At 58.0% G+C, this 49,600-nt stretch carries 37 protein-coding genes and 2 pseudogenes (1 of these 39 only partly in view); 8 read left to right on the top strand and 31 right to left on the bottom strand.

The features are described from left to right. From A3M7_RS44275 to A3M7_RS0116120, 5 genes are all read right to left on the bottom strand, one after another. Window positions 1–491, bottom strand: partial view of a tyrosine-type recombinase/integrase gene (locus tag A3M7_RS44275; RefSeq protein ID WP_049823448.1) — the start only. Its footprint begins 604 nt before the window's first position; the window shows 491 of its 1,095 coding nt (coding positions 1–491); the start codon lies at window positions 489–491; the stop codon falls past the left edge of the window. Between the two features lie 56 nt (window positions 492–547). Further along, window positions 548–769, bottom strand: a complete 222-nt coding sequence (locus tag A3M7_RS46585) for a hypothetical protein (RefSeq protein WP_245284261.1) — start codon at window positions 767–769, stop codon at window positions 548–550. Window positions 770–891: 122 nt separating this feature from the next. Further along, a complete protein-coding gene (locus A3M7_RS0116105) occupies window positions 892–1,227 on the bottom strand; it encodes a hypothetical protein (protein ID WP_156936890.1) in 336 nt (111 codons plus the stop codon). Window positions 1,228–1,390: 163 nt separating this feature from the next. After that, window positions 1,391–2,533 carry a site-specific integrase gene (locus A3M7_RS44280; RefSeq protein ID WP_084302204.1) on the bottom strand — a complete coding sequence of 381 codons (1,143 nt, stop codon included), beginning with the start codon at window positions 2,531–2,533 and terminating at the stop codon, window positions 1,391–1,393. Window positions 2,534–2,997: 464 nt separating this feature from the next. Next, a complete protein-coding gene (locus A3M7_RS0116120) occupies window positions 2,998–6,339 on the bottom strand; it encodes a phage tail tape measure protein (protein WP_027544861.1) in 3,342 nt (1,113 codons plus the stop codon). 485 nt (window positions 6,340–6,824) lie between these two features. Between A3M7_RS0116120 and A3M7_RS0116125 the strand changes: the two genes are divergently transcribed. Further along, complete coding sequence (locus tag A3M7_RS0116125; RefSeq protein ID WP_027544862.1) at window positions 6,825–7,052, top strand: hypothetical protein; 228 nt, start codon at window positions 6,825–6,827, stop codon at window positions 7,050–7,052. A gap of 139 nt (window positions 7,053–7,191) precedes the next feature. Beyond that, on the top strand, window positions 7,192–7,887 hold the full coding sequence (locus A3M7_RS0116130) for a recombinase family protein (RefSeq protein WP_027544863.1): 696 nt from the start codon (window positions 7,192–7,194) through the stop codon (window positions 7,885–7,887). A gap of 336 nt (window positions 7,888–8,223) precedes the next feature. Here A3M7_RS0116130 and A3M7_RS0116135 read toward each other — a convergent pair whose 3' ends face one another. Genes A3M7_RS0116135 through A3M7_RS0116145 form a run of 3 tightly spaced genes read right to left on the bottom strand, consistent with a single transcriptional unit; the run spans window position 8,224 to window position 9,056 of the window. Beyond that, entirely contained in the window at window positions 8,224–8,490 is a 267-nt protein-coding gene (locus tag A3M7_RS0116135) for a hypothetical protein (RefSeq protein WP_027544864.1), read from the bottom strand. 1 nt (window position 8,491) lies between these two features. Beyond that, complete coding sequence (locus tag A3M7_RS0116140; protein ID WP_027544865.1) at window positions 8,492–8,866, bottom strand: hypothetical protein; 375 nt, start codon at window positions 8,864–8,866, stop codon at window positions 8,492–8,494. A gap of 1 nt (window position 8,867) precedes the next feature. Then, entirely contained in the window at window positions 8,868–9,056 is a 189-nt protein-coding gene (locus A3M7_RS0116145; RefSeq protein ID WP_027544866.1) for a hypothetical protein, read from the bottom strand. A 497-nt stretch (window positions 9,057–9,553) separates the two neighbouring features. On the opposite strand from A3M7_RS0116145, the gene A3M7_RS0116150 reads away from it, so the two are divergent. Further along, window positions 9,554–9,736 (top strand): hypothetical protein, encoded by a 183-nt coding sequence (locus tag A3M7_RS0116150; RefSeq protein WP_198033753.1) that lies wholly within the window; start codon window positions 9,554–9,556, stop codon window positions 9,734–9,736. 224 nt (window positions 9,737–9,960) lie between these two features. On the opposite strand, the gene A3M7_RS0116155 is transcribed toward A3M7_RS0116150, so the two are convergent. The 15 genes and pseudogenes from A3M7_RS0116155 to A3M7_RS0116235 all read right to left on the bottom strand — a co-directional run bounded on the left by A3M7_RS0116155 (window position 9,961) and on the right by A3M7_RS0116235 (window position 29,847). Beyond that, window positions 9,961–10,950 carry a hypothetical protein gene (locus A3M7_RS0116155; protein ID WP_156936891.1) on the bottom strand — a complete coding sequence of 330 codons (990 nt, stop codon included), beginning with the start codon at window positions 10,948–10,950 and terminating at the stop codon, window positions 9,961–9,963. 82 nt (window positions 10,951–11,032) lie between these two features. Beyond that, on the bottom strand, window positions 11,033–11,212 hold the full coding sequence (locus tag A3M7_RS0116160; protein WP_027544869.1) for a ribbon-helix-helix protein, CopG family: 180 nt from the start codon (window positions 11,210–11,212) through the stop codon (window positions 11,033–11,035). 423 nt (window positions 11,213–11,635) lie between these two features. Next, window positions 11,636–11,821: a hypothetical protein gene (locus A3M7_RS48555; protein WP_156936892.1), complete on the bottom strand. Its 186-nt coding sequence runs from the start codon at window positions 11,819–11,821 to the stop codon at window positions 11,636–11,638. A 393-nt stretch (window positions 11,822–12,214) separates the two neighbouring features. Further along, window positions 12,215–13,273: a hypothetical protein gene (locus A3M7_RS0116180; RefSeq protein ID WP_027544870.1), complete on the bottom strand. Its 1,059-nt coding sequence runs from the start codon at window positions 13,271–13,273 to the stop codon at window positions 12,215–12,217. A 116-nt stretch (window positions 13,274–13,389) separates the two neighbouring features. Beyond that, window positions 13,390–13,552, bottom strand: a pseudogene (locus tag A3M7_RS50490) (recombinase family protein); the annotation flags it as partial. A 244-nt stretch (window positions 13,553–13,796) separates the two neighbouring features. Continuing rightward, a complete protein-coding gene (locus A3M7_RS0116185) occupies window positions 13,797–14,213 on the bottom strand; it encodes a hypothetical protein (protein WP_027544871.1) in 417 nt (138 codons plus the stop codon). Next, entirely contained in the window at window positions 14,213–14,872 is a 660-nt protein-coding gene (locus tag A3M7_RS0116190) for a hypothetical protein (RefSeq protein WP_027544872.1), read from the bottom strand. The genes A3M7_RS0116185 and A3M7_RS0116190 overlap by 1 nt, the downstream gene beginning before the upstream one ends. 567 nt (window positions 14,873–15,439) lie before the next feature. Next, window positions 15,440–17,509: a UvrD-helicase domain-containing protein gene (locus tag A3M7_RS0116195; RefSeq protein ID WP_027544873.1), complete on the bottom strand. Its 2,070-nt coding sequence runs from the start codon at window positions 17,507–17,509 to the stop codon at window positions 15,440–15,442. Window positions 17,510–17,900: 391 nt separating this feature from the next. Further along, window positions 17,901–19,724: a DUF262 domain-containing protein gene (locus A3M7_RS0116205; protein WP_027544874.1), complete on the bottom strand. Its 1,824-nt coding sequence runs from the start codon at window positions 19,722–19,724 to the stop codon at window positions 17,901–17,903. 71 nt (window positions 19,725–19,795) lie between these two features. Further along, window positions 19,796–20,362, bottom strand: a complete 567-nt coding sequence (locus A3M7_RS0116210) for an HD domain-containing protein (protein WP_049823450.1) — start codon at window positions 20,360–20,362, stop codon at window positions 19,796–19,798. A gap of 2 nt (window positions 20,363–20,364) precedes the next feature. Beyond that, the gene (locus A3M7_RS44285; protein ID WP_049823452.1) at window positions 20,365–21,219 is read right to left on the bottom strand and encodes an HNH endonuclease; all 855 of its coding nucleotides are present in this window, start codon (window positions 21,217–21,219) and stop codon (window positions 20,365–20,367) included. Window positions 21,220–21,478: 259 nt separating this feature from the next. Then, the gene (locus A3M7_RS0116220) at window positions 21,479–24,268 is read right to left on the bottom strand and encodes a site-specific DNA-methyltransferase (protein WP_027544876.1); all 2,790 of its coding nucleotides are present in this window, start codon (window positions 24,266–24,268) and stop codon (window positions 21,479–21,481) included. 35 nt (window positions 24,269–24,303) lie between these two features. Then, a complete protein-coding gene (locus tag A3M7_RS0116225) occupies window positions 24,304–27,369 on the bottom strand; it encodes a BPTD_3080 family restriction endonuclease (RefSeq protein WP_027544877.1) in 3,066 nt (1,021 codons plus the stop codon). Window positions 27,370–27,633: 264 nt separating this feature from the next. Further along, window positions 27,634–28,563: a hypothetical protein gene (locus A3M7_RS0116230; protein WP_156936893.1), complete on the bottom strand. Its 930-nt coding sequence runs from the start codon at window positions 28,561–28,563 to the stop codon at window positions 27,634–27,636. A 51-nt stretch (window positions 28,564–28,614) separates the two neighbouring features. Next, entirely contained in the window at window positions 28,615–29,847 is a 1,233-nt protein-coding gene (locus tag A3M7_RS0116235) for an MBL fold metallo-hydrolase (protein ID WP_027544879.1), read from the bottom strand. Window positions 29,848–30,152: 305 nt separating this feature from the next. On the opposite strand from A3M7_RS0116235, the gene A3M7_RS0116240 reads away from it, so the two are divergent. Further along, window positions 30,153–30,842: a metallophosphoesterase family protein gene (locus tag A3M7_RS0116240; RefSeq protein ID WP_027544880.1), complete on the top strand. Its 690-nt coding sequence runs from the start codon at window positions 30,153–30,155 to the stop codon at window positions 30,840–30,842. A gap of 147 nt (window positions 30,843–30,989) precedes the next feature. Here A3M7_RS0116240 and A3M7_RS0116245 read toward each other — a convergent pair whose 3' ends face one another. Beyond that, a complete protein-coding gene (locus A3M7_RS0116245) occupies window positions 30,990–32,342 on the bottom strand; it encodes a hypothetical protein (RefSeq protein WP_156936894.1) in 1,353 nt (450 codons plus the stop codon). 15 nt (window positions 32,343–32,357) lie between these two features. After that, entirely contained in the window at window positions 32,358–32,942 is a 585-nt protein-coding gene (locus A3M7_RS44290; protein WP_084302208.1) for a DUF1353 domain-containing protein, read from the bottom strand. A 264-nt stretch (window positions 32,943–33,206) separates the two neighbouring features. Here A3M7_RS44290 and A3M7_RS0116255 point away from each other — a divergent pair, with 264 nt between their 5' ends. Together A3M7_RS0116255 and A3M7_RS44295 are read left to right on the top strand one after the other, a co-directional pair. Beyond that, complete coding sequence (locus A3M7_RS0116255; RefSeq protein ID WP_245284262.1) at window positions 33,207–34,679, top strand: SIR2 family protein; 1,473 nt, start codon at window positions 33,207–33,209, stop codon at window positions 34,677–34,679. Next, window positions 34,676–36,691 carry an ATP-binding protein gene (locus tag A3M7_RS44295; RefSeq protein WP_049823454.1) on the top strand — a complete coding sequence of 672 codons (2,016 nt, stop codon included), beginning with the start codon at window positions 34,676–34,678 and terminating at the stop codon, window positions 36,689–36,691. The genes A3M7_RS0116255 and A3M7_RS44295 overlap by 4 nt, the downstream gene beginning before the upstream one ends. Before the next feature lie 341 nt (window positions 36,692–37,032). Here the strand turns inward: A3M7_RS44295 and A3M7_RS0116270 are convergent, their stop codons facing one another. From A3M7_RS0116270 to A3M7_RS0116290, 5 genes are read right to left on the bottom strand one after another with little or no spacing between them, the layout of a single operon-like run. Next, complete coding sequence (locus A3M7_RS0116270; RefSeq protein WP_156936895.1) at window positions 37,033–38,256, bottom strand: hypothetical protein; 1,224 nt, start codon at window positions 38,254–38,256, stop codon at window positions 37,033–37,035. Window positions 38,257–38,292: 36 nt separating this feature from the next. Then, window positions 38,293–39,345, bottom strand: a complete 1,053-nt coding sequence (locus A3M7_RS44300) for a hypothetical protein (RefSeq protein WP_156936896.1) — start codon at window positions 39,343–39,345, stop codon at window positions 38,293–38,295. Further along, on the bottom strand, window positions 39,346–40,131 hold the full coding sequence (locus tag A3M7_RS0116280) for a hypothetical protein (protein ID WP_027544884.1): 786 nt from the start codon (window positions 40,129–40,131) through the stop codon (window positions 39,346–39,348). 19 nt (window positions 40,132–40,150) lie between these two features. Further along, a complete protein-coding gene (locus A3M7_RS0116285) occupies window positions 40,151–41,614 on the bottom strand; it encodes a hypothetical protein (RefSeq protein WP_027544885.1) in 1,464 nt (487 codons plus the stop codon). 16 nt (window positions 41,615–41,630) lie between these two features. Beyond that, complete coding sequence (locus A3M7_RS0116290; RefSeq protein WP_063629441.1) at window positions 41,631–42,317, bottom strand: thermonuclease family protein; 687 nt, start codon at window positions 42,315–42,317, stop codon at window positions 41,631–41,633. A gap of 1,863 nt (window positions 42,318–44,180) precedes the next feature. Between A3M7_RS0116290 and A3M7_RS0116300 the strand changes: the two genes are divergently transcribed. Further along, the gene (locus tag A3M7_RS0116300) at window positions 44,181–44,804 is read left to right on the top strand and encodes a response regulator transcription factor (RefSeq protein WP_027544887.1); all 624 of its coding nucleotides are present in this window, start codon (window positions 44,181–44,183) and stop codon (window positions 44,802–44,804) included. A gap of 229 nt (window positions 44,805–45,033) precedes the next feature. Further along, window positions 45,034–47,079 (top strand): response regulator transcription factor, encoded by a 2,046-nt coding sequence (locus tag A3M7_RS44305; protein WP_049823458.1) that lies wholly within the window; start codon window positions 45,034–45,036, stop codon window positions 47,077–47,079. A 563-nt stretch (window positions 47,080–47,642) separates the two neighbouring features. Here the strand turns inward: A3M7_RS44305 and A3M7_RS0116310 are convergent. Next, window positions 47,643–48,633 (bottom strand): annotated as a pseudogene (locus A3M7_RS0116310) (caspase family protein); the annotation flags it as partial. Window positions 48,634–49,600: the final 967 nt, after the last annotated feature.

Genomic DNA, 49,600 nt, shown 5'->3' on the forward strand with positions numbered 1-49,600 from the left:
CGGTCGCCGCTCTCATACAGCCGGCCGCCACGCTCGCAGGGATTGACCCTAATCCGACCACGATCCTTGGCGACGGAAAAAATACGGGCGAGCACGGTCCAAGCATAGTCCGCCTTCCGCGGACTGTCGGCCATGCCGTCACGCCATTCCTTAAACTCGCCGCGAGCACCGGGCTCTTCGAGAGCGCCAATTGGCATGTCTCCAAACCCTTCTTCGATCAGTTTGATGTAGCGGAGGTAGTCCTTCTTGGTTTTCTCGCCGAGCTGCCTAAACTCTGTGGAGGACTTGAATTCTGCGATCAAAGAAAAGACGACCCCCTTGGGCGGGACCTTGCGCGTAGCGATCTTCTCGTTGAACTCTCGGAGGAACGCCTGGGTCCCATACTGCGCCTTGATCCGCGGGCCGCCTTTCCAAGCGTAGTAGTACTTGACTAGTTCACCACTCTTTAGCGTCGCTTGGGTCCAGTACAAGCCCGCAAGATTGACCCGCATCGTGCATCCTCACTCAAACAAACCGTGTTGATCTAGCGACAGCGGCCAGACACCTGTCAACGACTGACAGCCTTGTTGGCCTTCCACTCAGCCAAAAGACTAACAGATCGCGTTTTGTCGTCGATACTTGAGGCGCGATCCAATGCAGCGTCGATCGCTTTGCGATCCCAGCGATTGGTACCCGGAATTGCTGGAGGGACGATGCCTTTGCGGATCCAAACGTCGAAAGCTGCCGTTGTCACGCATCCGCAGTAGCCCGCGGCCTCGTTCTTGGTCATTCCCCTGCGTAGTACAGGAACGATCCTGTCGTTGTCGTTCGCATGTCTCATTAAGTAGCTCTCGACGTATGGGACCTCTGTGAAGCAAGCCCCGAGCTGAACGCTCGGGGCCGCCGGTTCGCCTAATTTAGCACGTCCGCTTTTGGACCCTGGCCTTGGAGAGCGAGCGCTTGTTCGAGGCTATCGCACGGGATCGCATCGACCAGGCAGCGGACCCCAACGTTGTTGGCGCTGACGTTGCGGAGGAGTGTCGCGCCCTTGATGGTAAGGGTTCCGACGCCATACGGACGCTTGGCGTCCTGCCACACAGCACAAACAAAGTCGGCTTCTTCGATGATTTTCCGAACTGGCTCCATTGTGCCGTCCATCAATGCCCGATTAGCGTTTGCCATTGCTACGAGCCGCGACAGATAATTGAAGATCTGTTGTGCTTCTGTTTGGGAGTTGCTTGGTAACATGTGCCTGCCTGCTCTATTGAGAATACAAGCAATTGTGCGGGCTCACCGAAATTCAGTCCACAGAACAGAAGCGGAACGTCGCCATGAAGCGCATCCGAAGGGATACGACCATGAGTCCGATCTCACCGAGGCTTTGTGCGATGCCGGTCCAGTAGGTCTTAAATCACGTCACTCGTTGATTGCATTTCGGCTTTCGCGTAATTCCAGCCGCCGCCTCCGCTTGATAGCGAGGGTGGTGGTGGCCGTAGACGCGCTCCAGCACCTCTACACTCATGCCAAGGTAACCTGCCGCCTGCCAAAGGTCTGTTCCGTTCTGCATTAGCCAGGTAGCGGCGGTGTGTCGCAACGTGTGTGGGGTGGCTTTGCCAGTCGATTGATCGATACCTGCCAGTTGCACGACCTTGGCGAAGCCCTTTTTGACGGACTTTACCGCCTTGCCGTTGAATTCGACGAAATGCTTTTTGGCTATCCCTAGGCGTGCCCAGCGCCGCAGATGAGCGGACAGGCGCGGCGGGAGCCGGACAGGTGTCTGACGTTTCTTCGTCGCCTTCGTGCCGATCGGCTTGCGGTAGAAGAGACCATTTTCAAGATCGACATATGAGTGGCCCATAGCGCGCAGCCTGGATGCTGATGCAATCGCTCCCGCCCGCGTGCCAGTATAGCAACCAATTAGCAAGAAGCGGGCGATGTGCCGAAGCGGCCGACGATCAGTCAGAATCTTTTGGCCCTTGTTGGTGCCAACGTGAATGGTCTGGGTCTCGCGGTAGCGATAAGCCGTCCAGATCATTTTCGCGGCCTCGTCGCGAGTAAGCCACCGATCTCGGGGCTCACCACGAACCGGCAGCCAGACGCTCACAATCCCGTAGTGAAGGTTCTCGCTTGAATGGTGATTGATGGCGGCGCGAAGTGTCTCAAGGTCACGACGCGCTCCGCCCTGGCCACCACCATTGCTACTCCGTTGCTTGACGTATCCCTTGCTGGCGTTGGTGTTGATTTCGGAAAGCATCTTCGCTCCCCAATACTCGTTCAGTCGTCCAATGCACTGGAGCAGATGGCGTTCATCTGAGGTGTATTCATCTTCCGGCTTATCTAACTCGATGCGGTCCTCAAGATAGACCCAGAGCACGTCCGCAACCGAAATGTTTTCGATGTCTCGGACCCGCCGGTCAGCCTTATGCTTCCTAATCAGGTATTCTGCGAGGAACTCTTCGGCTTCTTTTGGAGGAGTCGATTGATTTTCGCCTGCAACGATTCCTGAGGAGATCTCCCTTCGACCGTCACGAACGACCCAGACGGCACGCCGCATGACGCCGTGGCTCCCTTGCGCAGGACGTTTGTGAAGCCTGGGGCCTTTGCTTGGACGCGGCACAGCTTTCTCATCTCTTCAATATCGGCGAGTGTGGTGTAGTGTTTGCCGGCGATCATCTCATAAGAGAGGCGACCGCGGGCGATCTCACGGCGCAGCCCGCTTATCGTCATTGATCCATCGGGAAATGCCAACCTCGCAGCAGTTTCGAGTCGGAGCGGCGACGTCGGCGAAATAACGCCAGCGTCGTCGCTTGTCGACTTGCCGGACGCCTTGTCGCTCACGGGCATTGGGCCCTTTCGCTTGCCAATTCAGTTAGAACCCTTGGACGAAATTAGAGAGCTTAGGACGTTAGCTTCATTCTTGAACGTCGCAGAATCAGTTTGATCGACTCTGCATTTGCATTCAAGGCTCTTGCGTTTGTAGCTGAGCAAATGAGAGCCGCCCACGGCGCCGCCTCTCCCTTAGGTGTACTCGGACTCGCTGTCGTGAGCGCGCCAGTTCATCGACTCGTCGACCCGGCGCTGCACCAGCGTTGCGAGGGCTTCCGGATCGTGGCTGTGGCCGTTGATGTGGATCGCGACGTTACCGCCAGCACTACCACCAAAGCCACCCCTCATCGGGATGCCAGACTGCGGAGCAGCAGGAACGTTCTTGACAGCATCAGCCGGCGATGGGACCTGACCGATGGGATTGCCGCGACGAACCATCAGGTTCTTGTCGGCGTCGATCCAGTGCTCGCGCACCGCATCGCCATCGTTGCCGGCCAGCATCTTGATTTGCAGTCGGCCGTTCTGCATCCGGGTCTCTCCGGTCGCGAGGCCGACATGACCACCGGGCTGATTGTAAGCGCGGCCGTGGGTCTGAAGCAGAACATCATTGCGCTTAACGTCCGGCGGACTGATCGCGGAGCCCCATTTCTGGAAACTGTTCGCCACCGCGCTGCCCGTGCCGTTACCCCCGGCGGCGTCCAGTGCCTTGTTAACGAAGCGAGCGCACCAAGCATTTGACCTGCCGCGGACATCACCGCCAAGGGCTGCCGCCAACACTCGGTTGTCGGTATACTCGTTCATGCCCTTGTACTTCTCTGCCCACGCAACAGCGTCGCCGCTGCCGGCAGAACCACCGCCTGACAGTGCGTTCATCTGCTTGCGAACGCCCGCGGGCCAGCCGCCGTTCAACCCGCGGGGATCATTCGCGGCACCGACCGGGGCATAGCGCGCCCCCATCTTGTCGAGACTGCCACCGGCCAGACGGTAGTTCTTCGCGACCACTTGGCCCGCCCGGCTGATTCCGGCGTCGAGACTGGCGAATTGCATTTTTCTCGCCATGCCGGTTGCCGGGTCCATCAGACCTGCCACGTTGTTTCCTGACAGCACATGACCATTGCCGGTTTCGTGTGCGATCACACCGGCCAGTAGCGCGGGTGAGATGCCGTTGGCTCTGGCTGCCGCGACGATCTGATCGTATTTGCCTGCGAGAGGAGTACCGGCGAATTTCTTGTCGAAGGCCGACCTGCTCATGTCGTCAACGCTACCACCCCCGCCGTTGAATGACGGGATGTTGCTGCGCTTGATGATGCCGGATGACCCCAAACCGAAATTCGGAAGGATGCCGCCCGGTGTTATGCTCTTCCACAGAGCATCGGGGGTGCCGGCGCCGCTGACGATCCGGTTCATGTTGGCGCTGATTGCCGTGCTGCCGCTCAATCCGCTGCCGGAAATGCGTCCGCGGGAACTGAAGTCAGTGCTCATGAACGATGCGCGTTCGATCTTCCCACCGAGATTGTCCAGCTTGTTCCCGATGAAGCTCATCGGGTGAACGTCCGCGGGGTTGAAGCCGTCGCCACTCTGCTTTTGGTAAAGGTCTTTCTTGTGCTGGCGTTGCCGCTCTCGCCATTGGCTCGTCGTCTCTCCCGGCCGCTTCTTGGCGGCGTCGGAGATCCCGGCGTCGTTGTTCTCCGCGAGGAGCCAAGCGAGTAGCGCGGTAGATCCGACAGGGTTTGCGCTGGCGGCCCCAAGCAACGCCCGACCGGTGAGCAGGCCGGCGATGCGGCTGATGATGTTCGCGAAGCCAGAGAGAACCGCGATCACCGGGGCCAGCAAGCCGAGTGCGACGGACAACCCGACGATCTGGCCGGCCAACTTACCGAGGACTTCAGCGCTGTTGCCGTCCCTGCCCATGGCGATGGCAGCGCCCTTCAACAGGGTGATGACGGTATCGGAGACTGACTTGAGCCCACCCACGAAGCCCGACGCAAAGCCGATGATCTTGTCTACGTCGATCGACGATATTTTCGCGGCGATCTTGTCGAGTGCGTCGCCCATGTTGGCGATGCCAAAGGCCATCTTCAGCCGCTCAACAAACTCTCTCGACTTCTCCCCGATCTTGCTGGAGGTGACGATGCTTGTGTGCTTATCGAACCAGTCCGACATCTCAATGAAGGTCTGCTCGAAGCCGCTTCCGAACTTTTCCCATGCGAGACCGAACATGGCCTTGATACGGTCCCAGCGCTTCTGAAGCGAGTTTAGCTTGGTGCGGGAGAACGCTGACACCGCGTCGCTCTTCTGGTCGATTTCCTTCAAAGTCTCCCGGATTTGATCGGAGGCCTTTGAAAGCTGAACTATTTCGTCCCTCCATTCTCGAAGACCGGCCAGGTTCGCGAACTTCGCTCGGTTCTGCTCAGTCATGTTCCGCATCTTCTGGAACATGTCCAACATGAACTCGGTTGGAGCCGACGCCATCCGCTGAGCCATCTGCGCCCGGCCGCCGTACCCGATCATCCGCGCAGCCTGGTCCAGGTCTTTCCCACGCTGCCCGCGAGCGTTGCCTGCGTTTGCAAATTCGGAAGTCAAGTAGCCGAGGAACGTACCGGCCTTGTTCGGTTGGAGGCCTGCCGAGATGCCCACCGACGTGAAGGCGCTCAGGTCGGTTTCCTTCATCTTCGTCGTGCTCAAGGCGGAAAGGGCACGTTTGTTCGCCTCAACCACTTCGTTCGGGTCTGCGGCGGTCGCCGCGGCGGCAACAGCAACCGAGGTCATCATTCTGGCAACGCGGGCCGGGTCGGCGTTCCGGACGTTCCCATAGAGGCTGGTTGCAGTCTTACCTGCCAGCTTCATCAGCTCACCGATGTTCATTTCGAGCGCCGACGACGCTTCCAGGGCGTTTTCGGTGATCTTCTTTGCGGCCGTGCCGTCGAAGCCCTGCTTTAACGCCTCCGTGTAGCTGTCCAATACGGCGGCTGCACTCTCTCCAAATCGGAGAGCAATTTGGTCACCCCAGTCGCCGCGAAGTCGCTTCACGTTTGCTGTTGACAAGCCTCCGAAGAGTTGCGCCTTGGTCTCGCTCGCCTCAGCTTCCATCCGTTTCTTGAACGCGGATGCGACGCCGGAGATGGTGATGCCGCTGGAGATGAGCGCGGTGGTTGGCGAAACGCCGCGGGGGAGCGCGCCGCGACCGCCGGAGCTGGCACCACGACTAACGGCGCGTTGCTCGGCCTGCCTGCGGTTGTAGGTCTGACGGTCGAGGCGGTCCAGTTCGCGATGGAACGCCCGCGCGTCACGCAGGCTGTCTGCATAGGCCGACTTCCATTCAGTGCGATAGGTCGCAGCGGCCTTCCGAGCGTCGTCGGTGATCTTCTGGAGGCCGGCTGAGACACTGTCGGGAAACAGCTTGGATGCTGAGATGCCGTTGATGGACTTGACTGCGGCCTCAAGCTTGCGAACGTTCCGGAGAAGTCCGGTGATGACGGGGCTCGCGCTGTCGCTCGCGGTCAAGGACGCATGGACACTGATGATCTCTGACATTTTTTCTCTTGTTCGTTGGCGCAGTCGGGCTGCGCGGATGGTGACGAGGTAAATCGTCTTTTGGAAAATGCGCTCATACGGCGCGGAAAACGGTGACGCCCGATTGTTTCGGGGGTGGGGGTGCGGATGCATGAACCTCCCGATGCGGGTGGGGTACATCCGAAGGGCCAGGGGGTAAGTGGCCCCTTTTGGCCGTGGCTGGTCAGGACAGGTCAGCGACTCCGGTGGGTAGTGCGCCCAAAAACTTTCGCTTTCACCCCTCCCGCGCTCGCGAGCGCTGGGAAACCTTGACAGCCTGATGGCATGCGCAGCGCGAGCGAGACCTTGCGCAGCGACGATGCTGAGTCTATGTGTTGCCACGAAGTCTCGTCATGAGACCTGTGCGCCCCTGCTTCGTCGGGGACCGTGCTCATCGCAACGCGCCGCATCGATCATCAACTCAAGGGCTGTGCCGTATCTGGCGCGGCCCATGGAAGGATCATGCCATGAGCACGACAGTCACATTCAAAGCCGTCCAGCGTCGTTTCGAACGCTCTCAGAACTACCGCAGCAAGATTTGCACGCTCTCGCCACGGGAGCGGCAAGGCATGCATGGCAGCCGCTTCGCCTTGGTCAAAGACAACACCGTCTTGGACGCTGGCGATCTGGAGACGGTGGAGCGCTGGTGCCGAGACGCGGGCGTATTGCACCGGAGCGAAACGATCATCGCCTAGCTGGTGCTGCAAGGCGGTTGGACCGGCGATCACCGCCGGTCCGCCGTCCATTGCGGGCACAAGATTTGTATTGACGGAGCCTTAGGCCGCCCGTTACAGATATGTCAACGGACGTTGAGGCATTCGTAACGGGCAGGCCATGGCGCAGCACAACGGGAAGTTCGTCACCTACTACCGGGTTTCCACCGGCAAGCAGGGTAAGTCTGGTCTCGGCATCGAGGCTCAACGCGCCGCGGTTGCGGCGTATCTCAACGGTGGCGACTGGACGATCGTTGCCGAATTCACCGAGGTGGAGTCGGGTAAGCGATCTGACCGGCCCGCGCTGGAGCAGGCACTGGCCGCGGCGCGACTGCATCGGGCTGCGCTGGTGGTCTCAAAGGTTGACCGCCTTACGCGCTCTGTCGCCTTCCTGTCCCGCCTGCTTGAGGCCGGCGTTGACGTTCGGTTTGCTGATCTACCCGCGATTGAAGGTGCGACCGGCAAGTTCATGTTGCAACAGATGGTGGCCGTGGCGGAGTTGGAAGCCGGCATGATCTCAGCCCGCACCAAGGCAGCACTGGCAGCGGCCAAGCGCCGGGGGAAGAAGCTTGGCGGCAACCGTGGCGTTGTCCCCGGTGCGAAGATGCAGGAAGCTTCCCGGAAAGCCCTCTTGGAGCGCACCACGAAGCATGCGGCCGATATCGGGCCGACGATCCGCAAGCTACAGGCGGACGGCGCAACGTCGCTACGGGCGATTGCAGATCGCTTGAACGAGGCCGGCATTCCGACCGCGCTCGGCAACGGAAAGTGGCAGGCGGTGCAAGTGCAGCGCGTCTTGGCACGACTACCGCAGTGATACGCAATAGCTGCCGGCGCTGGCGAAGGACCCGGTAGGACATGCGCGGCCGGGCAGACGGGCGAATGCCCGTGGCGAGTCGGGATGGAGCGCGACACAGCAGGCTCCGGTCGCCAAATATCCGACCGGACACGCGCCGCTTGTCTTGATGATCTGATCGCGACCGTTGGTGGGCTGGCAGTACGGGGCAGCGAGGGCGGGAGGCGCGACCATGGCGAGAGCCACCGCGAGTGCGAGCAGTTTCGCAAGTCTCAAGATCACCTGTGTCGCGCCTCCCTATGTGAACGGCGGCCTCTGGAGAGAGCTGAACCGCCGTCCAATCTAACGGGCTGCCTGTCAGGCGGCCAGTGCTGCTTTGCTCATCTCCGCTTCGATCTCCGCGAGCCGTGTCTTGGCGGCCGCCACGGCGGCTTCTGCTTCTGGCACAAGCGCAAGGGCGTCCGCATGCATCCGCTCAGCCATGGCCAGCTCCACTTGAGCAGCGGCCAAGCGCTGCCCTCGCTCGCGGGTGACAAGGTGTCTGGCGCGTTGCTCGCGGGCATCGGGGGGGATTGCCTCGATGGCAACCCGGGTTGAGATTGCGCTGCGCAGTCGTCGTGTCATGTCAGTTCCCCTTGTTTTCGCCGCGACTTGCAGCGATCTCGCTCATCATGGACTTCGTGATGCCGGTAGCCTTGGCGTGGCGTGCATGCCATGCGGCATCGAGCGGCCGTTTCCGGCGCATCTCGGTGATTGTGCGCTCCGCGTTGGGTTTGTCTGGCTGTTGCGGCCGGCTGAAGCCGCTCGGTGCCCGGTCATGTAGGTCGCGAAGATAGTCCTGGACGGACAGCGAGCCTTTACCGGGGACTGAGATCAGGTCGCCGTCCAACGTGCTTCCAGCCAAATCGATTGCGACCGTCGCCATGGTCGCTGAGTTGAGCGCATAGCCTCTGGCGCGTGCGGCAGAGAGGACGGCGTCCTCAATTGCGTCCGTGGTCATCTCAGGCAGCCTCCCGCTTGAGGCCGGCGATCAGAAATCGACGCATCAGGCTCGATCGGTTCGGGGCCGATGGGTCGTCGGCTTGTGCCGCGTCGTCGATCTTGTCGATCAGTATTTTGGGTAGCCTGATCCCGACATAGACCATCGGCGACGTGACAAGCTCGTCCGCGTTGAAGGCGGTTTTCTTCATGGTGTTCTCCAAAGAAAAACCCGCCGCGCCAGTGAAGGCGACAGCGGGTCTGGGTAGAAATGGAAATGGACCCGCTTGGGGTCCATGTGGTTGATGCTGGGTGCCGTTTAATCGGGTGGCATCGTGACAAAGAATGTACACCCATATTGAGAGTTTGTCTAGTCCGCGAGGCTCGGAATGCGAATTGCGTGCGAAAAAGCGTCTCGCTTTTCAGTGGGGTAAACGGGCGAGTCGACGGAGCTTTTCATAGCCCACCATCGATCACGCTTGATGGCTTGCAGCGGAGCTCGTAGAGCGCAACTGACGGTGAGAGCTGGGATGGTAGCCTCCATCCTGAAAAACGCATGAGCGATCGATACCCGCAGCGTCTAGCCCCGGTCTTGTGGTGGTGGTCGCCACCTACAGAAGCGTGGTCCACTCGTTTGATCCTCACGAACGTCGAGCTTTGCGAGTGCACCCACTCTGCCGAATGCGGCCACGGTATCAGGCCGGCCGGCGTGACGCATCTCGACAACCGCGGAAGGGTTCACACCTTCACTGAGCAGGTAGCGAGCTGCGGCGAGCAGCGGCGTGCGGGAAGCCGGCAGGCTCGCCCCATCCGGGAGCAGGATTTCGAACCGACCATGTCGGTCATCAGCTTCGCGGACGGTGACGCGATGGCGGCCGGCAGGTTTTCCTGAAGGTCGGGAAAAGTTGAGGCGGCGGGTGGTCTGGTCCAGTGAAGTTGTCATGGAAAACGCTTTCGGCCGGTGGCACGCTCTGGCGGCCTGGCATGGTGATGATGGGAATGCGAGAATGGAGAGCCGGTGGCGGCCCTAGGGAGGAGGCGGGGCACCGGCTGAATGGGTGACGAAGGTCGATCGACCGGCAGCGCGCCGCTGGGCTGCTGCGGGTCAAGGTTGAACTAGATCGCCATCGCTGACTTGGCTTTGTCGCCAGAGTTGTAGTCGAGCCACATCCGCCTCTCCAAAAACTCAAGAGGGCGCGTGTGAAAGCAGATTTCCGACCGGCTGGCCTGCATCTGCCGGATACCGAACTCGAAAGACCGTGAGCCCTTGATCTTGCCTGAATGGCAGAGAGCAACAAACTGCCGTATGAATTCCGGCCGCTCTTCTTGCGGTGCCTTCTGAAACATCCCCCAGCATCGTTCGGCCGCTTCGCGATACGGGCGCGTGTCCTCGTCCTGTCGCTGATTTTCATTGCCGGCTTGCGGTGATGCGCCATCGCCAACCTGAGACGAATCCAAATTAGCCGGCCCTCGCTCGCCGGAGGCGGGCGCAGATTGAGGCGGGTCTTTGGGGTGGGTCTCTGAGCGGGGTCCCTGAGAAGAGTCGGGTGCGGTGACCGGACTCTCATGCACAGGTGACCGCATCCCTCCTGACGGGTCACCGCACCCCTCCTGACCGGTCACCTCACCCTCCTCGGATTGTGGGGGTGCGGTGAACGCATCCTCTCCAGATGCGACAGCGAAGGCTCCCCACTTCTTCAGACGGTACTCATTGACCTCGTCAGATTTGCCTTTCTTGGTGCTCTTGACGTTCAGGACTGCCTTGCATGGGACAAGCTTCCTCTCCCCGCTTTTGGAGCGGATTTCACGCTGTCCGGTTTTCAGTTCCTTGATGATGCGCTTTGCGGCGCGGGCGTCCTTCGCGATATCCTTCGCGAGGGTTTCGTAATTCGGATAGGCGCTTCCCCACCGACTCTCATCTCCGGAGCGCCCCTCGTTCAGACGATCTACGACGCAGACCAGCGCCCTGAACTGGGCGTCTGTGATTTCCGGATCTTCAGCGTAGGACCGGATTTCTTGCAGCTTGCGGCCGGCGGTGATCTGTATCTTCACGCCTTCCGGTGACGTGAGGATCGGCGCTTCCGAGTTGGGCTTGCTTTTCTTCAAGTTTGGCTTCATATTACGGCTGTCATCTAATAGTGAGTGTCCTCAGCCCGCCGCGTCAACGGCGGGTTTCTTTTGGATCGGGTTATCGTGCGGTGCCCTCAACCTGCATTCGGTCGAGCAGGTCATTCAGCGCGCGTCTCGCCAGGTCGCTTCGCGAAAGCTTCAGGCGATGGCGGGCTTCATCGATGCGAGCCATCTGGTGGGCGGCGAGGCGGACGGCCAAAACCGGCCGCGCGTTTTCAGCGTCGTAGAAGTAGGGCATCAGGTTCTCAGTGGTTGATGTTTGACAGGGCTGTCGAAAGGAGACCCTGCGGCGCTCAGTATAGGGGTGTTAAATTTTTGGAGTCCACACGGCGCCGCACGGCTCTAAACGGCGCGTGCCAGAATGCTGGGTCAACGTTGGGTACTTGGATCGTCAGAGCAGCCAGCGGGGGTTCCGCCTTGAGTGATGCACGGTCGATAGAGCCAAGGCAGAACATAACTGCCCGACCACATGCCGCGCCCACTGCGTTCGGCTTCGTGCTGAGCAGCCCCGTACTTCCCTTTGGAGGAGCGCGGCCAATTCAGCGCGAGGCCGTTGCGGACCAGCTAATCGGCGACGTTGACTCCGAACAGCGGCCGGCCGAGAAGCATGTCCGGCAGGCGCGCCGCGGCATCGGCGCTCGCTCCCATTTTGGGGCGCAGCCTACGCCGTCTCCTCGGGCGCGATGGTGAACCCGCCAACCTTATCCCCCTCAGCTCCGAGCCGGTCCTGTTCGCTCTCCAGCTCCAGGACTATGTCGAGGTAGTCCTTGAACGTGGCCGATGGGCCGAGATGCCCGTCGATCAATTCTCGAAGTTCTTTCCTGAAAAGATCTGGTTTGAAGGCCACCCTCGTCTCCCATTGGATCTGTGCCAACGACTACTTCGGCATCGCGCGGATCATGATGCCGACCCATCGTCGTGCAATGAACTCGCGACCCGGCTTGCCGAACGCGCAAGAAGCAGAGAACCAGGGCGGCACATGGACGCTGGACGCGCGTCGCTAACCCCTGTCAAAGAAAGTGTTGGTGCTGGTCATCTGCGCTGGTGAAGTTCGAAGCCTTTGCAGAATCTTTAGACAGCTCTGTTTGTGAGCCCAATATGGAGCACCAGCGCCGTCCGCCAACATCGCATCGCAGTGTTCGATCATCAGTTCCAATGCCGCGCACAAGGCGATGAACTCACTATCTCCAACCGTTACGGTGTGTTGGTAAGTCGTCACGTACACTCTCTCCCGCTGACATCAGGCAGTTGCTCGCAGGCCCTCATACAGGCGAGTGAACGAGGGGGCCCCCTTGAGCCGTAGGCGAAGCCTCACTGGCGAATCTGCATCGCGATCCGTCAAAGTCAAAGTCAAATCTGTACCAACGCCGAGCGTTCGCACGGCCAGCATCGTGTCTCGGCTGCTGATGATCCCAAGAAACGCGGTTTCAGGATCGTCCTCGCTCGCGGACCCATTCACCTCGAACATGCCACCGCGTACCAACGGATCATTCTCGGTCCCGCGCCCCGAACCGTCTGCGATCAGGCCAAGGATGAACGGCGCCTTCACCAGATGCGGCTCGAAGGGCTCCTCGTCGGGCATCAAATGAAGATAGGGTGTCAGCCGAAAATGCAGGTCGGTGTCGATTGTGCCATTCAGGTAGCGACTGACGGAGCACGTTATCTGCAAAGAGGTCGCCATTTCCTGTGGAATTGCCGCGGTCACCCGGTGATCGCACACCAACTTCCCGCCCTCCTTGCGCCACCTGCCATCTGTGGCGGAGGACTGAGTTCCGTTCCAACTATTCCCCCACGATTGTGCTGTTGGTTCCTTGGCCGCTGGAAGCTTCGGCTGGGGGACTTCCCGCGCGATCTTTCCGCCTACCATCCAATCGTTGAAGTCTGTTCGTTGATCACTGTTTCGCAGCCACTCGTCGTTGAGTTTGAGAAAATGTACTCGCCCTTCGATCGGTAACCACTCGGGAAATGAGGTGCGCCACGCCGCGCCAGTGGAAACCCATTCTCGAACGTACAGCGCGTGAGTGACGTCCGTGGCGGGCAAATTCCCCCGTCGTATCGCTTCCAAGATTGCGTCGCAGAAATCGGCATGCCTCATGTCGTTGTACGCACGGTTCAGTTGGTCAATCGAACGTAGGCTTGCGATGCAATTTGCCATTTCCTCTGGAGTAGCCCGAGGCGCCTGTTCGATGGTGCGGCGTCTGCGCTCCGTGTTCTCATGAGCGACTTGCTTGACGTAGTCCCATGCGGTTGGCGCGGGCTGCCGGGAAGTGCCCCCAAACAGGTTCTTCCAGAATCCCATGTGCCGCCCTCCGTTCCGCCCTGCAACAAGTATAAGTTGGTGAGCCCTTTTGCTGCAATCAGTTTTCCATCGCCGACCACGCATGACAAAGGCTGAAGGCTGCGTCGCGGGCAAGAAGCCGTCACAGCCAAGAAACCTATGAGTGCGTCTCTAACGGGCCTGCTACATCGGGTTGGTCGTCGCACCGTCGAATGTCAGCCCGTTGATGACCGTGCGGTTGCGGCGCCGCATTAGCTTTTGGATGGTATCTCGAACGTCGTTGTAGTTGCTGCCAAGGCGCGCGAGAAGCGGACCAGATTTTTGCCGGCGAGCCCGCTGAAGTCGATAACGGGTAGCTGCTCGCACTCGAAGCGATAGCAAACTTCGTCACGGTCACCAGCACATGGGGAGCGTCCCCATGGTGCTTTGTTGTAGACCCGAGGTGCCGGCGTCAATCTTCCCATCCATCGCGGCACGATTCACGCTTTAGTCGCTTCCTCGTTGTCGCCATAGTCGCAGTCGCCGCCGGGGGCAGTGCTGGCTATCAGCGCTGCATTATCTTGCGAACGAGATCGAGCGGGTCGAAGTCGTCGGGCTTTGCGGTCTTCGCGCGTTCGGCAAGCCGTGTCGCAAGTTCGTTGCAGGACGATTGTTCGGCTTCGGAGTCACTGCGCATCTTGTTGCCGAAGTAGTCGTCCGGCGCTGATCTCGCTTTCGCGACACGCTCATAGACTGTTTGGCACTGCTTGGTTTTGTAACCTTCATAACCTGCTAAACCAATCGTCACCAACACGACGAGCGCCAAGAACGCGAGGCCGAGGCCAACCGCGATAACCCCGACGATCGCAATGCCGATCTTGATCGATTGCCAGTTGCGCAGGATTAGAAAGAAGATGAAGGCTAGTACTATGCCCGCGATCAGCAGGTCTAGGATCTGGCTTCCAGTGCCCCCCGAGTTCATTACGTAACCACGGCATCTGGGGTTCGATCGCGTAGGAACTCGGGATCGTATCCGTATTTGGCGGCAAATGCCTTGAGACCAACTCTTGTTAGTTGCGTGTTCTGATGCGGGCTCTGCTGTTGCAACTGTCGCAAGGTGTCGCGAGAATGCGGATCGATCGAGCCATCAGCGATAAACGGCAGTTCACCCTTTTGGATCGCGCCCGTCAGCATGGCGTATGTGTCTTTGACGCTACCCCGAGTGCCCAAGCTCAAACTGGGTCTGAACCCTGCCCATAGCTGTGCGGCTTCAATCAGTGTCAGCTTGTCCCGGTGCCTCCACATGTCGAAGTCGGGCTTGGACATCGTGGGTTGATTGATCTCGGGTGACGCTGGGGTAGTCTGTTGTTTCGCAAGGGCGCGGTACATATCGGCTTGAGTTTGAACAGTGCCCCACAGAAACAGCAACGGTACGAGCAGTACAACGCCGACAATTAAGCTGATTATCGTCGACAATGAGGAGAACCCGTTGGCGATGCCGGTGATAACCAGCGTGCCGATCGGCACAAACGCGGCACTGAGGGCCTTCTTCTTGTCCCAGCCTACCAGATCGAGCGTGCTTGCCCACGCACCCTTGAGTACGTCGCGCCAGTAGTGGTCTGGTTTTTCGTCCGCCGCCATGTGCCTCGCCCCCTGCGAGTTGCATCATTGATCGGTTTCTACGGGTATGGTGTCGTTTGCAAGTCCTTTTAGGCGGCGATCATTCCGACCGTGCCTTTCTTGGTGACAATCTCCGTCCATCATCGGAACGCCTTGCAGCTGTCTCCGCTCGTGAAGGTGCCCAACGGACAGGACCGCCCCTCGATCTTCGGTATGGCGCGCGGCGTGTCCCGGTGGAGCGCATCGCAGAAGTCGCCCTTGCCGACGTTGCCGTTCGAGCGACTGCCGGGTGCGCTGGATGCGTTCGGCCGTCCCTGGGCGTTGGGTCTCGACGAGAGCTATGGGGAGGTGCCGAACAGAGTCAGCATGCCGTCGCACCAGCGGCGCTGTAGCGTGAATTGGTCACCGATAAATCCGAGAGAACGGAACGCGATCCGTAGCAGTTTCGTAGCAGAAACGTAGCAGATAACCGGGTACGTAGCGTGAACCGGTGATAGCGGATGCGTTGAATTTACTGAGGAATTTGCTCGTTGGTCTAACGAGCGGTTAGAGCTCCGGGCTGCTGCCGAACGTTTCACTTTAGACCTTTTAGAAATCGTCCAGAAACTCGGAAACAGGTGTCACACCACAGACCAGCAGATGGTCTCGGGCACGAGTGCAGGCAACGTAGAGCAAATGACGCTCGGTCTCGTACACCTCCTGTAGATCGGCATCGTCGCCTACGTGCTCAATGCGCTCTTGGAGCGGGATCACCTCGTCGTCGCAAGACATCACGACGACGGCACGGAACTCCAGGCCCTTGGCCAGATGCATGGTGGCGATTGAGACCTGTCCACTCGCGGTTTCAACCCGATCGTCCAGAAGCCTAAACTCGAGCCCTGCGTCCTCAACCGCCGCGCGGGCTCGGTCGAGTTGCGCTTCGGAGCGCACGAATACTCCGAATTCGTGCGGGAGCAGGCCGGCCGCGGTCAGTTCGGCGATCCAGCGTCCAACCGCCTTGCATTCGTTGCGTTCATCCTGCAGCGCAAGAATCTTCGGCTCTGGACCATTGAAGACCGAGATTGCATCGTCCCGCTTCTCCACGTTGCCATCGGCGTCCGTGACCGAAGGACCGAGCAGGCGGTCGGCCTGACTGCGAATCTGATGTGACGTCCGATAGTTGACACGCAGTGTTCGCGAGCGCCCCCTAATATCGATACCCAGCGACTTCCAGGAAAAGGGCTGCTGGAAAATGCGCTGCCCCAAGTCGCCCGCAAAGAACAGGGCGTTCGCACGGTCGCCGCCGATCGCCGCCAAAAATCTCAGATGGGCGGGATTGACGTCCTGTGCTTCATCGACGACCGCAAAGTCGAATACGATCCGCTTGTCGCGGCCGATCGCGTTAGCGAGCGAGTTGAACAGCTCCGGCCATGTGATCAACTGCATCGATTGCAGCTCTGCCTGAACGCGCTCGAAGATCGACCACAGTACCTTGCGCTGCGGCTCCGGCAGGCGGGTCTTGCGCCCGAGTCTGGCAACGTCGCGGTAGGCCTCCCACGATCTTAGCTGCCAGGCATCAACAACCTGGTCCCATTCGGCGATGAGAAACCGCGAGCTGAACTTGTGGTCAGTCGCCGCAGCTACTCTGATAATCAGATCCCGAACGACCTCGGTAGTTGCAATCGTGGCCGGCCCGACATGCGATTTGTGCAAACGAAATCCGATGCTGCTGAGAGAGTGCACGTCGATCCGCTCGCCGAGCCGGGGTTCATTTGCCAACAGACGACGTAGTTTCGCCTGAAGGGCATGGGCGAGGGTGTCGGAAAAGGTGGTCAGAAGCACGCGAGCCTGCGGATAGGTCCGGGCCAGATGCACCGCCCGGTGCAACGCCACGATCGTCTTTCCCGTACCCGCCGAACCTGACACTCGGGCCGGTCCGGAATAGTCGCGTTCGACTATGTCGCGCTGCTCCGGATGCAGGAAGACCGTCCACTTTTCCCAGGGAAATTCGAGCGCGCGCTCCAGCTCCTCGACGTTGGTCATCATTCGGAAGCGGCGCTGTGCGTCCGGGTGCTCGAAAGGGCTGGTCAGCTCCTTTGGAGCGATAGCCGGGCGAGGCTTGCCGCCGGTCGCAAGTTCAAGCAGGGATTCGGCCGCCTCGGCCGGCAGATGATCTGCCACGATCAGAAGCGTGTCCTCAGTCGACTTCTTGACATCTGCGAGCCATTCAATTGGCACGCCATAGCCCAGTAGTTCGTCGTCGGTGATATTCGCGAACAGCGGCAGCTTCTCCATCTGCACCAACGGCAATTCGGTCTGCACATAGACCGGGACAAGCACCTCTTTCACGGTTTCGCGAATCTCGACGAGCTGGGCCGCTCCGGTTTTCGGATGAGTCTCCAGCTTGCGCCTTTCTGCCCAATCGTAAGCTTTGTCATGATGACCGACGTAGCAGAGCAGGAGACTTTGATCGCTCCGATGGACGATCAACCGGATGTCGCTGTTCACCCGAACGGACCAGAAGTTCTTGTCCCTGGCCTTATCGAGCTTGTGGAAGCTCATGCCCGGATTGGCAGGATTGAGCTGCAGGTCGAATGCGGTGGTCTTGACTGCCTTCTGCTCGTCGCCGGTCAGTCGGGCGAGACTGTCGGTGAAGGTGTCGGCGATACGAAAATCCATGACGTTGCCCCATAGCTCAATACCACCAGGATCTAGCGATCATCGGCCCGCGAGTTGAAATCCGAGATTGCGTTGATCTTCGACGCAGCGATCAGGTTCACCTGGCCGCTGACTTCTCCGCGCATGCGCAATAAAAAGCCCCTTCGCAAATAGTCGCCGATCTGCTCCGCCGTGATCGCGATCTGGTTGGCGGAATGATGTTTCGTTCTACCCAGAGCCGGATCAGCAACCCTGTATAGCCCATCAGGAAATCTGTGGGGGACATACCGTTCGCCCTCCGACGTAAATCGCTCAAAGGGCGGCAACCCTGGTAAGTTTGGTGGTGCTGCCGGCTCCGGACAAATTGCGTTCGAGGCGGTGGCGCCGTCCTCGCTGGTGACGCCACCGCCAATCAGTTTCCCAGTGCGCCTACCTCGGTTTGTGACACTGCTGATGAGACGCCCGACGCAGACGGTCCTAAGTTGAGCCGCCGCAACCGCTGACTGATCAGACGCTCGCGGGCTGCGACAAATTCCGGCAACGCCGCAACATCCCAAATGTCCGGTTCGTTCGGGATGAGATGACGTTCAAGGAAATCACTGTCGCGCGTTCGTATCCAATGTGGGAACGGGGTATTGGTCTTTTCCAGGTTCTCTCGTCCGAGCAAAAGCTCAAGGTTGCCGAGCTTATCTACGCTTTCAAGTATTTGTTGAATGCGGGTCTCCGGAATGTTTCGCGCCATCAGGGCCTTCCGGTCCGCAAAGGACCGAGGAATGATGTGGTCGATGTGATACTGGGTCGACCCCCAATTGACGCTGTCGTAGAGCAGTGAAGCCGCCAGGAAGCAGTTCCGCTTGCCATAGGCGATCTCCAGCACTCCATCGATATTGTTGTCATCGAAGGCGGTGATGCGGCCCCGCGATGCTAGTCCGCGCACCAGTGCGCCATTGGGGAACTCTCTGCCGCCCTGGAGCGACTCCTGAATGACAGTACGTGCTGTACCAATAGTTTGATCAGAGCTGCCACCAAATACCCCGTTCAGGAGACTACCCAGGAGCCATTGATGGATGCGCTTCGCGTTCTCCGCCTCAAAAGGCGTTGAACCGTCCAGACTGCCGCAGTTGGTCCGATAGAGGTAATATGCGATGGGCAGCAGAGCGTTAACCGAAGTCAAAGTCTCCCGGTCGATCCCAAAACGGTTCACGAGTCGAAGCGTTGCATCAAGGCTCGCCTTGATTGCGCGCCAGTTCTTCTCGATCAACTTGAGATTCACAGTGGTGAAGTTGCCGACCTTGTACCGTTGATCGAGGTCGGAGAGTACCAGGCACGACTTCATGACGAAGTCCTTATCGATCTCGTTCCTCGCATCCAGGCCGGAGTTAAGGTGGTCGACGAAGTCATAGATTTCTTGACGCGCGCTCACGCCTTCCCATTTGGAGGTGATCATCGAAAGCAGAAGATCAGACTTGCTCAGCTTCGTCCCACCGTCGTTTGCTCGGATAAAGATGTCCAGCACGCGGTCGTATGACTGATCCTTTTCCGTGTAGTAGGCGATGACTTCGTCTCTCCAAATGGCTCGGTACAGCCGATCGAGGTTCTTCTCGAGCACTCTCTTTCTTAGGAGCGGTGTGTCAGGTGATAGTTTGGCTAACATTCCGTCGGCAAGCGCGTAAAATGCATTGTCACTGGTGCAGTCCAGAATATGGCCCACCTTCATCCATAGGTGATCGGCATCACTATGCGGCTCATCCTCCGCAAACCGAAGACCGTAGGTGATGCCGAGGTCGTCGGTGTCTCTATCTTGGACGTCATCAAAGGCTGGATCTTTCAGTAGATCGATATAGAGCCTTTGTCTGCTCCAAGCATCCGGATTGTTGCGCCTTCCATACTTAGTGCGCACAGTGAACGAGCCACGCAAGCCGATTAACAGGGACGTAAGCCGCTGCTGGCCATCCAGTACCAGGATGAGATCCCGGCCATCTGGCTCGGCCATCTCATTGTGGGTGTCGCCGTACCGGAAGTTTTCGATAAACTTGTATATCTCCCAGTCCGAGCGGTGCTCTCGCCGGATCTCCCAGAACAAGAATGAGCTAATAGGGTATCCCTTCAGCAGCGAGTCAAAGAGAGCGATAATTTGATCTGGTTGCCAGACGTAGGGACGCTGGATCGCGGGGAGGAAATACGACCGGTTGATCTGATCGATGACGCGGGCGACAGTTGAGGAGACGTACGACATTTTGCGTTTCGGATTTTGACTGGTTGGTGCGTTATTGCTGTACGAACGATGTCCGAGTGCGATGGCGACCCTTACTCGGGGGGTGGAAAGAGCGAGACGACGCGATCAAGATCGCGAGACAGTGGGGAAGGGAGGGCTTTGGCAAAAATTGTGCTCAGTTCGCGGTAATACCAGATTGTGCCTTCACGAGCGCCGGTGAAACGACGCCATAGCTCATCGCCGATCTGACGATAGTCGTTAAGGATGGCCTCGGCGTTGTCGAGCTTGTCCGCAAGTGAGACCAACTGTGAATTGACGGGCTTTGATGGCAGTTTCGCGAGGTAAGCCTCTTTTCGCGTTCGCCACTCCGGTTTCGGCTCAACCCAAGAGTCTGTGCAATCGGCCACAATCTGTGCGACCTCAGGGCCAAAGCGCTCGCGGATCACATCTAGCGTAGCCTGCCCGCCTTGGTCTTCAGCGGCGTCGTGCAGAAGGCCGGCAATCGCTTGGATCTCGGTGCCGCCTGCCGACAACACGCGGCTGGATACGCTCATCAGGTGCGCAATGTACGGGATCCCGCTTCCCTTCCTGGTCTGATTGCGGTGAAGCTCGGATGCAAAGAGCAATGCATCATCAAAGCGTGTAGAGAGAGGGCCCATTGCTATTCCTTTAATTCGAGCTTTTGGAATTCTTCGAAATGCTTTCGTACTGCATCGGGGGCAGGCCGATGAAATAGGTTCTGTGGTAACTTAATCGCCCTGTCATGGCACTTGGCGTAAGCCGACTCCCGCAGACGCTTCGATGTACGAACTTTCAGTTCTCCGGAAACGTACTCCAAGGATAGCAGGTGAGCGTCAAACAGGATGTGGAGATCAATCTTCAGCAATATCCCGTTTCTGAGATCGTTAGTCGCGGGTCCGAGGTACGGGAAAATATGTGCAGCCTCTAGAACTTCGCTGACGCGCACTCCGGAAATGGCGCAGCGATTTCCCCAAGCCTGTGAGATATCTCGACGAAAGGCGGAGGTACCGTCACGCCTGACTTGTTCCGAGACAACCCGCCGCCGCTCATCGACGGGGCTGTCTACATCGAAAGGAAGAGCCAGTGTTTCCGCAAGGCCGGAGTAGGGTGCGGTCGCCAATCGGTAGGCGTCCTGAAATCGCTCTAGGAGTGGCTCCAGTGGTTTGACAGCAACGATATATTGTTCCTGGTCGCGAACGAATTCGAGCTCTGGCGGACGGCGATTGAACAAGAACTGGACGCAGCCTGCATCGAGCGAGCGCACGACTCCATCCCGAGTTCGAAAGGCGTAGGGCACCGGGCGACCCAAGGCCCAGTAGAGCCCGACCAGGTTCTTCTCAAAAAAAGACGTGCGTGAGGTTCTGCCTTCGGCCGGGTCTTTGATGACCTTGTAGAATTGAGGATACTGTCCCTTTGAAAACGGATGGCTATCCCCGGCGGTGTACTGAGGGATTTCAATGTCCAAAAGTTCGAAATCGTCTGGTTGCGGCGGCATCACCGTGCTCCAGGGAACTTGCGCAGCATTTGTGACCTCGCATTCTGAAACTTAGATGGGGTCAACTGTGGTTCGCACTTCATCAAGGAACGATTTCTCAGCTATCATTGAGAATAGGTTTTCGACCCTTCCGGGATTGCCCTTGCTGCGCTTTAGTGTTCCTCCCACAACCTTCCATGGTCCTTTCACACCAAAATTCGTGTTCACAATCTTTCGCGATGGCTTCTTGTTGGCTTTCTTCAAGTTGCCCCCCCAACAATCATTCTACTCGAAATACTTTCATGACCTCATCGCCGAGGTGATTGATGACTTTAACGGCGATGCGGCTGCTCTTTGGCCTGTCGAATGGGCGCGAGATATCGCTGTTCAGGGTAGCCCAAGCCTCCGGATCAATCTCGGCCTTCAGCGTTGTCTTCAGCGCACCGTAGGGATCGTTCGCGCCAAGGAAGTAGGCGTGACGAACAAAAAAGCTTTCCTCATTGTAGTTGGTATCGATAAACCAGCACGCGATGCCTTCTGCATTGTCACTAATGACTTCGCCGGTCTGGGGCTTAAACACATCGACGCCGTTCACTTTAACGCGCAGTCGGCCATCCTTCTCGTGGATCAGATCGATGTCGGGTTCGCCGAAGATGACGAAAAGGTTGCCCTTGCCGGTATTCTTGAGATCGTCTGCCATGTGCAGGTCAGCGTTCATACGCGCTTTGAGCACGGGAATGCGACCGAGCTTGTTGAACTCGGTAGTGTGGGCCTCGTAATTGAAAGCGCAGGCGATCAGCACGTCGAAGGAAGCATCGCCGGCCTCGCGGGCGGCAGCGACTAGATCGGCGCGGAGGACAGTGCCGAACTCCGGGCCGATGAATACCGCCGCGCGTCGCTCGGTTTCGCCTTCCATGTAATGCCCTTCGGCGCAGACGAGATCGCCCGGCCAAGGCGAGAGCGATGTGAAGGTGATCCGATCCTCTTTGTGTGCCTGCTGGACACCGGCGATCTTGAGATTTTCGAGGATCATTTCGGGGAAGGATTTCTTGGCTCCGTATTCGGCGCCATGGTCCTCAAGGCCATCGATCAGCTCGTCGTTCTCATCTACGCCCAAGATGCGGTGCGGACTGAGGCTTTCGACGGTGAGGGGTCCCGCAACACGGACTTTTTTGTTATCGGTGTAGGGCTTATCGTAGAGGTATTCGAACTCGGCCTTGGCGGCGATCGAGGCGTCAATTTCTTGCTGCCGCGCGATGCGCTCGACCCACCATTCGGCGTGTAGCCTCTTCGCCGACTCAGGCCACCGCCCGTCCACGTCGCGCGGGATCTCCCATTCGTGCCATGAAGTGTTTAGAGCGCTGTTCAACTGGTCCAGCAACGGCGCAAGCTTGGCCTGCCACTGTTCCCAGATGATATCGATCTCAGCATTGTTGGCGATCGATTTCAGCGTGATGTGCGGCACGCGCTCATAGACAAAGCCGTGACGAATGTCGCCGTGCACCGGCTTTGTGCTCGGCGCCGTGTTCGTAGCCTGGCCTTCCTTGATTTGCCCTTCGCGCGAATCGGCGAGAAGATAGAAGGGATAGCGCGCTCCCATGATCCGCGCGCGAGCCAGAGCGAGCGCGACCCGCGAAGTATCGATGGTGATCCAGCGGCGGCCCCATTGCTCAGCTACGGTGGCCGTAGTTCCAGAACCACAGGTTGGATCTAGTACGAGGTCCCCTGGATCAGAAGCCATGAGAAGACAGCGTTCAACAACACGCTCGGAGGTTTGTACGACGTAGGTCTTTTCCTCAGATCTACTCGAGAATTTTGTGTCTCCCCAATAGTTGCTTCTTCGCGCAACCGAATAGTCGTCGAAGAAGCGAACGTAACTCAACATCCTTCCGCGTAGCTCGATTCGGTTTGCGCGCGTCAAGCGCGTCATACCTTCCCTGCCAGTTTTCCAATAGCCGGTGATTGGTTTAAACTCCCTGCCTTCAAACGGCACAGGAAAATCACCTGGCGGGCGCTGTGAGACGATGTTGTCTTGCCGATAGAGACGAAATTGCTCGCTTAGCTTCTCCCAGTTCTTGAGGTCGTCAGACTCTATGGTGTGCGGACGGCCTTGGGTGTCACGATATCGACGATATTCTCTCTGAATCGTCTCATCTGAGCCTTTGCTTCTGAGAACCTCGCGATACTTGAGGTGTGATTTCTCCTTTGCGTAAAACAGAAGGAAATCGCAGGTGCTCGAAAGATAATCCGCGGTTTGAGCGCTCGTCTTTTCAATAACAATTTCTGAAACGCAATTGTCTTCGCCGAAGACTTCATCCATGAGCGCTCGAACTCGATGTACGTTTTCGTCACCGATCTGAACAAAAATCGCGCCTGATTCAGTTAACAAATCCCGGCAAACGACGAGGCGGTCCCTGAGATAGGTCAGGTAACTGTGTATCCCATCCCGCCACGTATCACGAAACGCCTTCACTTGCTCCGGCTCGCGCGTGATATGACCAGCGTTGCCATCCTTCACATCGCGGCTAGTCGTAGACCACTGGAAATTGCTGTTAAATCTAATGCCGTACGGCGGATCGAAATAGATGCACTGCACCTTGCCACGTAGGCCCTCGCGCTCCGCGAGGCTGGCCATCACCTGGAGGGAGTCGCCAAGGATCATGCGGTTCGACCAGTTCTGGTCGTGCTGATAGAACTCGGTCTTGTCGACTCCCTTGGGAATCCCGTTGAAATCCGCGAATAGGTCAGGCGTGATCTCGCCACCTTCGTGCTGGCGCTCCTTGGTGGTACGAAGCAGATCATCGATCAAGACCTTCGGGTGGACCTTTTCCTGGATGTAGAGTGGCGGTGCCTGGACAACGAGGTCACTCCAATTCTGCTCGTCCTTGCCGCGCCAGACAAGTTGCGGATCGAGGTCGCGATTGCGAGGGTAGAACACCTTCTTTGGGTTTTGCTGTTCCTTCTCAAGCACCGATTGATATTCCGCCGTAGGAATATTCTTCCGCTTGGCTTCGTCGTGCTTCAGCATCTCGACTGACCTGGCAGCCTGCTTCTTTCCATTTTTTGCCATACGAATCCTCTCGGCCCTTCTCGCGCTGCCCAGTCTCAGGCCGGTTCTTTGGTGCGAAAAATTTCGACCATCTTGTCGAACTCGGCTTTAACCCGAGCTTCAAAGTCTGTTCCGATCTGGTAGATTTCTCCGAATTCAGCAAAAGCCCAGCGCCCGAACATGCCAAGATGATTTACGCCGGGCACCCAGTACGTTTCCATGGTCGTCTTCTTTTCCTTGGCGTCTTCCCGCCGATAGCCCTTGATTTCGACGATCAGATTGAGGAGGTCATCCGGGGCTTGGCCATCATCGACCTTCACGATGAAGTCGGGGAGATATTTTCGGTTCTCTGACCCGTAGCGATAGGGCACTTCAAGTCCGAGATTGTGGTTCTTGGTGTAAGCGATGACGCGGGGATGGGATTCGGCAACGCGACAGAACTCCGCTTCCCAATCCGAGTCGAGCATTACCCAGTTGACGTGGTTCTTCGGCGGCGGGCCGCTAGTGTCCCATCGATCGGGCCGCGACGTGTTGAAACGGACGTACCGGGTCGATCCAGTATGGTTGTAGGGATCAAGCAGAGCCTTGATCGGCCGCTCGCCAATGAAATGGCGCGTAATGGCGGCCGTGATGCGGTTGCAGGCCATGTCGGCCAGTTCCTGATACATGAGCTGGGCAGGGTAGGTCCCGCCCTTGCAGACGAGGCACGTATCGAGCCATTGCTTCACGATACGCTTGAGTTGGCCGAATAGCGTCAAGTTGGGCTCCTCCCCGGGCTCGCGCCACTTGGTGGTAATCAACCGGTGAGTGAGATTGTAGACGAGGGAGGAAGGCCGCATATCGCCAAGGTGTTCAAGGCTCATATCGACACCCTGACCAATGATGCCCGAGTTTCGAGTAATGGATGGCCCGACTAGGTCCGGGCTCAGTTCGAGCACGGAGTCATCGTTGAAGTCCGCAGAAAGTCGTTCTTCGGGCAACTCGACGCGATAGCCTTCAACGCGAGGAAAGCGAATCTCCAGGGCGTCCCGATCCGGGCTGATCGCCTTCACTTGAATGGTTTCCCGCGGTTGTTGCGGAGGTGCAATGACCGGCTTCGCCGTGAAGTCAAAAGGGATACCGAACACATCGGCATATTCGACGTTGAAAAGACCTTCTTCATTGAGTGCGTAGGACTGTCGTCGCAGCGCGCGCCCTATGACTTGTTCACAGAGCAGTTGCGTTCCGAATGCGCGAATGCCCAGAACATGCGTCACCGTGTTTGCGTCCCAGCCTTCGGTCAACATCGACACTGAGACAACGCAGCGGATTGAGCCACCAAGCTGACCGTGCTTGCCGACGGTATTCATGACCTCACGCAGCAGGTCTTGCTCGCTGATGTTATCGGCGGCCCGAACGTCCCGGGTACGTTCGATAATGTCCTTCTTGAAGCGCTCGATCTCGTCAGCCGCCATCTCACGGAAATTGTCATCCAGCGCATCGCCGGCTTCGAGCTGTTCGCTGTCGATCAGCAGCGTGTTCGGACGCGGCAAAGGATCGCCGGTGACTTCATCGAAATTCCGGAACAGCGCGAAACGGCTGTTCTGGAGCGTGGTCGATCCGTCTGGGTTCTTACGATGAAAACCGGAGACGAAATCATAAACCAGTTTCGAGATGGCCGTATTCTGGCAGACGATGATGAAGCAAGGAGGAACCTTGATCCCGTTTTCCTCCCAGAGCCTGAAGGTCTTTTCGTAATGGCCGTAGAGCGCTTCGATGGCGGTCTGCAGGCGCGTCGGAAGTTTGAGCGGGTCAAGCTCCTCGCCCTGGCCACGCCCCTTCTTGGGCATGTCCTTTCGGATGTTCTCCCAGAGGTCGCGGAACATCGGCATTTCGTTGCCGGGGATGTTTTCGGCAACGGGAACGCGCGGCAGCTTCACGATGCCGCATTCGATCGCGTCCATCAGCGAGAAGTCGCTCATGGTCCAGGGGAAAAGGGTGCCTTCCGCATATCCTGAGCCACGCAGAAAAAACGGGGTCGCCGACAAGTCAATGACGCGGGCTACGCCGAGCCTGCGGTTTACCGCCTCGATGCCGGAAATCCAGAGCCGGGCGGCCTCATTGTTCTTCTCCGCCTCTTTCCTTTCGTCGCCCTTTAGATCCTCATCGTCGGGCTCCTTGGGCTTCTCGCGGTAGCAGTGGTGCGCCTCGTCGTTGATGACCACGATGTTCTTCAGGCCCATCAACTCGCCCATGACGCGCTGAATCATCTGACCTTCGGTCTCCAGCGTGTTCAGCTCTTCTCCAGTCCGTCCTTGCAGGAGCTGACGTCCGCCTTTAGACAGCTCAACGCGCTCACGCAGTCTGAAAGCGTGGTAGTTGGTGATGACGATTTTCGCCCGGTGCAGATCGTCCAGCATGTCGTTGGGAACGATCTCGCGGTTCGAGTAGTAATTCTCGGGATCGTTCGGCTGTAGAACCCGTAGCCGGTCCTTGATGGTTAGGCCGGGCGCGCAGATCAGAAACCCACGGGTGAAGTTCTTGCTGCCTTCATGCCGGCAGGCGTTGATGGTTTGCCACGCGATCAGCATGGACATGACTGTGGTCTTGCCTGCGCCAGTCGCGAGCTTCAGCGCCAGTCGCATCAGCTCAGGATTGGCGTCCTTGTTCGCAGCCGCCAGATGGTCCTGTAGGCGCTTACCCTGTCGGGTGTTGGGAGCGACCTCACTCAGCCAGATCGCGGTTTCGACCGCTTCGATCTGGCAGAAGAATGGACGCACTCCGCCTGAATCATGATGTCGCCAATGTTGGAGCAGGCGGGCCGTTTCGGGCGTGACTTGCCATTGGTTTGGGTTGGGTAGTGCACGCCAGGAGTCAACGTTGCTCCGAACCTCATTGATGATCGAGGTGACGTCGTACTGTTGCTCGGCCGTTGAAAGACCCTTGCCCTCGTCGAAGACAAACCCCTTCTGGGATGCCGCCTTCTTCTTCTTCGGCTTCGGGATAGGCGTGACGAACTTTGCGCCCCGGCGGCTTTCGACGATAAGCTGGGTCGGCTGGCCGGTCTCGTCGAGTTCCCAATGTCGGGTCGGATAGTCGTATGGGGAATTGAGAATTGGTCGATCAAAGAATGGATTAGTCATACTCCCGCCCCCAAATCTTGTTCTTACGTTCCTTACGGGAACAGTTCGCGTAAGTCCCTAAGCCACCAGCGAAAATGCCGCCCGTACTTAAGGCTGGAATCACCCCTGATGCAACCATTTCGATAAGGCCGGACCAAGCACAATTGAACAAAAGACCAATTGGGCGAACGACCGCGCAGCCCGCGAAGGCCAGAAGACCCGGACGACAAGATGCCGGCCCTTCCACAACCAGAAAGATCGGCCGACGCTGCGGCGACGCCGCATCTAGTTTGAGGTATCGGTAGCGGCGGCCACTTCCAACTGACGACGGAATTGATCCAGCGTCATCATACATTTCCGATGCATGCCGTAACCAGCAAACGCTGCAGTAAAGAAACGTAAATCAAAATTCCTAGGCTCGTCGACTGACTCAAGAATGTTCAGCAATTTGCGGCTTCGAGGGTTGTGGTTGGCCAGTAGAAACACGACCTCAGGTCGGCCGCTGACGGAAATTTTTTCGATCGTCTTGCTTCGGTTGAAGCTGATGAGGTCCAATAGTGCCAACTGGTTAAATTGGTCAGCAATCGTCTCACTCAACGCTTCCAATCTTACCGGATCGCCAAGTATAGCTTTCAAGTCGTCGATATGTGCGATGATGCCTGCGTCACCGTCGTAAGCGTCAATGCCATACTTCATCTCGATAAATACAGGAGTGCAGGCTGATCCATCTTTGCGGCTGTGGCTGAGCCATCTGAGGCCCAGCATATCGAGCCTGGCGCTTTGGCTGACGTCTGCGTACTCGATGTCCGTGATGAAGTACTCGGTTGAGTTTGAAATCGGAGAGCGGTTATTTTCCCACGCAACGAGCTGCTGAAACTCTCGTTCCGATTTTGCGTGCTCCGAAAGGAAGGCATTCATGAACTCCTTTAGCTGAGGCAAAGCCTTCACCCAATCGCTGCAGTGCTCAGGCGCTGAAACGACGCGCGGGACGTTGGGCATGATTTCATCCATCGCGTAGTTGGCATCGAAATGCGCAAGATAGTCCGTCCCCTTTTGCTCAAGGCGCAGGATGCTTCCACCTCTATAGTAGACGTTGATGGACTTGCCCCGAAGCGCAAGCATCAGTGTGTCGTCGCGACGAATCTTTCGCGCAAGCTCGACAAGCTTACCCCGCTGGAGGTCCTCCAGAAATTCGGTATCAAGTTTGCGGTTCACTCGTTGCTCTCCCTTTGCGCGTTCGACCAACATACTCTTTGGGTGGGTTGACTATACTTCCCACCATTGGCCATCTGCTCGGCGAACCACATTCGCAAACAGATCGCTAAACTTGTCGCCTTCGAATGTATGAATTGGAACGAGAGCCTTTGGCGCGAGAGCGGCCGCAAGGCGCTTCAGATCTTTGATGCTGGCGTGACCCGACGTATGAATGTTTTCCAGTTCGACGTTGCGACTTGAAAGGTCAGCCTTGAGCTTCGCACCCGTCTCAAGTTTCAGGTAGCCGGCCCATTGCGACCAGATAGCGCGGGCATTGGTCCAGAGGTCGACCGCGTCGACATCGCGCATCATTGAGGGGCGGAATAGCATCACCGCACGAGAGCCTATCTCGGCAATGTGTTCACGATAAACGCGGGCAGCCTTATACGGCTCTAGCAAATCGAAGCGCTGGCTCTTCGCGATCTGTCGGCGCTGGTACTCCGGGACGTACACCGCGAGATTAGGCCATCCTGGGGCAGGGAGGTTGGGGTTGCCGGTGGCCCTCAGGATCTCCATTGCGTACAGATCGAGCAGGAGCATGCGGCTGGTGCGCTTGCACGCTCGATAGATGCTTACCACACGATCGATATTCTGCGCTGATGCCATAATCGCGACGAAGCCTGCCGTACCGAGGCGCTCGACAAGCACGTCTTCGATTTCACTTTCTGTCGGGAAGTCTGCGCTCTCATCCAAGCGGCCGAGGCTGGAGCCTTCCAACAACATGGCGTCTACACCTTTGGGCGGATCACGGAGCAGACGTTCGAAAAGAGTGCCTTTCCGCCCATGGGCACGGATGTCGCCCGAATAGAATAGCCGGCGGCCGTCAGCTTCGACTAGAAGCGCATAGGCGTCAAAAGCCGAATGGTCGACCAGGTACGGGGTAATCGCGAACGGCCCAATCGCGAACTGCTTTCCGTCCACGAGGTCGATCGTGTCGTTCGGAGCGAACGGATTTGGCACGAATGGGGCCGCAGCATGCAGGATGCGGCGTGTCGCCGCTCCCATTGCCAGCGGAATGGACGTGTGTGCGAGCGGTACGAGCCCCCAATGGTCGATGTGTCCATGGGAAACTATGATCGCGCGAAGCTGAGGATCGGTGCCTTGCTCCAGTCCAGGAACTGCCGGAAGCAAGCGTGGATCGGCGTCTTCGGCATCTAGGGGCTTGCCAAGATCGAGGAGCACCCGCTCGCCATCGCAGGCCAGCTCAATGCAAGAACCGCCGATCTCGTGAGATCCCCTGCGTATGCACGCCCAGAAGCCTGAGTCTCCTGGTCCCTGATTGTTGTTGGCCGGCTTGGTCAGCGTGACACTCTCTATTTTTGACGACAATGGATACCTGATTCGTACCAGCCCCAATCGCTCAGGATCGCTGAACGTTGGGGCTTCACTCACGAGCCACACTAGGTGGAGCAACTCAGGAGCCTTCCAATCTCTAGATTCAATCGTGCTCCGGAGAAGTTTACGCATTATGGAACATTTTCGAAAAATATTCGCCTGGCATTGATTGAGGTTTGCGTGCCATTTGCCAAAGATCACGGTGGGATCTCTGAATGACCGACGTCATAACCTTTGCAATTGGCGACGTTCACGGTTGCTCTCAGAAGCTGGAAAGACTTATTGCGACCTGCGAGAGGGTGAGTGCAAGGCGGCAATCGCGCTTCATTCTGATCGGCGATTACGTTGACAGGGGACCCGATGCAAAAGGGGGCATCGACTTCCTCATGAAGGAGCAGGTGCGGCAGCCGTATCGCTTTGTATGCCTCCGCGGCAATCATGAGCAGATGCTTCTCGCTGCCGCGGCGGCAGAGCGCTCGGACAGCGATCTCGTCAACTGGTGGGCAAACGGCGGCGAGCAGACGCTCGAAAGTTACGGCGTCAACGACCCGAGCGAGCTTCCGGATGATCATCTGGCCTGGATCAGGGCCCTTCCGCTGAAACTAACCGATGGGAAGCGGCTATACGTGCATGCAGGTATCCGGCCTGGCGTCGCCATGGCAGCACAGACGGCTCACGATCTGCTTTGGATACGCGAGCCATTTCTATCTTCGGACCTTGATCATGGCGCGCTCGTTGTTCACGGCCACACTCCAACAAAATCTGGATTGCCTGATCTTCGGACCAATCGCCTCAACATAGACACCGGCGCCTGTTTCGGAGGGCAGCTCACTGCTGCGATGTTCTCGAATCGGCAAAGACAGCCGATGATGTTTGTAAACGATCTAGGAGGGACTTGGTCGTGAAAGCGGCGCGGACCAACGCACCTTCATAGGTTTATCCGCCCCAGTATCAGTGGATCGTCTTTAGCTTGGCGAGCGTGCCTCCTGGGTCGGCACCAGATGTCCGCACAACTGCGGTAGGTCCGATTGGTTGCACTCCGCTGGCTATGCCTATGGTTGGTCTTGTCTCTTTACACGCCTTCGAACTTCCTCAGCACCCGACACAGCAATTTTTCGCGCATTTGCAATAATTGCTTTGGCGAGCAAAACATTTGTGTCGTTCATACTTATGCCGAGCCGAGCCATTTTCATGTCCGCTCGTCTAGTACTCAGCCTGCTGCGCAACCAGGCCGGTGGGTGAGAACTTTGCCGACATCCCAAAATACCCGCAACGTTGTCCGGCACAACAATGTTCTTTCCGGCGTCGAGAAGCTCAAATGCCCAGTCCTCGACGCGCTGCTGATCCTGCTCCGGAATGGAAATCCCCGAGCCTTCGCCTGATCCGTCGCAAAGGTTCACGTCTTCCAGCGCATCAAACATAAAGAGAAATAGCGCGGGCGCGTATTCCTGTAGGACCGAGAACATCGGCTCCCAATCCGGACTCGCAGACTTGTCACCCTTAGCAGCTGCAGAGGCGAGGTCTTCGCCGCTGACGTCCGCTTGCAGCTCTTGAAGCCAGTCGCGTCCCAGGCTCGGAATTCGTCGGATCCCTCCGTTGAGAACTTGAACACCGATCAGCTTAGCACCGCGGTCCGTGTGTCCTCTTATTACGTGGCCAAACTCGTGACCAACAATGAAGCGTTCAATCGCGCGAAGTTGCCGTTCGACCAACGGTGCCTCAAAATTTGTCGCACGTTTAGGCCCCAGCACGGGAAGACCAATTCCTGTTACTGATCTAAATCCGACAATCAGGTACGCCCACTCGGAGACCAAGCCTGGGTATATGCGGAGCGCCTTGTCAAAATCCTCTTCACCGAACGAAAACCTGAGGTTTGCGCCTCTTTGCTCGATTAGCAGTGTCCTATCAACATTCAACAACATGTTGGCCGCAAACTGAAACAACTGTCTATTCATCACGACCATATAGTCAGAGCCGACCTGTCGCGCCGTTGCCATAACCTCAAATACAGGAAGCGTTCCCCAATTTATCTTAGAAAAACTTCTGCCGGCAGTAGTTTCGGCCGCGAGCTCAATCTCAGCTGCGAGCGAATTCATGCGCAAATACGTGATTATTTCTTCACACCGCGTCGGAAACACGGTGCTCTTGAATTCCGGGGAGTCGAATAGCTTCTCTAGGAATTGGCTAGTTCCAAACAACCATGAGTTTCGAAGCAGCAGACTCCGTTGTTCGGATATTGTTTGGCATCGTCCTCCCCAAGCTATCTTTTGCTCACTCTCAAGCCACTCATAGCCCGAGCCTGGAACGTCGGATGGATAACGCTGTTCGCTCGATACTACGGATTGGGCGACTGCGCATGCCGGAAGGGCAAGCCAGGCAGACAGCATGAAGACGGCCGTACGCATGCCACTTCTCGAATCCTAATCGAATGACAATTCGAACTCATAGAAAGGCTTCCGGGCCGCAAACCCAGCGGGGGGCGGTACGCATTTCCCGGTGTCCCAATATGTTTTGGCGATGTCCGAATCCACCGCTTCGTACATCGCAAGGAGAGTCAGTTTTGCAACACCGACTTGCTTAGTCTCCATCATTGTCTTCATCACTTCCGCCATTACCGTCGCGGCAATCTCGTGATTGTATTTCTCGTTGCCGGGCAAGCCACAGTGCTTCATCTCAAAGAGCCAATCGTGGACAATAAACGCAGGAGCGTACCCCCAAGGCGAATAATTGCGGAAGATCCAAAGCCCGCGTGGGATTGATCCACCATCAGTAAACATCCGGCCAGGGGTGATCGTTTCCCCATTGCTTCGTTTGAAGGTCAGCGGATTGTCCTTGTCAGGCAGGAAAACGAACTTGTCGGGCTCCCACCATTGCACGATGAGTTTGCCTTTCAGTGATCCTGCATGGAATTCTTCGTACGATGCTCCCAACGCCGTCCCGATCGATGCAGCTAGAGCAAGCGCCGTAATCCAATATTTCAATCCTGGTCCAAAAGCAGACCACATTGCTGTCTCCCCGAAAGTGGCAACTTAAAGGGTACAACAACCGCTGATTTTGCGCGAGAAGAAATAGATGTCCTGATTGCGCAAAAATGCTTTCAACGACCAATCGACTGATGGAGTTGGCCGACGAACCGTAGCAAGCCGGTGAATCCTAAGTCCCGACCTTCGTTAGCCACTCGGGGGCACATCTCTGCGAGGCGATAGCGCGAAGTAGATGCTTTTCTAAACAATCTAGGGCTGTACCCTAGGCAATGGATTCGTCCATCCATGCTGGAGCCAGACGATCGTTGGGGGGGCAAAAAAATGACTGGAATCGAGGAAAACGCAAGGACTTTCAAATTCTTGCGAAACGGCGATGCCGAACCTGCCGATATGGACTGGGAGAAGGATATCGATGCCACCCGCCAAGCAATCTCTGAGGCGCTAAACGCAAAAAATATCGCTTTCCTCCTTGGTGCCGGATGTTCCTCTCTAATGAGGGATGGCACCGACGTCGGCATCCCCACCATGGCCCCGTTGGCAAAGGAGTTTTGTGCAGAAGCGCTCGTAGCGGTAATGAACGGTTTCGGGGTATCAGGGGGGGACGAGCTTCGACACGACGAGATCGTCGAGAACGAAGCACCAAGCAATGCCCAAGGGCATTACATCAGGGGCGAGGATGGATCTGAAGTTCTACTCAGCCCAGAGGTAGTCGATGAGGTAACGACTCAGCCAGAGTCCGCTTCAGTGCCTTGGCGGCTGACAACGGCTGAGCACGATTGTCTGACGGCGCTTGGGATCGACCTTGAGAGCGGATACAACCGCAATCTAGAGCGATTGATGGAGGTTCTCTTCAGCCAACGCTTTGTACTGCGTAAGAGTGAGAATTCTTCTCACTGGCTTCAACTTGATCTGATCAATAGCATCATCGAAAAGGTGCAAGCGTTCTTGTGGTCTCGCCTAACCGACGGCGCCTTTAAAAAAGGCGACACGGAAGTTCGTGACCTCTATGAGCGATTCTATAAAAAACTTGTCCTGCGCGACCGATCGCTGCCGAGACCTTGGGTCTTCACGACGAACTACGACGTTTTCAATGAGACAGCAATGGACCGTCTCGGCATTCCCTACGCAAATGGCTTCACCGGCGTGATTGAGCGTCGATTTAATCCCGCAAGCTTTCGCTATGCTCTTGCCGAACAGTTAGATGTCGGAAGCCGGAAGTGGGCGGCGGTCGATGCTTTTGTCTATCTCTGCAAGCTGCACGGCTCGGTGGCATGGACGGAAGACGACCACGGACTATTTCCGATCCGTGAAGTTTGGCCCCAAACCGATCCCAAACGGATGCTAATCTATCCCACCCCAGCCAAACAGAATGCGTCTCTGGCCTCGCCCTATGCCGACCTATTCCGTGAGTTCCAATCACGCATTGTGCGTGAACAGAGCGTTTTGATGACAGCCGGCTACGCATTCGGCGATGAGCATATCAACAACATCATCTATCAAGCGCTCACAATTCCAACGTTCCGGTTAATCGTTTTTGCTGCGCCGGACACCGACGGAGAAATCACAAAGCTTCGCCTGTTGCGGGACCCTAGAATTTGGATCATCGGCGGCGACGGACCAACTGAGGGCTCGCGCGCGCACTATTTCGATACCATCGTCGAGTGGTTTATGCCTCAGCGACCTGGTGACCGTATCGATGAGGCAGTTCGCAAGGTAATTTCGGAGATGATGTCGCCAAATAAGGACGACGACGAATGAGAAGCGACGATCGCAAGCGAGCGATCGGTAAGGTGATGTCCGTCGCCGCCGATCGCTTCGTTGTTGAGATGCATGCCGGTACGGACAATTTTACGTTCGTCGGATTTGACGACGTTCACTATGTGGCCAGACTGGGCTCGTTCCTTATGGTTCCTGCCCAGTCCGAGTATGTGGTTGTCGAGGTTGTTGGCCTCCGCGAGCGGGACACGGGCCGCCCGGTTGAGGGACCTAACTTTGACCGCGCGGACTCACCGAAATTCCTGGACGTAGTTCCAGTTGGGATGCTTCCGGCAGGGGGCGGAACGTTCCGATTCGGAGTCTCCGTCTTCCCATCGCTTTATGCTGATGCGCTCTACGCGCTTGATTACGAACTCGATCGCATCTTTGAAACGCACTCTCCCCTTGAACCATCGAAGGGATTGAATGGCGCAGCTTGTACTCCCGCCGATGCAAATCGATATCGTGTCCTTTCGATTGGCAAGTCCGTGATCTTCGAGGACTACGAGGTTAAGGTTCGCATCGACGAGTTCTTCGGTGGCCATGTTGCAATTCTCGGAAATACCGGCAGCGGTAAATCTTGCACTGTCGCATCCGTCCTTCAGTCGCTATTTGAAAAGCCCGACGAGCATCACGCGCGCGGCGCCACCTTCGTCGTATTTGATGTTAATGGCGAGTACCGGCCGGCTCTCGAGCCGTTGGCGAGGGCAGGCAGGATCGGAGTCGAGCGCGTCGTACTCGATGGCACTAAGGCAGGTTTCCGACTTCCGCACTGGTTCTTGGAGATGGCAGAATGGGAGCTTCTGCTTCAAGCTAGTGAGAAGACGCAACTCCCGGTTCTGAGAACGGCCCTCGGCCTGACTAGCCTCTTACGCGACTACTCTCCCGCGGCCCTTGAGATCAAAGAGCATTTCATCGCAACCTGCATCGTGGAGTGCTTCCGCGGAGCAGATGGAGACTCGCCCGTCGCGAAGTTCCAGCGGGTCGTGTCGCTGCTTCAAAAATATCCCACCGCGAACCTAAACATGGCTCTTCTGAACAGATTTAGTCCCAACTTTCAATACGGGAATTTCGCTGGTCCAAACAGTCAGGAGGACTTTTTAGCGCAGGTTCGCGTCAGGGTTCGCGAAGATATTCATCTGCCGTCTTACGATCAGACTCCCTTTGCTTTCGATGACCTGGAGGAGTGCGTAGATTTCGCAATTCTATACGAGGAAGCGCATGGGAATCGCCAAATCCGTGATTACTGCTCTTCTATGGTGACCCGGCTGAAGTCCCTGAAGGACCGGGACGAGTATGCTTTTCTGCGGCATACCGAAGCGGAGGTGGCCACAGCGTCGTCCGCCATTCAATTCCTTTTCCAGCTTCTCGGGTTGAAGAGCGAGGGCGCCCGCGTAATCAAGAGGAACCAGATTATTATTCTGGATATGAACGACGTTGAAGATGAGGTGGTCGAGCTTGTAAGCTCTGTGACAGCACGCATGTTTTTCAAGCTGCTACGGAGAGCCGATCCCAGAAATCGATTTCCTATCCATCTGCTATTGGAGGAAGCCCATCGTTACATCGGAGCAGCGCCATCGCGCTATGCGGTAGACGCCACTAAGGGATTTGAGCGAATCGCAAAAGAGGGACGCAAGTATGGTATGTTCATTCTGCTCGCATCGCAGCGCCCAAGCGAGCTCTCAAAGACGGTCCTTAGTCAGTGTTCTAATTTCGTCGTACACCGGATTCAGAATCCCGACGATCTCTCACAGATACGTCAGATGACCCCATTCATTTCCGATGCGGTTCTTAAGCGTCTCCCTTCATTGCCCAAGCAGCATGCCCTTGTGTTTGGGACGTCCGTCAACCTGCCGACAACTTTCAAGGTGCGGGAATCTCGGCCGAGACCGCACAGCGACGACACCAAGATTGTGGACCTTTGGTTCCACGAGGAAGGAAGGCCCACGGGTACTGGCCTGTCGCTGGGGATCGCCGATGGCGACGACGAAGATCCGGATCAAGCGATCGCTTAAAGCTTCGGCGAGCCGCTATGAAACCATGGCGCATGGCGGTGGTTACCCCTGCCATTCGCATCCCCTCAATGGCGCGTTCTCGGCCGGCGAGGTGTAAGATCGGTCGAGAACGTGCTTTCCGCGCCGACAGACTTCCGGACCCCGTTTGGCTTGAACGGGCCGTTTAGTAGGTGCCCGACTAACCGAAGTTCGCGTTCATGAACTTCAGCGTCTGGTTGTGTATGTCGAGACCCATGCAGATGCCGAGCGCATTCATCTTCGCGCTCGTCGCTGGGCCTAAAGGCGAGCTGGATTGGGCCAGGCACGTCGACGCGCCCGCGATCGGCAAGACGCGGCGGCGTCTAATGACCGGCCGGCGCGCTTGGCAGTTGACGCGCCGGAGGAGCGATCCGAATAGGTCCCTGCTTTGGTCGAGGCGGGCGAGGGACTGGAGGCGCCGGCATTGTTTGCTGAACTATGGAAGCGACCGACTCGTGGGGAACGGATTTGCGCAGCCGGATCTCGATACGGCGGCGTTCGGCGACATCGCCTCCGGGCGTCTTCCCAAGCGCGAGCGTTTCGTCGGTATTCACCAACTGCGCGCCCGAGAGCGGGATCATCTTGAAGTTGGCCAGTTTCGGGGATTGACGCAGCACGCTGACCACCGAGACCGCCCTGGCCAAACCCAGTCCTGCGTTGTCGACCGGTGTAAGTTGCGAAATATCGCCACCGTCCCTCAGGATGATCGGTAGCCATCGGTCCAGGTTCGACTGGCGATAGGCGGGTAGCAGCGGCGGTGCCGACGAAGCATCGGCGACCGGCGCCATAGGCACCATCGGTCGGACGCCGAACGCCTGCTCGTCGGTGTGCCCGACGACCTCGATGACGTCCACGTCGTACCTCTGGATGTATTTGTAGATATCCTCCGGCGTCGTCGTGAGGAGCGCCGTTCGGAAAGCGGGCGAGAGTTCGGCGCTTCCCGTCTTGAAATAGAATCCGCCGGCTTCGCTCAGCGTGATGATCGGAGGCCATTGATGGCCGCTCGAGCCTGCGTCTGGTGAAGTGCCCTTGGCGATCAGATCGGCGACTTCTTGCAGCGAGGGCGTTGACTTCCCGGAAGGAGGCATCGCTCGTTTGACGGCGGCCGCGAGTTCAGCGTCACGCAGAGCCTTCTCCAGGTCGATACCGTTCGCTTGGAGCGTGATCATGCCGGCCGCCTTTTCGCGAAGTTCTTTTAGAGAGGTGCCTTCTTTTTTGAGCTCGGCCATGGCGGCCTTGCTCGCCACCAGATCACGCCAAAATTCGTCGATCTCGCTCGCGTCGCCCCCGGCAGCGCTCGATATCTTCTCGAACAAAGCCGGAGTCTGACGCAAAGCCTCGACGATCGCCTGGTCTTGACGGTTTTGAGCCTGTTGTTGTTCGAGCTCCTTCTTGACGTTCTCAAGTTTGTTCTGCTCGAACTTGAGGAACGTCGCCATTGCGATCAGGAGGCAAAAGATTAGCAGCAACATGATCTCGGCCATCGTCAGGCCGAGAACGAGGCCCTGCCGGTACGAAGATCCCTGCCGATTGATCGTTCCATCCATTATCAACACCTAACGTCGGCAACTACAGCTTCGGAACTATTTCGCCGTTTCCGCCGCTCCTCCGCCGGATCCGCTCCAGGGCCCCACCTTCACTGAGGCGGATTGCTTGCGCTCCGCCTCAGCCGCGCGGACCTCCTCGATCAATCGCGCCGCTGCCGCTGTGATCTCCTGGGTTCGCTTCAGATTGGCGTCGACCGCCTTCGCATGCGTTTCGGCGCTCTTGCTGAAGGAGTTGACCGCCCGCGATAGACCCTGGATCATCGGCGAAAGTTTGATCTCGATGACTTGCTCCGGGGTTTGCATCGAGCCGAGCTTGGAGGCCAGCGCTTCAACGGCTCGGATCACGGACCGGGTACTCTCCGTGAGATGATTGGCCTCGTCCGCAAGCTTCTTGGATGCGGTATCGAGTGACCGCGAAATGCGGTCGTTCATGGATTCGATGGTGTCGCCGGATTTCTTCGAGGCCTCCTCGAGGGGTTTGCTCGCATCGTCGGCAAACCGGCGGATTTCGCCGGCGACGTTCTGCCGCGCCTCGCCGAGGATGCCTTTCATCTCGTCGACCGCATCGGTCATCGACTGTTGGACCATCCTCCTGAAATAACCGAACTCCAGGACCGTGCTCTCGAGCTCCCGTTTCACCCGCCGCGAGGCATCGGACAGCTCCATACGGGCCGTGGCTTCCACCTCAATCGGGTCGCGACGCATCTGGTTGAAAAAGATCCGCAATGCGATGCCGGCGATAGTCGACGCGATCGCGATCCCGAAGTTCTGCACGATCTGCTCTGCCGAGCCGCTCGCCGAAAACTGGTAGAGTGAGACTGCCAGGCTGGTGAGCGTGAACAGAAAACCCATGTAGTAGAGATTGTCGCCCGATTGATCGTCGCGGAGCCTCAGAAGGCGCGCACCAACCAAAGCGAGTGCGTACAGAATCATGATTAGGACCGGGACGGACGTCACCAGCATAGCGTTCAAGCCAATAATCTTGGCGAAAACGATGTAGCCGCAGCCGGCGAGCACGACCGCGAAGAAGACGACTCCCCCGAGAATGCCCGGCGGCATGCGCAATGCGGTAGCGGTAGGTGTCGCCATCTAGGTCCCCTGCAGCCGATGAATCGCGACGAGCGCCCCGGCATTGTCCTTCACCCATTCCTGCCAGAACGCAATAAGCCGTGTCGTATCCGGCATCACGGCCGGCCTGGTCACGTAGTCGATCGTCACCAAAGCTTGGTGGAGATCGGTCCTATATTTGAGATAGGCCGGCGATTGCTTGAAGCGCGCGAAACCGAGATCCGGATTGCGATACTGGCTGTAGTCGCGTGTGTGCTCGATGAGATCGGAAATCACGACTAGGCTCTTTTTGACGGATCGGCTCCGTTCGCTGGAAAACTGGTCGATAGCGATGTCCTGGATTGCCGCCATTATCGGGGAATTGTTGGCTTTCGCGGAGGAAAGGCTGGCCTTGACTGCCTCGGCGGCAGGTTTCCTGAAGCTTTCGATCCAGCGGATCCTTGCAAGGCGCGGGTTGTCGGTCCACTCGCTGAGGCCGACTCCGTCCCCCGGATTGCATTTGGCGAAAAGCGAGCGGCTCTTATTCCCCGGGATGTCTAGCACCCGAATGTCGAGCCGGTAATACGTGGGAAGACCGGTGATTAGGTCGTCGAGAATGCCGTTGACCTCCCGGATCGCGGCCTCTGGCAGGTCGTCCGACGTATCGACGAGTACGACAGTCACTCCTTGCGGCCCGTCGACCGGACAGAAGGTGCTCGCGTCCAATGCGGGCTTCGACGTCAAGCCGGCGTAAAAGACGGCCAAAGCGGTGCCGGCCGCGATGACCACCAGTATAAGCACGATGCCGCCGATCACGGATGCGCTCAAGCCCTCCGAGCTCCGCCTCTTAGCCCGACGTCTTGCCAAGGGCGGCCTCCGGGAAGAACTGATCGATTTCCTTGTAGGAGAGGACCGCGTTTTCGAACGCCTCGTGTATGGCTTGAATCTGCGTCTTGAGCATGTCTTGCGCCTGCCCGATCGCGCGTCGGAGATCGTCCTTCTCGTCGGGGTTCGGATCCACGGGGGCCGGGATGATGCGGTCCATCTTGTACGGCCGCTCGAAATGAGCCGGCGCTTCGGAAGTCCGTGCGCGGCGATTGGCTTCGCGGTAGGTCTGCAGCAGGGCGTTGCAGGCGCGCTCGATCTGAGCCTGATGCTCCACGAATCGTTGTGCGAGACGGCTCCGAGCTTGCCACAATGCGTCTAGCTCGGATCGGCGAACTGTCAAGTCTCGCGCGGCCTCGTTCATCACCACCGATGCGTCGTCTCGGATGTCGCGAAGCCCGTCGATGAGATCGGCCTTCGTGTCGGTGAACTTTCGGCTTGCCTCAAGCCACCGCCGCTCCAACGGTGCGTAGCCCATATATGGGTCGAAGAACGTCAGCCCATCGACCATCGCGATCAGCGAAAAGACGAATCCAACGCCGAAGAGCAACCACGACATCACGTCGGTGAGATTGAGGGGTGAGGAAAGGATGTGCTTCAAGACCTCCTGGCCCGTGTCGACACCGAGAGTAGGCGGAACTTCGCGCAGATGCGCCAGGGCGAGGTTGATCGCCAGGGTGAAAGCCAAATAGACGACGAACGCCAGTATTCCGACGAGCTTCAGGAAGGGATTGCGTCGGTTGATCAGCCGGATCGGTACCAGGCCCCAGAGAAAGCTGACCAGGATGTTGAAGGCGGCGAACACGGTGGCTTGAACGGCGCCGCCGACGTATCCTAGTTCGCTAGCCTTGGCGAGGAAGGTTCCGTTGATCACGACCTCGATCAAAAAGAGGGCCGCGAGCACGCCGACCTTCAGCAAAATCTTCCCGACGCTCGCCAGTCTCGCCGGGCGCCTGATAAAGTGTTTTTTTCGGAATTCTTCGCGTTCCGCCTCGCTTTCGTGAAGGCGTCTACGCAGCGCGAAGAGATCGTCGCGACCGAGCGACGCTTCCGCTCCGAAGTCTCCCACGGCCTCCGGCGCAGCCTGCTGGATGATCGTGAACCTCTCCTCGAAGTTCAAGGCCGCGATACGTTGATCGTACGTATGCAGATGCTCCAGGTACAGAGAATGGGCGTCCTGCTTGTGGGACTCGATACGCTCCACGATCTGGTGTTCGACGTCGTCGAGCGTCTCGGTGCCTGCCTGCGGTCGATTTTCCTTGCCTCGATCCGTTCCGCGCTCGGTGAGCGCCATCTCCCGGGCGTTCGACTGCACGTCGAGATCCAGGAAGATTTGGGTGGCAGGCCGATAGGGATGCTGAGACTGCCCGAGAAGCGCTCGTAAGCGTGAAAGAGCGGACGGACGTTTCGTGGTCGTGGTGTTCATGTTCGTGCCCGGGGCCTTACTGCTTTGCGCGACGGCAGCCCGCGGCGACCGCCTCGGCTTCCGAACAGAACCAGCGTCTGGATCGAGTGTCCTTCATCGAGAGGCGGTCGTAAAACTGGCCGCCGGGGACGTGATAGATACAGGTAGGTGAGGCGCGCAAGTTACCTTTGATGGCGCAAGCAGGAGAGGGAGGCTCATCGCCCGAGGACCGACCGATAATCGCGCGTTGCGCATCGATCGGAACCGACACGGCGCCCAGAATGGTCGTCGCTCGGCTTCGATGTCGCCAGTTCCACGGCGCGATGAAGGCGCCACGCCAAAGACCGTTTCCCGCCATACGCGCCTTTTCTTCGTCGGCGACGTAGGCTTTTGAGTAATGCTGAAAGGCCATTGCCCACCCTTGACGGACCAGCCAGCCGTTCACGTCTTCGTTGCCAATGAAGCACGTCGCGAGATCGCGGTCGTAGCGGTCTTTGCCGGACGTCTCGCAACGCCAGGGTCTGCCGGCCGAATGCTCCTCCAATGAGGAACGGGCGTCGATGCCGCATTGCCACTGCTTACCGGCGCCGTCCAGGCAGATTTGATCCATCTCGGGTGCGTCGACGCCTTGGAGTCGTATCTTAGTCTGTCCGATATAGACCGTGTCGGCGTCGACGATCTGAGGAACTCCGCGGGCTTCGAACGCCGCCGCGGGCACCATCATACTCAAGAAAAGCACAGCAATTAGACGCACGTAAAGCTCCCCCCGCACGACCTTACGATGTCCGTTGGATTGTTCAATAGATACATAGAGTTGGGACTACGAAAGTCAGTACCTGTCGCGTTCTGAAGGTCCGCGGACGGTCGCAGGGTGGCGGGAAGGATGCGCCTGTGAGATCCATCCACGTCCTGGCGTAGGAGTTCGAGCCTCTCCACTCCCACTCATCACCTGATGGTCCGACCTTCCGCTTCATGCGTGAAGCGAATGGGTGTGGGGGATCGCGACACCTCCAAAACGGGTGGCATCTTTAGAAAGTCCATTGCTAACTGATTGATTTTCCTTGCGGGCCTCTTCTAGGATTTAGACGCTAAGTCATTGAATTTATTGAAATTGCGATAGGACTCTTAATCAGCGGGTCCCAGGTTCGAGCCCTGGTGCGCCCACCAAGCAATATCAATTGCTTGCAGCGAATGAGCATCAGAACGGGACGTTTGGTTGGACGTTTCCAGCGCCCAACCAAAACAGACACTGCTCATCGATCCATGCACCCCGGAGAACCGGGCATCGACGAGATCTTCGGCAGCAGAAGCAGGATCAAGCAGTTGCTCAACCTCGCAAAAAGTGGGTCCAAAGAGCTATCGAGACTTGCGGCCGGTCGCGGCGAGCAATTGCCCTGCAAAATGGTGCACGGAGCGCGCCCTTGCACGTCAGTGTCGCTTCCGAGAGGCGGTTAAAGCGATCCCTGGTTCTGCGCTCCTCGGCTTACAGGAGCATCGGAGGTGACCCTCGCCGAGCGGAATGAGCAGGACCTACCTGCCGGTGACAGGCGCAACGCCTCCGTGAGGGAGCCAAATCGCTTCCACCAGGGATCGAGCGTGAGCGAGCGATCCGCAAAGCCCGGCAAGCCGAGAGCGGCGCACATATCAGCGAATGGCTAAACTCGCCCGGGTTGCAGCCGCCGAAGTAGCCGCCGCCATCGGTCTTTGACTTAGCTCAATGACCCCGCTTGGTCCCGCCCGTTCGCTGGACCATGAACCCAATCCGACAAGCTGGATTCAGCGAAGCCGCCACCTCTTCGACCGACGCGCCTGGAAGAGGTGCGGCAGGCCATTGAAGAATACGCTGCTGACCTCAGGGAGATCATCAGGAAGCTCCGGCAGAGGCTGCTGCAAGAGGCCGTCTCAGTTGGCGGCTTCTTTTACTTGACGGCGAACCGCATGTCGCCTTCTGGCCCACAGCCGACCTTAGCGGATTGACCCTCGATGTCCGCTCTCCAGTATTGAACCGAACTTCGCCGAGCTTGCTGCCGAGGTCGGCTCGAGACCCAAGGCAGACATGGCCGCGGCTCATCTCTGGGCTATCGCAGAGGCCTTTGGCGGTCTTCTCGAAAGTTACGCGTAGAGGCTCGAGCTCTCACAGAGATACCCCGATTCCTTATCCTTCTTATCGTTGATGGGTCAAAACACCCGTTCTGCGTGAGAGCCACAACTGCGAATTTCCTGAGCGCCCGTATCAAAAGATTGTCCTCGGTGTAACGAGAACAACCTTGTCGACGTCGCTTCTTAAGGGACTAATGATTAGATCAACGTGATACTCTTTGGTGTCTGAAAAACCGAAGTTAAAGCGTTTGATGCTTGGGCGTGCGGTGCGCCTCACAGTTGTCCCCGTGGAAGGCCTGGTTAAGCTCGAGATTTGAATGGTGCATGAACCACCGGTTCTGCTCTCGTTTAGGTCCCGCGAGAGCCTGCTGTACTTTGTGCTCCATTGGATGGATTGCCCGGCGCACGCTCGGAAAGTGAACCATTCCAGCGCTCGCGACGTTCACAACTGGAGGACGTGAGGACGTATAATGAGGGCCAGAAAGACATGCGGGTACTGATCGTCGACGACCATCCCGTTGTGGTAACGGGCTGCCGGGCCTTGTTCACGTCGGACCCTTCCGTCGAGATCCTGGAGGCCTTCAATGCAAAGGAGGGCCACCGCGCGTACCTGCAGAAGCATCCCGACGTCACGGTGGTTGACGTGAGGCTTCCCGACCTTACCGGCTTCGAGTTGAGCCGGCGCATCCGCAAGGATGATCCGGCTGCCAAGATAGTCATGCTCAGCGTGAGTGAGGATCCGGCGTACGTGGCGCGCGCTGTGGAGATGGGTGTTCAAGGATATGTCTCGAAGAGCGATGATCCCCGGCTCCTGGCCAAGGCCATCTGGAAGGCTGCCGCCGGGGAGCGCTTCGTCTCACCGCGTCTGGCTAAGGCGACGACGTTTGCGTCCGCGGCCATCAAGGCCAGTCCTTTGACGCAGATGAGCCCGCGCGAACTCGAGATCCTGAGGCTTTTGGCTCGTGGCGAGCGCATCTCAGAAGTCGCAGCCGAACTCGGCATCTCCTATAAAACCGTTGCCAACACGACTTCCATGCTGAAGTCCAAGCTCGGCGCCAAGAATCACTCCGACCTCGTCCGGATTTCAGTCGAGATCGATTTGCACCGGTGAAGAGTCGTCGACTGGGTGCTGTTTTTCGGCCCGCTTTCGCGCAACAGCGACATCGGAGAATGTTCTGCTCACCAATGCAGTTATCGTTGTGCTTGAGAATCGAGACATTGATGGTTTTAAGGCCGACTTGGGGACGCACGAACTCCATATGACATTAGGAACGCAATCGGCCGGTCGGAGTTAAATCGCCGCTTCTCATGTGTGTTGCAACGCCGAGCGAAGGAAGCCCATGCGTCGCGTTCGACTCGTGATAGCAGATCGACGCCCGATTGTGCTGCAGGGTTTTGTCTCGCTGTTCGGAGCGCAGCCCGATTTCGAAGTGGTGGCGTGCTGTCTCGATGGAGCTAGTTGCCTTGCGGCCATTCGCAGCTTGACGCCCGATGTGGTGTTACTGGAGGACGGGTTCACCGATGTAACCGCCTCCGACACCCTCGCCGTCGTGGACGACGAAGGCCTTTCCTCCCGCTTGGTGTTCTTCACTGCTACCGTTACCTGCGGCGATCTTGCCAAGGCACTGGCGACTGGCGCTTGCGGCGCTATTTCGATGAACGCCAAACCAGAAGCGCTGGTGCAGTCCTTGAGGCTGGAAAAACCGGGGTCCGACCTGGCGAGGGTCGGTAACGAAGCTAATGGGATCGCCTCATTCGGCAATAACGTTCTGGCGGTTCTGACCGTCAACGAGCGGACGATCATGGATCTCGTCGCCGAAGGTTTGTCCGACAGTGAAATTGCTCGGATCCTTGGTGTCTCTTTAGAGATCGTCAGGATCCACATCGACCACGCGCGACAGAAGCTCGGAATCAACAGCCGGACGGAGCTCGCCGCGCTGGCACTGTCGCGCCGTTATGGCGCGATGAGTATCCTGGCAGCTGCGATCCTGGCAGCGTTGGACGATTCGACCGGTCACGCCGCAACCGAAAGTTTCACGGTCATGGCCGCAAACGATTGTGCGGAGGTCGTCACCATCAAAATCAGGCGCAAGGAAGCAGTAACAGGTGGCACCCCCGCCAGAGGCGCGAGCAAGGACCGCGCCAGCGCCGCAACTGGCACGTCATCGCCGACCGGCAAACTTGTCGATCCCGTGGCTGAGATTGCTGCGAGCCTATTTGCGCAGGCGACACTCAACGCGCCGAGGCCCGGTTCGAGCAGCTACAGCATTTTCATGGTTGCTGCTTTCGCCGCCTTGATCTACGAGCTCGATGGTGCCAACCACGCCGTGCAGGCGTTCGATTTCGGCGATGAAATCGTCACTTCATCTACCGCAAGCGACGCCAACGGACTGGCATCCGCACTTTCCGGTTTCGCAAATTTCGGCGGCACGGCCGTGTACGATAGGGCGTTCGCATTCGAGTTCGCCCAAGGCGATACAATCGCCACAGACGGCAGCGAGCTTTATGTCGGCAATGCCCATGCGGAGGATAGCAGCAGCAACCGAGAAATCACTATTCCCCGAGATTCCGGGGCCGTTGACGTTGTTGCGGCGGCCGCGAACGAAGCCTCGCAGCGTGACCCAACGCAGACAGGCCGGGATCATGTGTCCGATCAGGGTCGATCGCAATCGGATTTGCGCCCTTCCAACAACAGCTCCGAAGCCACTAAGCGTGAGGCCCCGGGAGGCGATTTAAATCACGATCAACCGCAGAAGGCCCTGCATCAGTCCGACAACGCCTCCGTAGCTGCCAAGGGGTATGCCAAGCATGAGGCCTCGGGGGACGGTTCAAATCACGGTCAATCTCAGAAGGCACTGCATCAGTCCGACAACGGCTCCGTAGCCGTCAAGGGGCATGCCAAGCATGAGGCCTCGGCAGAAGATTCGTATCGCGGACAAGCGCACGGCAATTTGCAGACTTTGGAAGATGGCTCAGCGGCCGGCAAGCAACACGCACAGCATCCGCAGGCTGGTGATTTAGATACTGGCAATCCGCAGCAGGATATACCAGCGGCGTCCGTAAATTCTGCCAACGACGGGCATTCGGCATTGAAGACTAAGACTGCAGGAAACGGCGGACCTTGTTCTGACAACGCCGGTCACGCCAAATCAGCGGTTGGCACCCAACTTGGCGATTCCTTCCATTTCAAGAATGGCGCCGACAATACATCTTCAGACATACTTGACCCACAGCAACTCAGCCACGGAAGTGGAGAAGCCTTTGGAGATGGTCAGCCTGCTGAGGGGCCGGTGCGGATCCAGGATGCTGACCAGATTGATATTTCAAATGCGCACCACGATCACTGGCACGCCGATCTTCATGCAGCTCACGATTTGATTGTGTAGCAACATAATGATCGAATGGTCGGGCCGCGGTTATGGGTGACCGTCGGTTCTGGATCACTGCGCTGAACCATAGGCATGTGAGGCAGATGTTTCGGATTCCCGGCATGGTCCGACGCAGGTTCAAGCCGCGCCTGAACTAAGGCAAGTGCTGTGACCCTCGACCGAAGGTGCGCCCGCTCGGTCAGTCCCAGATCCCCAGCAGACCCCGTGCCGCTGCGCTACGGGAGTCCTCCCTTTTCGCGACTTCGATGCCGAGGGCGACTGTGCCCTAGCCTCCGTGCTATACCGGCTATTCCTTTATGCCGGAGTCGCGACGGAACAGCGAACGCTTGTTGCGAACCGTGGCTCTGCGGACAACAATTGAACTCCGCATAACCGTACAAGCGCAACATTCTGTGCTTGGCTCCTTACATTCCTTGAGGCCGCTACTGGCCCATTCGCGAATTCGCAGCGCCCTTACGAATGTCCGCTCCGTGAGCCAGGGCAGACCTGATTTTCTCACATTGAGTTCTTCGCATTTCGACCCGTTGCGGAAGTTGACGTGAGCTGTGCGGCCGCGCGGCTCAGTCACACACCTCCCCTTGGTTTCCTCCCCCAATGACCATGGCGCCAACCTTCGCGCGATCAAGGAGGCGACAGCCGGCCCTTACCGGCCGACAGCCGGCATTGTTGCAAAAGATTTGACCAGATGCAGACGGCTTCGCGGCCGCAGCTTCGACCTGCTTCCTCTCGTCGTCTCGCTTCTTGGCATCCTCGCGGGTCGCAACAGGCTTCTTGTCCTGCACCTTCTCGCATTCGTTGTCGCCGTTAACGCGATAGCCCGCGCTGGCAGGCGATCTTCACGCAGGTGTCGCCGTCAGCCTTGAAACCGTGGTCGCAGACCAGCGGGCAGACCCGGCCTGGCTTGGCCTTGATGGCGTCGAGCGCGTCGATATTCGCGAGCTTGGCGTCGAACGTCGTCCCGGCATATTTGTTGAACAGCGTCAGCGAGCGCTGCGCGGAGGCGTTCCATTCTCCGTCCGTTGCACCAGTCAGACATCCGACGCGACGGAGCTCTGACTGCACAAGTTTGGCGGTCTCCTGCGGCGAGATACCGGGCGGTGATTGAGTCGGAGCAACTGCTGCGACCTTCTGCTCACCGTCACGCTGCGCCTTCTCAGTCGCCAGTTTTGCGGCAAGCGCGGAAGCCGCCTTGTCGTTCGCGATCTTGTCGGCGAGCGCCTTCTCGGCGGCCTGCTTGTCGGCCACGGCCCTCGCCACTGCGGCTTCGGCCTCCCTCCTGCGTTGTTCGGCTGCAGCGGCCTTGGCTTCCTCGATCTGCTTGGCTTTCTCCGCCGCAAGCCGGGCGTCCTCGGCAGCCCTTGCGGCCGCAGCGGCTTTATCCTGGTCGGCCTTCTTCGCCCGTTCGGCCGCGAGGAGCGCCTTCTCCTCTTCGGCCTGCCGGGCCTTATCTGCGGCAGCCGCGCGGGCCTCCTCGGCTGCGATCCGGCTCAATTGTCCCTTGGCGAGACTTGCGTAGTAGCCATCCGGATATTGCCCGAGGAATGCTGTCCAAGGCTATCGCGCTCAGGAGTAGGCCCGCCAGCTTGAAACCGACCGCCACCTGAGGCGGCCTTACTTCCAGAACGTCAGCACTGCTAGCGCCACCACAGGTGTGAGCCCTAAACAGATAATGGCGATACGAACCAGTGTCTCGCTCCACATGGCCGGGAAAAAGTAGCACCTACAACTTAGTCGCACAATCCAAAATTGTACGCCGATTGTGGCCCGCCAGCGTGAGCCAGCGTAGCCAGGCGGGCCTCACTGTTCTTAGCGTCGGCGCGAAGTGCGTCTCCGGCTGGTTCGCCGACACGGCTGAAGGCTGGGTGCGCGCGGTTCTTCATCTTGATCCAGTCGCTGGAGACGTTCCTCGCAGCGCAAGGGCAGGGGGCACCGATCCAGCTCTCGCTGTTGTAGCGCTGCCCAGCGAGGCCGAGAAGCGTGTACTCATAAGCGTCGGCTTACCAGCACAAAGCGGAAGTCTGCCGTCTTGAGCGTGATCGGCGGCTTGTGACCCTAGCCTGTAGCGGCCAACGGCACGATCAGGTGTTCGTCGACGGTCTCCGCAAAGCCGGGCTTCCGGAATGAGGCGCCACGAAGGATTTTTGTCGAGTGGGCCGCGATCGCGATTGCCGCTGTTGGCCCAGATGCGAAGTGCCGACACCTCTCATTGAGGTCCGCTTAGTGGGGCGGAACGGACTAGATTTGCTCACGCTGAGTTCTTCGCATTTTGACCCGAATGTATGGTCCGGCCGTGGGGTGCAAGAAGATTTCGACGATCCGGTGGATACGGTCTTGCATCAATGTATCCGGCCTCTGTTTGGAGCGCGTGCTCCGGGCCATCATGGATATCAGCGCGCATGTGATCTGGTTAGCGGACAGGCCTCGACCGGGCCATTTGGGTCACCAGGGTTCACCTGCGCCGGGAAGACCGATTCTCCATCGTCGTCTCATCCTCTCGCAGACCTCGGCGGGTAAGGGT

Source organism: Bradyrhizobium sp. WSM2254, from assembly GCF_000472645.1.
GTDB classification, from domain to species: Bacteria; Pseudomonadota; Alphaproteobacteria; order Rhizobiales; family Xanthobacteraceae; genus Bradyrhizobium; species Bradyrhizobium niftali.

Bases quoted from the DNA above. Each gene is read 5' to 3' on its own strand.
- A3M7_RS46585 (WP_245284261.1), bottom strand. From the start codon at position 769: ATGACCAAGAACGAGGCCGCGGGCTACTGCGGATGCGTGACAACGGCA.
- A3M7_RS0116105 (WP_156936890.1), bottom strand. From the start codon at position 1,227: ATGTTACCAAGCAACTCCCAAACAGAAGCACAACAGATCTTCAATTAT.
- A3M7_RS44280 (WP_084302204.1), bottom strand. From the start codon at position 2,533: ATGCGGCGTGCCGTCTGGGTCGTTCGTGACGGTCGAAGGGAGATCTCC.
- A3M7_RS0116120 (WP_027544861.1), bottom strand. From the start codon at position 6,339: ATGTCAGAGATCATCAGTGTCCATGCGTCCTTGACCGCGAGCGACAGC.
- A3M7_RS0116125 (WP_027544862.1), top strand. From the start codon at position 6,825: ATGAGCACGACAGTCACATTCAAAGCCGTCCAGCGTCGTTTCGAACGC.
- A3M7_RS0116130 (WP_027544863.1), top strand. From the start codon at position 7,192: ATGGCGCAGCACAACGGGAAGTTCGTCACCTACTACCGGGTTTCCACC.
- A3M7_RS0116135 (WP_027544864.1), bottom strand. From the start codon at position 8,490: ATGACACGACGACTGCGCAGCGCAATCTCAACCCGGGTTGCCATCGAG.
- A3M7_RS0116140 (WP_027544865.1), bottom strand. From the start codon at position 8,866: ATGACCACGGACGCAATTGAGGACGCCGTCCTCTCTGCCGCACGCGCC.
- A3M7_RS0116145 (WP_027544866.1), bottom strand. From the start codon at position 9,056: ATGAAGAAAACCGCCTTCAACGCGGACGAGCTTGTCACGTCGCCGATG.
- A3M7_RS0116160 (WP_027544869.1), bottom strand. From the start codon at position 11,212: ATGCCCTACTTCTACGACGCTGAAAACGCGCGGCCGGTTTTGGCCGTC.
- A3M7_RS0116180 (WP_027544870.1), bottom strand. From the start codon at position 13,273: ATGGGATTCTGGAAGAACCTGTTTGGGGGCACTTCCCGGCAGCCCGCG.
- A3M7_RS0116185 (WP_027544871.1), bottom strand. From the start codon at position 14,213: ATGAACTCGGGGGGCACTGGAAGCCAGATCCTAGACCTGCTGATCGCG.
- A3M7_RS0116190 (WP_027544872.1), bottom strand. From the start codon at position 14,872: ATGGCGGCGGACGAAAAACCAGACCACTACTGGCGCGACGTACTCAAG.
- A3M7_RS0116195 (WP_027544873.1), bottom strand. From the start codon at position 17,509: ATGGATTTTCGTATCGCCGACACCTTCACCGACAGTCTCGCCCGACTG.
- A3M7_RS0116205 (WP_027544874.1), bottom strand. From the start codon at position 19,724: ATGTCGTACGTCTCCTCAACTGTCGCCCGCGTCATCGATCAGATCAAC.
- A3M7_RS0116210 (WP_049823450.1), bottom strand. From the start codon at position 20,362: ATGGGCCCTCTCTCTACACGCTTTGATGATGCATTGCTCTTTGCATCC.
- A3M7_RS44285 (WP_049823452.1), bottom strand. From the start codon at position 21,219: ATGCCGCCGCAACCAGACGATTTCGAACTTTTGGACATTGAAATCCCT.
- A3M7_RS0116220 (WP_027544876.1), bottom strand. From the start codon at position 24,268: ATGGCAAAAAATGGAAAGAAGCAGGCTGCCAGGTCAGTCGAGATGCTG.
- A3M7_RS0116225 (WP_027544877.1), bottom strand. From the start codon at position 27,369: ATGACTAATCCATTCTTTGATCGACCAATTCTCAATTCCCCATACGAC.
- A3M7_RS0116240 (WP_027544880.1), top strand. From the start codon at position 30,153: ATGACCGACGTCATAACCTTTGCAATTGGCGACGTTCACGGTTGCTCT.
- A3M7_RS0116245 (WP_156936894.1), bottom strand. From the start codon at position 32,342: ATGCGTACGGCCGTCTTCATGCTGTCTGCCTGGCTTGCCCTTCCGGCA.
- A3M7_RS44290 (WP_084302208.1), bottom strand. From the start codon at position 32,942: ATGTGGTCTGCTTTTGGACCAGGATTGAAATATTGGATTACGGCGCTT.
- A3M7_RS0116255 (WP_245284262.1), top strand. From the start codon at position 33,207: ATGCTGGAGCCAGACGATCGTTGGGGGGGCAAAAAAATGACTGGAATC.
- A3M7_RS44295 (WP_049823454.1), top strand. From the start codon at position 34,676: ATGAGAAGCGACGATCGCAAGCGAGCGATCGGTAAGGTGATGTCCGTC.
- A3M7_RS0116270 (WP_156936895.1), bottom strand. From the start codon at position 38,256: ATGGATGGAACGATCAATCGGCAGGGATCTTCGTACCGGCAGGGCCTC.
- A3M7_RS44300 (WP_156936896.1), bottom strand. From the start codon at position 39,345: ATGGCGACACCTACCGCTACCGCATTGCGCATGCCGCCGGGCATTCTC.
- A3M7_RS0116285 (WP_027544885.1), bottom strand. From the start codon at position 41,614: ATGAACACCACGACCACGAAACGTCCGTCCGCTCTTTCACGCTTACGA.
- A3M7_RS0116290 (WP_063629441.1), bottom strand. From the start codon at position 42,317: ATGATGGTGCCCGCGGCGGCGTTCGAAGCCCGCGGAGTTCCTCAGATC.
- A3M7_RS0116300 (WP_027544887.1), top strand. From the start codon at position 44,181: ATGCGGGTACTGATCGTCGACGACCATCCCGTTGTGGTAACGGGCTGC.
- A3M7_RS44305 (WP_049823458.1), top strand. From the start codon at position 45,034: ATGCGTCGCGTTCGACTCGTGATAGCAGATCGACGCCCGATTGTGCTG.